This is a genomic window from Mucilaginibacter sp., assembly GCF_028288205.1.
Taxonomy (GTDB): Bacteria; Bacteroidota; Bacteroidia; order Sphingobacteriales; family Sphingobacteriaceae; genus Mucilaginibacter.
In genome coordinates this window covers 1-56,840 of record NZ_JAQBOD010000057.1, presented here as the reverse complement: position 1 = coordinate 56,840, position 56,840 = coordinate 1, and the positions used below count along the sequence as shown (strand labels likewise).

Annotated in this window: 65 protein-coding genes and 3 tRNA genes (1 of these 68 running past the window's edge); 36 read left to right on the top strand and 32 right to left on the bottom strand. The window is 39.0% G+C overall.

Annotated elements, in window-relative coordinates; genetic code table 11:
• The 5 genes from pstB to JWR23_RS14155 all read right to left on the bottom strand — a co-directional run.
• Positions 1-353 carry the beginning of a phosphate ABC transporter ATP-binding protein PstB gene (gene pstB, locus JWR23_RS14175; protein ID WP_299516824.1) on the bottom strand. The gene continues 406 nt to the left of window position 1, outside the view, so only the first 353 of its 759 coding nucleotides appear in the window; its start codon is at positions 351-353; its stop codon lies off the left edge, out of view.
• Positions 335-1,180 carry a phosphate ABC transporter permease PstA gene (gene pstA / locus JWR23_RS14170; protein ID WP_299516823.1) on the bottom strand — a complete coding sequence of 282 codons (846 nt, stop codon included), beginning with the start codon at positions 1,178-1,180 and terminating at the stop codon, positions 335-337. Before pstA ends, pstB begins: the two co-directional genes overlap by 19 nt.
• A 4-nt stretch (positions 1,181-1,184) precedes the next feature.
• Positions 1,185-2,087, bottom strand: coding sequence for a phosphate ABC transporter permease subunit PstC (gene pstC / locus JWR23_RS14165; RefSeq protein ID WP_299516822.1), 903 nt, complete (start codon positions 2,085-2,087; stop codon positions 1,185-1,187).
• 146 nt (positions 2,088-2,233) lie between these two features.
• Positions 2,234-3,274, bottom strand: coding sequence for a phosphate ABC transporter substrate-binding protein PstS (pstS, locus tag JWR23_RS14160; protein ID WP_299516821.1), 1,041 nt, complete (start codon positions 3,272-3,274; stop codon positions 2,234-2,236).
• A 35-nt stretch (positions 3,275-3,309) separates the two neighbouring features.
• Positions 3,310-4,692, bottom strand: coding sequence for a hypothetical protein (locus JWR23_RS14155; protein ID WP_299516820.1), 1,383 nt, complete (start codon positions 4,690-4,692; stop codon positions 3,310-3,312).
• Between the two features lie 380 nt (positions 4,693-5,072).
• Between JWR23_RS14155 and JWR23_RS14150 the strand changes: the two genes are divergently transcribed.
• Positions 5,073-5,633, top strand: coding sequence for a DUF47 domain-containing protein (locus JWR23_RS14150; protein WP_299516819.1), 561 nt, complete (start codon positions 5,073-5,075; stop codon positions 5,631-5,633).
• On the opposite strand, the gene JWR23_RS14145 is transcribed toward JWR23_RS14150, so the two are convergent.
• From JWR23_RS14145 to JWR23_RS14135, 3 genes are all read right to left on the bottom strand, one after another.
• Complete coding sequence (locus tag JWR23_RS14145) at positions 5,630-5,992, bottom strand: hypothetical protein (RefSeq protein WP_299516818.1); 363 nt, start codon at positions 5,990-5,992, stop codon at positions 5,630-5,632. The two genes, JWR23_RS14150 and JWR23_RS14145, sit on opposite strands and share 4 nt — an antisense overlap.
• An 83-nt stretch (positions 5,993-6,075) precedes the next feature.
• Entirely contained in the window at positions 6,076-6,567 is a 492-nt protein-coding gene (locus JWR23_RS14140; protein WP_299516817.1) for a hypothetical protein, read from the bottom strand.
• Entirely contained in the window at positions 6,567-7,259 is a 693-nt protein-coding gene (locus tag JWR23_RS14135) for a S24 family peptidase (RefSeq protein WP_299516816.1), read from the bottom strand. Before JWR23_RS14135 ends, JWR23_RS14140 begins: the two co-directional genes overlap by 1 nt.
• 276 nt (positions 7,260-7,535) lie before the next feature.
• On the opposite strand from JWR23_RS14135, the gene JWR23_RS14130 reads away from it, so the two are divergent.
• Both JWR23_RS14130 and JWR23_RS14125 read left to right on the top strand, forming a co-directional pair.
• Positions 7,536-7,721, top strand: a complete 186-nt coding sequence (locus JWR23_RS14130) for a hypothetical protein (RefSeq protein WP_299516815.1) — start codon at positions 7,536-7,538, stop codon at positions 7,719-7,721.
• A 73-nt stretch (positions 7,722-7,794) separates the two neighbouring features.
• Positions 7,795-8,211 (top strand): hypothetical protein, encoded by a 417-nt coding sequence (locus tag JWR23_RS14125; RefSeq protein ID WP_299516814.1) that lies wholly within the window; start codon positions 7,795-7,797, stop codon positions 8,209-8,211.
• A gap of 82 nt (positions 8,212-8,293) precedes the next feature.
• On the opposite strand, the gene JWR23_RS14120 is transcribed toward JWR23_RS14125, so the two are convergent.
• A complete protein-coding gene (locus tag JWR23_RS14120) occupies positions 8,294-8,845 on the bottom strand; it encodes a hypothetical protein (RefSeq protein WP_299516813.1) in 552 nt (183 codons plus the stop codon).
• A 237-nt stretch (positions 8,846-9,082) separates the two neighbouring features.
• Here JWR23_RS14120 and JWR23_RS14115 point away from each other — a divergent pair, with 237 nt between their 5' ends.
• From JWR23_RS14115 to JWR23_RS14090, 6 genes are all read left to right on the top strand, one after another.
• Positions 9,083-9,550 (top strand): terminase small subunit, encoded by a 468-nt coding sequence (locus tag JWR23_RS14115; RefSeq protein WP_299516812.1) that lies wholly within the window; start codon positions 9,083-9,085, stop codon positions 9,548-9,550.
• A gap of 28 nt (positions 9,551-9,578) precedes the next feature.
• A complete protein-coding gene (locus JWR23_RS14110) occupies positions 9,579-10,805 on the top strand; it encodes a terminase large subunit (RefSeq protein WP_299516811.1) in 1,227 nt (408 codons plus the stop codon).
• On the top strand, positions 10,802-11,494 hold the full coding sequence (locus JWR23_RS14105; RefSeq protein ID WP_299516810.1) for a hypothetical protein: 693 nt from the start codon (positions 10,802-10,804) through the stop codon (positions 11,492-11,494). The genes JWR23_RS14110 and JWR23_RS14105 overlap by 4 nt, the downstream gene beginning before the upstream one ends.
• A gap of 193 nt (positions 11,495-11,687) precedes the next feature.
• The gene (locus tag JWR23_RS14100) at positions 11,688-12,137 is read left to right on the top strand and encodes a hypothetical protein (RefSeq protein ID WP_299516809.1); all 450 of its coding nucleotides are present in this window, start codon (positions 11,688-11,690) and stop codon (positions 12,135-12,137) included.
• A gap of 19 nt (positions 12,138-12,156) precedes the next feature.
• A complete protein-coding gene (locus JWR23_RS14095; protein ID WP_299516808.1) occupies positions 12,157-14,229 on the top strand; it encodes a hypothetical protein in 2,073 nt (690 codons plus the stop codon).
• Positions 14,230-14,270: 41 nt separating this feature from the next.
• Positions 14,271-16,307 (top strand): hypothetical protein, encoded by a 2,037-nt coding sequence (locus JWR23_RS14090; protein WP_299516807.1) that lies wholly within the window; start codon positions 14,271-14,273, stop codon positions 16,305-16,307.
• Positions 16,308-16,458: 151 nt separating this feature from the next.
• On the opposite strand, the gene JWR23_RS14085 is transcribed toward JWR23_RS14090, so the two are convergent.
• On the bottom strand, positions 16,459-16,722 hold the full coding sequence (locus tag JWR23_RS14085; RefSeq protein ID WP_299516806.1) for a hypothetical protein: 264 nt from the start codon (positions 16,720-16,722) through the stop codon (positions 16,459-16,461).
• A 364-nt stretch (positions 16,723-17,086) separates the two neighbouring features.
• Here JWR23_RS14085 and JWR23_RS14080 point away from each other — a divergent pair, with 364 nt between their 5' ends.
• Positions 17,087-17,674 (top strand): hypothetical protein, encoded by a 588-nt coding sequence (locus JWR23_RS14080; RefSeq protein ID WP_299516805.1) that lies wholly within the window; start codon positions 17,087-17,089, stop codon positions 17,672-17,674.
• Between the two features lie 64 nt (positions 17,675-17,738).
• Here JWR23_RS14080 and JWR23_RS14075 read toward each other — a convergent pair whose 3' ends face one another.
• Positions 17,739-18,104 carry a hypothetical protein gene (locus tag JWR23_RS14075; protein WP_299516804.1) on the bottom strand — a complete coding sequence of 122 codons (366 nt, stop codon included), beginning with the start codon at positions 18,102-18,104 and terminating at the stop codon, positions 17,739-17,741.
• Positions 18,105-18,197: 93 nt separating this feature from the next.
• On the opposite strand from JWR23_RS14075, the gene JWR23_RS14070 reads away from it, so the two are divergent.
• From JWR23_RS14070 to JWR23_RS14020, 11 genes are all read left to right on the top strand, one after another.
• The gene (locus JWR23_RS14070; protein WP_299516803.1) at positions 18,198-20,456 is read left to right on the top strand and encodes a hypothetical protein; all 2,259 of its coding nucleotides are present in this window, start codon (positions 18,198-18,200) and stop codon (positions 20,454-20,456) included.
• A 61-nt stretch (positions 20,457-20,517) separates the two neighbouring features.
• Positions 20,518-20,814 (top strand): hypothetical protein, encoded by a 297-nt coding sequence (locus JWR23_RS14065; RefSeq protein ID WP_299516802.1) that lies wholly within the window; start codon positions 20,518-20,520, stop codon positions 20,812-20,814.
• A 214-nt stretch (positions 20,815-21,028) separates the two neighbouring features.
• Entirely contained in the window at positions 21,029-22,207 is a 1,179-nt protein-coding gene (locus JWR23_RS14060) for a head maturation protease, ClpP-related (protein ID WP_299516801.1), read from the top strand.
• A gap of 118 nt (positions 22,208-22,325) precedes the next feature.
• Positions 22,326-23,534, top strand: coding sequence for a hypothetical protein (locus JWR23_RS14055; RefSeq protein ID WP_299516800.1), 1,209 nt, complete (start codon positions 22,326-22,328; stop codon positions 23,532-23,534).
• 127 nt (positions 23,535-23,661) lie between these two features.
• Positions 23,662-24,246 (top strand): hypothetical protein, encoded by a 585-nt coding sequence (locus tag JWR23_RS14050; RefSeq protein WP_299516799.1) that lies wholly within the window; start codon positions 23,662-23,664, stop codon positions 24,244-24,246.
• An 81-nt stretch (positions 24,247-24,327) separates the two neighbouring features.
• Positions 24,328-24,531, top strand: a complete 204-nt coding sequence (locus JWR23_RS14045; RefSeq protein WP_299516798.1) for a hypothetical protein — start codon at positions 24,328-24,330, stop codon at positions 24,529-24,531.
• The gene (locus JWR23_RS14040) at positions 24,528-25,823 is read left to right on the top strand and encodes a hypothetical protein (protein WP_299516797.1); all 1,296 of its coding nucleotides are present in this window, start codon (positions 24,528-24,530) and stop codon (positions 25,821-25,823) included. The genes JWR23_RS14045 and JWR23_RS14040 overlap by 4 nt, the downstream gene beginning before the upstream one ends.
• 9 nt (positions 25,824-25,832) lie before the next feature.
• Complete coding sequence (locus JWR23_RS14035) at positions 25,833-26,450, top strand: hypothetical protein (protein WP_299516796.1); 618 nt, start codon at positions 25,833-25,835, stop codon at positions 26,448-26,450.
• Positions 26,451-26,456: 6 nt separating this feature from the next.
• Positions 26,457-28,391 (top strand): hypothetical protein, encoded by a 1,935-nt coding sequence (locus JWR23_RS14030; protein WP_299516795.1) that lies wholly within the window; start codon positions 26,457-26,459, stop codon positions 28,389-28,391.
• Between the two features lies 1 nt (position 28,392).
• The gene (locus tag JWR23_RS14025) at positions 28,393-28,824 is read left to right on the top strand and encodes a hypothetical protein (RefSeq protein WP_299516794.1); all 432 of its coding nucleotides are present in this window, start codon (positions 28,393-28,395) and stop codon (positions 28,822-28,824) included.
• A 1-nt stretch (position 28,825) separates the two neighbouring features.
• Positions 28,826-30,643 carry a hypothetical protein gene (locus tag JWR23_RS14020; RefSeq protein ID WP_299516793.1) on the top strand — a complete coding sequence of 606 codons (1,818 nt, stop codon included), beginning with the start codon at positions 28,826-28,828 and terminating at the stop codon, positions 30,641-30,643.
• Here the strand turns inward: JWR23_RS14020 and JWR23_RS14015 are convergent.
• Positions 30,633-31,574, bottom strand: a complete 942-nt coding sequence (locus JWR23_RS14015; RefSeq protein ID WP_299516792.1) for an acyltransferase — start codon at positions 31,572-31,574, stop codon at positions 30,633-30,635. The genes JWR23_RS14020 and JWR23_RS14015 overlap by 11 nt on opposite strands.
• A gap of 145 nt (positions 31,575-31,719) precedes the next feature.
• Here JWR23_RS14015 and JWR23_RS14010 point away from each other — a divergent pair, with 145 nt between their 5' ends.
• From JWR23_RS14010 to JWR23_RS13995, 4 genes are read left to right on the top strand one after another with little or no spacing between them, the layout of a single operon-like run.
• Positions 31,720-31,962 carry a hypothetical protein gene (locus tag JWR23_RS14010; protein ID WP_299516791.1) on the top strand — a complete coding sequence of 81 codons (243 nt, stop codon included), beginning with the start codon at positions 31,720-31,722 and terminating at the stop codon, positions 31,960-31,962.
• On the top strand, positions 31,946-32,428 hold the full coding sequence (locus JWR23_RS14005) for a lysozyme (protein WP_299516790.1): 483 nt from the start codon (positions 31,946-31,948) through the stop codon (positions 32,426-32,428). Before JWR23_RS14010 ends, JWR23_RS14005 begins: the two co-directional genes overlap by 17 nt.
• Positions 32,425-32,685, top strand: coding sequence for a hypothetical protein (locus tag JWR23_RS14000; protein WP_299516789.1), 261 nt, complete (start codon positions 32,425-32,427; stop codon positions 32,683-32,685). Before JWR23_RS14005 ends, JWR23_RS14000 begins: the two co-directional genes overlap by 4 nt.
• A 3-nt stretch (positions 32,686-32,688) precedes the next feature.
• The gene (locus JWR23_RS13995; protein WP_299516788.1) at positions 32,689-33,141 is read left to right on the top strand and encodes a hypothetical protein; all 453 of its coding nucleotides are present in this window, start codon (positions 32,689-32,691) and stop codon (positions 33,139-33,141) included.
• Positions 33,142-33,146: 5 nt separating this feature from the next.
• Here JWR23_RS13995 and JWR23_RS13990 read toward each other — a convergent pair.
• Together JWR23_RS13990 and JWR23_RS13985 are read right to left on the bottom strand one after the other, a co-directional pair.
• A tRNA-Leu gene (locus tag JWR23_RS13990) sits at positions 33,147-33,230 on the bottom strand.
• 83 nt (positions 33,231-33,313) lie between these two features.
• Positions 33,314-33,397: transfer RNA gene (locus JWR23_RS13985), tRNA-Leu, on the bottom strand.
• 112 nt (positions 33,398-33,509) lie between these two features.
• Here JWR23_RS13985 and JWR23_RS13980 point away from each other — a divergent pair.
• From JWR23_RS13980 to JWR23_RS13950, 7 genes are all read left to right on the top strand, one after another.
• Positions 33,510-33,947, top strand: a complete 438-nt coding sequence (locus JWR23_RS13980) for a DUF2147 domain-containing protein (protein ID WP_299516787.1) — start codon at positions 33,510-33,512, stop codon at positions 33,945-33,947.
• The gene (locus tag JWR23_RS13975) at positions 33,929-34,951 is read left to right on the top strand and encodes a YCF48-related protein (RefSeq protein WP_299516786.1); all 1,023 of its coding nucleotides are present in this window, start codon (positions 33,929-33,931) and stop codon (positions 34,949-34,951) included. Before JWR23_RS13980 ends, JWR23_RS13975 begins: the two co-directional genes overlap by 19 nt.
• A 110-nt stretch (positions 34,952-35,061) precedes the next feature.
• Positions 35,062-35,134: transfer RNA gene (locus JWR23_RS13970), tRNA-Lys, on the top strand.
• Positions 35,135-35,412: 278 nt separating this feature from the next.
• Complete coding sequence (locus JWR23_RS13965; RefSeq protein ID WP_299516785.1) at positions 35,413-36,711, top strand: site-specific integrase; 1,299 nt, start codon at positions 35,413-35,415, stop codon at positions 36,709-36,711.
• Between the two features lie 242 nt (positions 36,712-36,953).
• Positions 36,954-37,187, top strand: a complete 234-nt coding sequence (locus tag JWR23_RS13960) for a helix-turn-helix transcriptional regulator (RefSeq protein ID WP_299516784.1) — start codon at positions 36,954-36,956, stop codon at positions 37,185-37,187.
• Positions 37,174-37,491 carry a HipA N-terminal domain-containing protein gene (locus tag JWR23_RS13955; protein WP_299516783.1) on the top strand — a complete coding sequence of 106 codons (318 nt, stop codon included), beginning with the start codon at positions 37,174-37,176 and terminating at the stop codon, positions 37,489-37,491. Before JWR23_RS13960 ends, JWR23_RS13955 begins: the two co-directional genes overlap by 14 nt.
• A complete protein-coding gene (locus tag JWR23_RS13950; RefSeq protein WP_299516782.1) occupies positions 37,492-38,439 on the top strand; it encodes a HipA domain-containing protein in 948 nt (315 codons plus the stop codon).
• Positions 38,440-38,523: 84 nt separating this feature from the next.
• Here the strand turns inward: JWR23_RS13950 and JWR23_RS13945 are convergent, their stop codons facing one another.
• The 6 genes from JWR23_RS13945 to JWR23_RS13920 all read right to left on the bottom strand — a co-directional run bounded on the left by JWR23_RS13945 (position 38,524) and on the right by JWR23_RS13920 (position 42,300).
• A complete protein-coding gene (locus JWR23_RS13945; RefSeq protein ID WP_299516781.1) occupies positions 38,524-38,922 on the bottom strand; it encodes a hypothetical protein in 399 nt (132 codons plus the stop codon).
• 33 nt (positions 38,923-38,955) lie between these two features.
• Positions 38,956-39,162 (bottom strand): hypothetical protein, encoded by a 207-nt coding sequence (locus JWR23_RS13940; protein ID WP_299516780.1) that lies wholly within the window; start codon positions 39,160-39,162, stop codon positions 38,956-38,958.
• Positions 39,152-39,439, bottom strand: a complete 288-nt coding sequence (locus tag JWR23_RS13935) for a helix-turn-helix domain-containing protein (protein ID WP_299516779.1) — start codon at positions 39,437-39,439, stop codon at positions 39,152-39,154. Before JWR23_RS13935 ends, JWR23_RS13940 begins: the two co-directional genes overlap by 11 nt.
• An 86-nt stretch (positions 39,440-39,525) precedes the next feature.
• Complete coding sequence (locus JWR23_RS13930; RefSeq protein ID WP_299516778.1) at positions 39,526-40,329, bottom strand: hypothetical protein; 804 nt, start codon at positions 40,327-40,329, stop codon at positions 39,526-39,528.
• A gap of 449 nt (positions 40,330-40,778) precedes the next feature.
• The gene (locus JWR23_RS13925; RefSeq protein WP_299516777.1) at positions 40,779-41,633 is read right to left on the bottom strand and encodes an oxidoreductase; all 855 of its coding nucleotides are present in this window, start codon (positions 41,631-41,633) and stop codon (positions 40,779-40,781) included.
• Between the two features lie 79 nt (positions 41,634-41,712).
• Positions 41,713-42,300 (bottom strand): TetR/AcrR family transcriptional regulator, encoded by a 588-nt coding sequence (locus JWR23_RS13920; RefSeq protein ID WP_299516776.1) that lies wholly within the window; start codon positions 42,298-42,300, stop codon positions 41,713-41,715.
• Between the two features lie 252 nt (positions 42,301-42,552).
• Here JWR23_RS13920 and JWR23_RS13915 point away from each other — a divergent pair, with 252 nt between their 5' ends.
• The 3 genes from JWR23_RS13915 to JWR23_RS13905 all read left to right on the top strand — a co-directional run bounded on the left by JWR23_RS13915 (position 42,553) and on the right by JWR23_RS13905 (position 44,305).
• Entirely contained in the window at positions 42,553-43,092 is a 540-nt protein-coding gene (locus JWR23_RS13915) for a hypothetical protein (RefSeq protein ID WP_299516775.1), read from the top strand.
• A gap of 8 nt (positions 43,093-43,100) precedes the next feature.
• Positions 43,101-43,706: a Crp/Fnr family transcriptional regulator gene (locus JWR23_RS13910; RefSeq protein ID WP_299516774.1), complete on the top strand. Its 606-nt coding sequence runs from the start codon at positions 43,101-43,103 to the stop codon at positions 43,704-43,706.
• 107 nt (positions 43,707-43,813) lie between these two features.
• On the top strand, positions 43,814-44,305 hold the full coding sequence (locus tag JWR23_RS13905) for a DUF302 domain-containing protein (protein ID WP_299516773.1): 492 nt from the start codon (positions 43,814-43,816) through the stop codon (positions 44,303-44,305).
• A gap of 204 nt (positions 44,306-44,509) precedes the next feature.
• Here JWR23_RS13905 and JWR23_RS13900 read toward each other — a convergent pair whose 3' ends face one another.
• From JWR23_RS13900 to JWR23_RS13875, 6 genes are all read right to left on the bottom strand, one after another.
• Positions 44,510-45,874, bottom strand: a complete 1,365-nt coding sequence (locus tag JWR23_RS13900) for an MFS transporter (RefSeq protein ID WP_299516876.1) — start codon at positions 45,872-45,874, stop codon at positions 44,510-44,512.
• A 169-nt stretch (positions 45,875-46,043) separates the two neighbouring features.
• Complete coding sequence (locus tag JWR23_RS13895) at positions 46,044-47,093, bottom strand: HlyD family secretion protein (RefSeq protein ID WP_299516772.1); 1,050 nt, start codon at positions 47,091-47,093, stop codon at positions 46,044-46,046.
• 17 nt (positions 47,094-47,110) lie between these two features.
• Positions 47,111-48,430, bottom strand: coding sequence for a TolC family protein (locus JWR23_RS13890; RefSeq protein ID WP_299516771.1), 1,320 nt, complete (start codon positions 48,428-48,430; stop codon positions 47,111-47,113).
• A 328-nt stretch (positions 48,431-48,758) separates the two neighbouring features.
• Positions 48,759-49,367, bottom strand: a complete 609-nt coding sequence (locus tag JWR23_RS13885) for a TetR/AcrR family transcriptional regulator (protein ID WP_299516770.1) — start codon at positions 49,365-49,367, stop codon at positions 48,759-48,761.
• Between the two features lie 828 nt (positions 49,368-50,195).
• Positions 50,196-51,203 carry a zinc-binding dehydrogenase gene (locus JWR23_RS13880; protein ID WP_299516769.1) on the bottom strand — a complete coding sequence of 336 codons (1,008 nt, stop codon included), beginning with the start codon at positions 51,201-51,203 and terminating at the stop codon, positions 50,196-50,198.
• Positions 51,204-51,207: 4 nt separating this feature from the next.
• Positions 51,208-52,176 carry a 2-enoyl thioester reductase domain-containing protein gene (locus JWR23_RS13875; RefSeq protein ID WP_299516768.1) on the bottom strand — a complete coding sequence of 323 codons (969 nt, stop codon included), beginning with the start codon at positions 52,174-52,176 and terminating at the stop codon, positions 51,208-51,210.
• A gap of 144 nt (positions 52,177-52,320) precedes the next feature.
• Between JWR23_RS13875 and JWR23_RS13870 the strand changes: the two genes are divergently transcribed.
• Positions 52,321-52,695, top strand: a complete 375-nt coding sequence (locus JWR23_RS13870; RefSeq protein ID WP_299516767.1) for a helix-turn-helix domain-containing protein — start codon at positions 52,321-52,323, stop codon at positions 52,693-52,695.
• A 408-nt stretch (positions 52,696-53,103) separates the two neighbouring features.
• Here JWR23_RS13870 and JWR23_RS13865 read toward each other — a convergent pair whose 3' ends face one another.
• The 6 genes from JWR23_RS13865 to JWR23_RS13840 all read right to left on the bottom strand — a co-directional run.
• Positions 53,104-53,562 (bottom strand): PH domain-containing protein, encoded by a 459-nt coding sequence (locus JWR23_RS13865; RefSeq protein WP_299516766.1) that lies wholly within the window; start codon positions 53,560-53,562, stop codon positions 53,104-53,106.
• On the bottom strand, positions 53,546-54,142 hold the full coding sequence (locus JWR23_RS13860; protein WP_299516765.1) for a hypothetical protein: 597 nt from the start codon (positions 54,140-54,142) through the stop codon (positions 53,546-53,548). Before JWR23_RS13860 ends, JWR23_RS13865 begins: the two co-directional genes overlap by 17 nt.
• Positions 54,143-54,147: 5 nt before the next feature.
• Positions 54,148-54,918: a DUF4099 domain-containing protein gene (locus tag JWR23_RS13855; RefSeq protein ID WP_299516764.1), complete on the bottom strand. Its 771-nt coding sequence runs from the start codon at positions 54,916-54,918 to the stop codon at positions 54,148-54,150.
• Position 54,919: 1 nt separating this feature from the next.
• A complete protein-coding gene (locus tag JWR23_RS13850) occupies positions 54,920-56,095 on the bottom strand; it encodes a zincin-like metallopeptidase domain-containing protein (RefSeq protein ID WP_299516763.1) in 1,176 nt (391 codons plus the stop codon).
• On the bottom strand, positions 56,040-56,516 hold the full coding sequence (locus tag JWR23_RS17795) for a M23 family metallopeptidase (protein ID WP_367277561.1): 477 nt from the start codon (positions 56,514-56,516) through the stop codon (positions 56,040-56,042). Before JWR23_RS17795 ends, JWR23_RS13850 begins: the two co-directional genes overlap by 56 nt.
• Positions 56,513-56,840, bottom strand: a 328-nt coding sequence (locus JWR23_RS13840; protein WP_299516761.1) for a hypothetical protein, incomplete at its 5' end; no start/stop codon positions are given. The genes JWR23_RS17795 and JWR23_RS13840, both read right to left, overlap by 4 nt.

Genomic DNA, 56,840 nt, shown 5'->3' with positions numbered 1-56,840 from the left:
TTTGATACCTTAATACCATTTAACAGGTAACCGGCAACTACATTTTCATAAATACTTAGGTTTGGAAATGGATTAGGCCGCTGAAACACCATGCCAATTTTTGCTCTTACATATATGGCATTCATATCGTACACGTTTTCGCCATCAAGCAGTATTTTACCTGTTGAGGTTGCTCCGGGAATTAGCTCATGCATACGGTTAATGCCGCGCAAAAATGTGGTTTTGCCACAGCCCGACGGGCCCATTACAGCTATAACTTCATGTTTGTTTATGCTGATATTTACATCTTTTACAACATGGTTATCCCCAAAATAAGAGTTGTAATTCTCAGCCTTTACAATTGTATTTTCCATTTTCTTGTTATCACTTTCGTGATTATATTTAGTGTTAAAACGAACATTAATAGTATAAACGATGCACCCCATGCCAGGTTATGCCAGTCTTCATAGGGGCTTGTGGCATAAGTGAATATCAGGTGGGGTAAGCTCTCCATTGGTTTACCCAAAGCGGCTGACACAAACGGGCTGCCAAAAGCGGTAAACAACAATGGCGCAGTTTCGCCTATAACACGGGCTATTGATAGCGTAATGCCTGATAAAATACCCGCGAAACCGCAAGGTACTGTTACTTTTAAAATTACCCGGTGATAAGGCACGCCCAATGATAATGCTGCTTCTTTTAGTGAGTCGGGTAATAACTTAAGCGTTTGCTCTGTTGATCTGATCACAATCGGCAACATCATAATAGCCAAAGCTATACTACCTGATAGTGCTGAAAATGTACCTAAAGGCTTAACCAGCCAAAAGTAAACTACAATACCAACTACTATGGATGGTACCCCCTGTAATATATCAACACACAAACTGCTATAGTATGCCAGTTTTGTGCGCGGATTTTCGCTAAGGTAAATACCTGCCGCCATACCCACAGGTATAGCAACTATTGATGCCGTCAGTACCATTACAAAACTGCCTACTAAGGCATTGGCAATACCACCACCGGTTTCGCCTACCGGCGCAGGCACACCGGTTAAAAATTTCCAGTTAACCTGGCCCGCACCTTGTTTAATTATATACAATAGTATAATTATTAAAGGCACGGTTATTAAAAATGCAAAAAACACAATGATCCCTTTAAAGATATTGCTTTTGATATTCCTCATTCCTATTCTTGCTTCCATGTTATTAGTTATTTGTGAAGCGCGTAATTATTCTTTTACCTATAAGGTTAATTACAACCGTAACAAAGAATAGTACTAAACCCAATTCAATAAGTGCCGATAGATATTCGGTATGGTCGGCTTCTGTAAATTCATTAGCAATTACGCTGGCCATGGTATTACCCGTTGCAAAAATGCTGGTTGGTATGGTGGTTGTATTACCTATCAGCATGGTTACTGCCATGGTTTCGCCTAAAGCCCTGCCTAATGATAATAACACACCCGCAAATAAGCCAGAGCGTGTGTAAGGCATAATTACACTACGAATAACTTCAAAGCGGGTTGCGCCTAATGCATAAGCGCCTTCTTTTAAAGGAGAAGGCACCATTCTTATTAAACTTATTCCTAATGATGCACCATAAGGGATTATCATTATAGCTAATATTAATGATGCTGTTAAAATGCCATAACCATATGGCAATACATGAAATTTTATTTCGAGCTCACGTACCAATGGTATTAATACAAACAAACCCCAAAAACCATAAATAATAGATGGGACAGCTGCAATCAGTTCAATTGTATTTTTAAGCAGATCAGACAGCCATCCTTTAGGGTTATACTCGCCCAGGTAAATAGCAATGGCGTATGAAAAAGGCACCGAAATAATAAGCGCTATAAACGAGGTAAGCAAAGTACCTATTAAAAATGGATAGGCCCCGTATATATTTTGTACCGGGTCCCATACTTTCCCCCATAAATATCCAACACCCAGCGCTTTAATTGAGGGCATGGATTCTATAATCAGCGTTGTTAATACACCTAATATAATGAGCACTAATAAAATGCTCATAGCAATTAATATCCGTTTAAACAGGACCTCCCATTTTAACTGGCTGTTGGATAATTGTAATCTTTTATTTTCCACAAATTTTGGGTTTCGTATACAAAACAATTACCAGTCCCTAATTTTATTGGGAACTGGTAATAGTTAGTGTTAAGAATAAAGGGGTCAAGATAATACTATTTGAAACAAGTTTTGTTTCTTAGTTAGATTATCCGACTCATATTTAATTATAATATTGCTTTACCGCCGTAAGTAGCTGATTTTAATATTGTTTCAGCAACTTTTACAGCTGATTTTGAAAGCGGTGCATAATTTAAAGGAGCGCAATTTGCTTGTCCCTGGTGAATGTTCCACCATAATAATTTAACCAATTCGGTAGCTCTTGCTTTTGAACGGCCACCATAATTTTGCTCTTTATATATCAATGCCCAGGTAAAGCTGGCAATTGGGTAACCTTTAGGGTTATCGGTATTAGTTATTGATACTTTTGAATCAGCAGGGATTACAACATTGCTTGCTAAAGTTGTAGCCGCAAGAGTTGGGGTAATAAATTTACCGCTTTTGTTTTGGATGTCAGCAAAAGGCATTTTATTTTGGATAGCATAAGCTAACTCAATATAACCAATTGCACCCGGAGTTTGTTTAACTAAACCGGCAACACCTTCATTACCTTTTCCACCTAATCCGGCAGGCCAGTTAACCGCACTTGCTTTACCTACTTTTGAAGCCCATTCAGGATTTACTTTAGTTAAAAAATCAGTAAAAATAAAAGAGGTACCGCTACCGTCTGAACGATGAATAACAAGTATAGGAAGATCAGGCAAATTAACACCCGGGTTAGAATCTTTAACCTCAGGGCTGTTCCATTTAGTTACTTTACCCAGGTAGATATCAGCCAAATCTTTACCTGATAATTTCAAACCTCCGGCAACACCGGGTACATTGTAAGTTACTACTACAGCACCTGAAGCCATCGGAATATGCAGAACTTCAGCACTCATTTTTTTGGTTTGATCGTCATTTAAAGGTGCGTCAGAATCACCAAAATCAACCGTTTTGTTAGTTAGCTGCAATATACCGCCACCAGAACCAATTGGCTGGTAATTAACCTTAGAGGCTGTATACTGTGAAAACATTTTTGAGAATAACGGGTACACAAATGTACTACCGGCACCTAATAAGACATTATCCTGCGCCGAAGCAGCCATTGTTACACATGATGCTGCTAATGCAACAACCGCTAACCTTAAATTTTTACTTAATTTCATAATTTTTGTTTTTTATGTTTTGTTTGTTTGTGTGATTATTTACCAAATGTGTAAAAGAATGTAGCTCTATAAACTAAATTATGGTCATTACCTACATAACCAGTTGTAGTAGATGAACGTTGATCTTTATATTCAATTAACCAAACGTTTGGCGAAAAGTGAATTTTAGGAGCAGGTGTAAAATCTAAACCGGCAGTATAAAATGTCTCTTTAACGGTTGGGTTGTATGATCCGTAGTTGGTATTAACTGTGTACGAATTAGCACCATCAAATTTGGTATCAGGATTGTAACCATCACGACGGGCAAAGAAATTGATCTTGTCTTTAACAACTACGCCTTTTATCCATATAGAAAGGCCGTTTACAGTTGCATCTTCAACATTTTTGGTACCGCTGTTTGTCACGCCGTTGGTTATTTTTTGGGTATATGCTTCAACACCAATAGTGAATTTTGGATTAACATAAGCTGCAAATATTTTATTTAAGCTATGCGATTGGCCACCGATAGCTGCAGTAGCAGGTGCAGTTGGCGCATAATCACTATAAATATCTACATACAATTGTTTGTTGAAGAACTTACCCCATAAATCACCATAAAATATTTTGTAGAAACCGGTATTAGGGTTAGCAGCCGGCAGTAAGCTTGCTGAAGTATTATTGCCAACCATAAACACATAGCCAAAGTTTTTAGTCTTAGGATCAAAAGTTCCCTGTAAGGCAGCGCCTATATCGTATGAATTGTTTTTATGGACATCGGTTATTGTTTTTTCTATGAAACGATTACCCCATGTAGCTTCTGATAATGATGTTGGAGCATTGGTACCAGGCTCATTCAGCGCGAAACCAGGTGTAGACATTTCACCAACAACTATATCGGTTCCATTCCAGATGTTTCTGTATCTTAAATTGAAATTTTTGATAAAGAATGCCATTTTACCATCAACCAGGTCATCACCGTTTTGTATAGCTGTAGTACCATTAACGCCTGTATTTGCATTTGGCTCAGATGCCAATAATACTTCTGCAGTAAATTTCTGGTCAATATCATAATCATAACCTATATAAGCACGACGAAACTGGAAAGCATTTCTATTGGTGGGTACACCATTATACATAGATTCAGGGCCTCTGTTTGTTGCATCAGCATGTTGGTTATAATAAAGATCGCCGAAAGCATATCCCCATAATCTTCTAACAGGTACCCATGCAGCAGCTTCTGCTTTTGGCGCAACCTTTACAGTTGCAGGTGCGCCTGTTTTAGTAACAGTAATAATAGAATCGGCCTTTACATCAGTTTTTTTGTTTTTTAACATGTTAACTGGTGCTAATGTTGTTTCTTGGGCTTTAGCAGTAAAGCCTGTTAGCACTGAAGCCATTACTAAGACTGTACTAAAAAGTTTTGTAAACGATTTTTTCATGATTTCAAACAAGGTTAAATAAATTTTGACTCAAAAGTGCGCATGTAGCATTATCTAAATGTTAAGAAATGATTAACATTTGATAATATTATTTGGATGCATGTTAAGTTTTCAAAACAATAAAATAGTGCCTGATTTAGAGCAAGTTATTTGCTTAGACTATTCATCTTCAATTGATTAAACCGGCAAAAATCAGCTATTTAATACATAACAAATAATTAACATAGCATAACTTTTATTTAATATTAGATTAACATACCGCAGTTAATTTTAGACGTTCTAAATATTTTATATAAATGCGCAGCTTATTCCGCAATTATTTCTCAAATAGGTCACTGTTTTACAATTTATTCGATGAGGCCGCAAAAAACGTGGTTACCATGGCCGGTTTATTAGTAACAGCAGTAAATACAAGCGAAGCCATTGAAAGGGAAGTAATTTTTAAGCAAATTGATAAATTAGAGAATACCGGCGACGATATAACTCATAAAATTTATCTGGCTCTTGATCAGGTAATGTTTACACCGATAAATCGCAGTAGCATTCATGTTTTAGCATCGTGTATTGATGATGTGGCCGATACCATACAAGAAGCAGGCGGAAGAATATATCTATATAATATATTAGATTTTGTTACACCTATTAAAGAGATAGCATTATTAATACAAAAAGCCGGTATAGAGATTGAAAAGGCAGTTAATTTATTAAGAGAAGTTGATAATGACGATACCTGCAACGCCGCATGTAAACAAATAAAGATTTATGAACATCAGTCTGATCAAATTTACTATAATGCAGTTGCTGAATTATTTGCGAACGAGACGGATGCTATAAATTTGATCAAATACCGCGAAATACTATCATCATTAGAAAACACTGTAAATCGTTGCAAGAATGCCAGTGATGCTTTAGAGGCTATTTTAATTAACAGGTTACATTAACCTGCTTTTTGTTGATCGGCTGGATGGCCGTCTTTTAATTCCTTTATTTCCATTTCAAAAGCACGCATACGTGCATGTAAAATATCAAGCTCCGTGCGCATCATTTGTATTTCGGTAATCAATTTAGGCGACTCGGCTTTGTTTATATGTTTCTCGCCGGTGCCCAGGATGAGCCATTCGGGCGAATATTTTAACTGGAAACAAAGTTTACGGATAAGGTAATAGCTCACCTCTTGTTTTTTATTGATCACCTTGCTTATAAAACCCTGATCTACACCAATAGCGCCTGCAAGGGCCAGCTGTCCGCCGTGCTCCTTAACAATTACCTTTAACCGCTTTACAATACCTTCGTCTTCCATTTAGTTACAATTATAAACAAAGTAGCCCTATAAAAGTAACTACAGGTTTATCTGACCTGATATAATGATCCAAAACACCGGCATTAAGTGTTGCCCTGCTCTTGGGTTTGTACACCGGTGTCAGAAAACCGGTTAAAATAAAATAACGCTGTGTTATAAATATTTCTATCATTACCTTCAATCCACCTTAAAGAGATGTAGATTTGCGATCCATGGTCTGATTCCCATTTTAATTGAATATCTATCATTGACGAGCTCCTGGTACGCTTAAAATCTATAGCTTTAATATCTTGCCAATCAATTGTAATGTTTCTCAAATAATCAACAATACCCTTTTCCTTAAATTCAAGTGCTAAATCACCATTAAGCGCGGGCCGTAACCTGGTAGCAATAACCATCACCAATATGAAGACGAGTAGTGCTGTTAATACACCAAATACAATCATATCTATCCTATCATTATTATGATAAGCTTTATAAATATTCGATATAAAAAGCAAACCTAAAATAGTTAACACCCCAATTGTGACAAAACTATTTCGTTTACTGTAAGGATAAATGGTTGTAGTATCCATTAATGATTATGCTTTTTATGAATATCCTTAACCAGGCAAAGCTTTTTAATATCGGCTATTTTAATAACAAATGGAGCATATTTAAGATGATTGCCAATCATTTCTGTAGTGTTATCAGAATGAGCTATAACCTCATCATTATTATCGCCGGCTAAAAGCCTTTTATACATACGGTATTCGCCCCACTCAATATAATAAACTTCGCCCGGTAAAATTTTCTTATCGTGTATAACTTTTAACGCCACCCAGCAGCCATTTTCTAAATAAGGATACATAGAATGCCCCCAAACCGGCAAAGCAAAGTCGCAATCCTCAATACCCGGAAAATTCATGCGACCAACCGGATGAGTATCATTTATATCATTGTATACCTCTACCCCAGATGCCGTAGCCGTTATTTCATACATCGGTATCCCCTCTGCAACTTTAGATACCTGGGTAAATTCTGTATATTTTTTACCATCCAGGAAATCTTTGTATTTTTCTTTAAAAATATTGAATTTTTCCGGATCAATATTTTGCCGGCTTTTAATGATCTCAGTAATAGAACTGGCAGAATTAAAGCCAAGTACCTCGGCCAATTGCGCGTTGCCGCTAAAAGCTTTTCCTTTTAATTGGTTATATAAAATAATAAACTCCAGCGTTTCAGGGCGAACCGTTTTTATTTTATTAGTTTTTTCGGGAAATTCCATAATCTTCAAATTTATTTTAAAAATTTCTTGATTTAAATAAAGATTTTTCTTTATATTTGTAATCCAATCTGGAACGAATCTAATACATAATTATATATAAACCAAATTATAAATAAAGAATATACAGAATAATGAATACAGAAATAATTAAATCAAGATTTGAACCTCATTTTATAACATTAAAATGGCAATTACGCGAATACACGTAAAGGCCAAAAGCGAAATACATGCCGATCCATTTAATTAAACATCAAGCCACTACTAAATCTAAACAAAATGCATATCGCTTACTCCGCATTACAAAATACAACCCGGCCAATAGCCGCAGACAAAATAACCGAAGAACAATTAATTATCCGCTTTAAAGCCTACCAGGCAACCTGCAATAAATACACCAAAGAAATTGCAGCAATACAAAAATATATACCCGGATGGTTACCCGCCTGCCCTAATCATGGATAAGTAAGTTTTATTCTGAATAACAATTTTATGTCCCCGGCTATCATAAACACCGATAGCTTTTAACTCTTTCAAAATGATAAAGATCACACAAAAATTAAAAGACAAACTGTGGTGGATGATCATATCTGTAGATTATGATTATAGCCGCATTACAGTTGCAGACCATGAACTTAATGAAGACGTTCTCACCTTATGGCTTGAAGACAAACATGACTTTAAAAATTCGCTCGAAGAATGTTTGCAGGTTGATATAACAACCAAACAATTTGCCAGGATAGTAAGAGCCGAAAACATGAACAGTTATGAAGGAACCAAACTGCACCCGAAGAAGAATTTTATTTATAAGGCCCGCATAGAAATAAATGAGCCAATAAAATGGTATAAAGAAGATGCATCGCTTATTGAGCAGCAATGGGCGCGCGAAGCAGTAGTAAAATTACTGCTTACCGAGTTGGTAGAAAATGAGGTTGCAGATATTGAAGTTTGGTAATTACTATGCCAATTAACATATAAAACATAGCTATTGAACATTCAGTATCTATAGCTATTATACTTTATATTGCTTACAAAATTTATTTTATACGAAGATCAAAATTACCGCGGACTTTATAAGTAGGTGAATTTGGCTTTCCATCTTTAGCCATAAGTATAAAGAAAGAACCTTTAGTTAGTACACTGTCTTGCATGTATTGCAACAAGTCTATTTTATTTTGCGTTTCAGAATTTTTAGTCAGTGTGTATTGCATCCCGCTTTTATTATCGGCACTAAATAATAATTGGCCGCCGGCAATAGGTCTTGTCAAATCAGAAGCTGCAGAGCCTGATGAACTAATACCAAAACTCATGGTATGTGCCTTATTAATAGCAGTAATGCCAAAATATTTATTGCTGTCGATGTTTAAATTAATAAAAGCGATAGAGTCTTTAGTGGCATCAAAAGTATATATAGAATCATTTACAGAAACTTGCAGCGTACCTCGGGTGGCCAATATGTTACCTGAAGCGTTAACAGAATCAGTTTTACTTTTTGATTTAAGATTTAGATCAACAGCCTGATCTTTCTGGCAGGAGATAATTACCCCCGAAAGAAGCAAGATAAATAAGGTAAACCTTAAAAAATTCATAGGCCCGTTTAGTTATACTTATTATAATACGAATATAAATAGCAAACAGTTGCGTTAATTACCATTTAACTCAATTTAACTTTTTAATTATTGCATAATAATGCTATTACTACAACAACTATTAATGAAAGAAGTATGACTACAAAATTAAATAAAAAATTCGGGCTAAATACTTTCAAATGCCAGTTATTTTTCTTACATTTGAATAGATTTATGCCAATCAGCATTTAAATCATAATGAGAGATTTCAAACCATTTTTTTCTGACAAGCGCACATTGCGTGATCTTGTTGATGCATACTTTAAATATATCGAAGGCGAATATCACCTCGAAAAAGTATCGTCAAAAAAACCCTCGCAAACTGATCCCATTGAGGAAAAAGTATATGATCGGGATTCTGAAGTTGCAACAATTACGGGGCTGGCCCTCTTCCTGGGATTTAACAGCCGCGATGAATTTGACGAGTACGAAAACACAGGTAAGTATGCCCCTATAGTTAAGCGCGCCCGACTGCGTGTAGAAGCCACTTATGAAAGGCTGCTACATCGCCCCTCGCCTACCGGAGCAATATTTGTTCTAAAAAGCATGGGGTGGAATGAAAAGGTTGAAAAAACAAAAGCCACCGATAGCATAAAATCAATAAAAGTAAAGATTATCGAATCTGGTCCGCAACCTGTATCCAACGAAAAAGAAGTAGTTATATAACGTCAAACACTTTAATACACTTAATAAAATGACTGCTAATGAATACGAAGCTTCTGTTTTGTTTAAGCAAAACTATGCGTCAACCGCCCACATAGTTATTAACCAGGGAGGCACAAGTTCGGGGAAAACTTACGCTATAATACAGGTACTGTTTTGCCTGGCTTGCGAAAAGGAGAAACAGGTAATTACTGTTGTTGGGCAAGATATTCCTAATCTAAAAGCAGGGGCCTTACGCGATGCTTTAGGCATATACAATGGTTCGATCCAACTAAAAAAACTGGTAAAAAATTTTAATAAAACAGACAGGATATTTGAATTTTATAATGATTCAATCATCGAATTTAAAAGCTATAAAGATGGGCAGGATGCAAAATCGGGTAAGCGCGATTATCTTTTTATTAATGAGGCTAATGGTATTGAATGGAATATTTATACCGAATTGGCACTGCGTACAAAGATCAGGATATTTATTGATTATAACCCCAATACGGAGTTTTGGGTACATACTAATTTAATAGGAAAATTAGGGGTACAACTGATCATATCCGACCACAGGCACAATCCATTCCTGGAGCAAAATATGCGTGATAAAATAGAGAATATTAAAGATGTTGACCCGGAGCAATGGAAGGTATATGCACGTGGCCTTACCGGGAAAATAAACGGCCTGATATTTAACAACTGGTATGTTTGTGATAATATTCCGCAGGATGCCAAACGGATAGCGGTAGGCCTTGATTTTGGATTTACAAATGACCAAACGGGCTGTGTGGATGTGTACCTGCAAAACGGAGAACTTTGGATTGATGAATTGTTTTATGAGACCGGCCTAACCAATAAAGATATAGCTGTCAAATTAACAAATTCCAATATAAGCAAAAGCACAGAAATTATAGCCGACAGTGCCGAACCAAAATCTATAGAAGAATTAAAGCGATTGGGCTGGCACGTAAAAAGCGCAAAAAAGGGCGCAGACAGCATTAACCACTCTATTGATATATTAAAGCGCTACAAGATAAACATCAGCCGGCGAAGCATTAACCTGCACAAAGAACTGGGGCGTTATAAATGGAAAACGGACCGATCAGGCAAAACCATGAATGAGCCGGTGGATACCTGGAACCATTTAATTGATCCATTGCGCTATGTGGCTTTAAATAAATTAAAAATTAATACGCTGGTTATGCCTAAATCGCGCCTGCCTTACAGAGATAACAACTGGAACAATGCATTTAAAGACCTGATTACTATATGATAGAAACCACACTTAAAACTATTAAAGACAAGCTACTGGTTAAAATACCAACAGACATTAAGGAAGTTACCTTAGGGCAAATAATGGCTATGCAGACCAAGCCCGTATTGAATGACCTCGATGCTATAAGTATACTTTCTGATATACCGGTAGAAGAGCTGCAAAATGTATTAGATTTTAGAGATTTTGACATGTTCGGCGAAGCGGTTGTATCCTTGTCAAATCAGATAAAACACTTGTATAATAGCGATGACATCCCGTCAAAAGTAGCCTTTGATTTTGATGGTAAAACAATAAATGTAAACGTTATCCGCAATTTATCTGTTGAACCCGCAGGTGCGTTTATGGCAGCCAGGGACGTTATTGCCGAGGAAATAAATGAACACATTAGCTTATATGGTGAAGAAGATTGGCAGGAACGTTTTAATCCGTCATTAAAAGCCAGTTGCCAGGTGCTTGCCCAATATTTTTATTGCAGAGTGACCGGCAAGAAATATAATGAGTATAAAATAGAGGAGTTTTGCGAAACCATAAAAAAACTTAGGGTAACGGAGGCGCTGCCCATCGCCAAATATTTTTTTATGAGTTATCCAAACTTATTGAAGCGGAAAACAAATTGCTTTCGGCAGCTTCATCTGTTTTGGAAAAGAAAGCGGGCATTCAATCGTTTGAAAAATTCAAGTATATAAACACGATCAATGCGCTTTCAGGGGGCGACATTACCAAATGGGATGAAATCCTAAACACTCCCTATGATCGCGTACTAACCAAGCTCCTGCTAAATAAAACCGAAGCAGAATATCAGCGAAAATACGCTGAGCTATTGCAAGCACAACGCTAAAATAACCAATTAACTGATGACCAATTAACCAATGACCAACCATGCCCATACGTAATCAAATTGAAGCCGTTGTACAAGCTTTAACAACAAACCCAACCTTTGTATATGGCACCGCTAACGAACTAAATACACTTGCAGATGATGTTACCTCGTTCCCTTGTGTGTTTCTCTATTCGTTACAACCCATTAACCTATCGCCGCAAATTAACGGCTCGGTTGATAATACATTTTCAATCTCGATTGACTTTCTTTTTAAGACCGATTTTGATATGTATACCTCGACCAATGAGACCTACGTTAGCCAGGCTTTACGTATGGCTAACGAATTTATTGTAAAGGCCTCTAAATACCGCGAAGGCGACGGGCGCTATTTTAAAATAAAAGCCGGCGACAAAGCCAAATGCACCCCGGTATACAATAAGTTCGATGCTAATACAACGGGGGTTAATTTAACCATCACTTTGGCAACTATGTATTTTGATAATTACTAACCTATACAAACACTAAAAAATGGGATTAATAGCTAATATAGCCTTTGCAAATACGCATACCAGCCCAGACGGAGCTACCGACTATGCAGATGATGTTTATATAAATATAATTGATGCAGCTACCGGGCTACCTACCGACGGAAACAACGTAGTTATAACTTACTTGATCAACGAAAATGGAGTAAACACAACACGTGATATAACCATTGCCGGGCAACGATCAGCAACTATAGATGCCGGGATAATAACGCAGCGGACACCAGACGGGGTTGGTGGTTTTACAACAACCTATTCAAAAACTTATACAATTATCAACATTAGTAATGCGCCGGATCCGGCCCCCCCGGTAAACTCCTGCGATCTGTTAATTACCAATGTTGATATAGATAGATCAGAATCGGCACCGGGAGCGGGCGATGCACAAATAACGGTTCATGCAACATCAAGCTATTTGCCTTTACAGTTTAGTTTAGACAATATAACTTTTCAATCATCAAATATTTTTACCGGTATAACAGGCGGATTAAAAACTGTTTACGTTACCGATGCTAATAGTGTTGGCTGCGCGGCAAACCTGCAGGTTAACATACCAGTGCTTAGCAGGCTTTTAATAAGTGATCCGTCAGCAACAATTGGCGATAATATAAGCCGTTGGAATGCCGCGTTTAACCCGGTTGTATTTACTTATCAGCGTAAAGATTTTGAGGTAATTTCCGTTATATCAGATAGCTTGACCGGCAATGCCAAATTCATAGTCAATGCAAATTTAACAGGTGTTTTAAATGATGACCTGGTATATATAAATACAGGGAGCTATAAGGGAACATATAAGATTAAAACAGACACGGTTAATTCACTTATTTTAAACACGCCTTATACTACCACAGCAACAGGTTATATCAATATAAATCGCCTGCGCCCATATTATAAATTACTAACCGACATTACCTACCAGGACCCGGAAACTAACCAGGAAAAAACCATCCGCTCTACCAACAGGCCAGATAACACCGGGTTAATAAAAGCAGATCTGTCAAACTTTTTGCAAAGCATAGTTAGAGTAAAAGATGAAAGCGATTTTACAAAACTTAACTTTCGTGATGATAACCTAAGCGCCAGCTACCAAATAGCTTATGCAGAAGATTGGGATAACAATCCACAGCCAGATAATTGGGTAACAATAGCCGATCCGTATTATGTGGTTTATGCCGCCAAACAATTAGCCGAAAGGTACGGTGGTAACCTGGCTGCTTATGTGCCTTTTGCATCGGTAATTACCGGGATTCCGCTGGCCCGCTGGATAACAGATTTTGCAGAGCCCGTTTATTCAAACGGTTATCCGTTTGATATTGGATTTATTTATAGCGAGAGTTTATTGGGTTTGAATTTATACTATGAGCTTACATTATTAGATATTAACCGAAACCCGTTATCGGGCCAACCGCTCACCAACGCGCTATTGAATGACAATGGCACATGGCTGTTTAATGAAGATGGCAGCAAATTAATTATCGCTAATCAAACTATATCCAACGGACCATTATCAGACCAACTTGGATTAAACCGATTATTAATCAACAGTAATTTTCCGGCTGTTGCTTATTATTTTACAATCACTTTAAAATATGATAATGAAAATGGCCCCAATACTGTTACACAGACACAAACCATCCGTATTGATGACGCGGTAGATGAACGGTCGGTATACTTGCGTTGGATAGGTTTAAGCGGCTCATGGAACTACTACCGTTTTGTTTATAACCAAGAAGTTTCTTTAGATGTGCAAAATGCAATCATCATCAAAAATTATGTATCAGATTGGGAAAACCAGGATAGCATAGAAGAAGTGATAAGCAAAACCGCAGGCCAAAAAATGAAAGTAATGGCCGAGGACCTGTCTGTAGCTGATATTAAAGGTTTGCAATCCATCAAATATTCGCCTAAGGTGCAAATGCTGGTTAATAAAAATCCGGTTAAATGGCAAACAGTTGTGTTAAATACGGCAACATTTAGCGAGTACGAAACCCTTAATGGCCAGGCTCCTTTTAGTGTAACATTTAACCTGCCCAGCATAAATATTCAAACGCAATAAAGGACCATGAACAATATTCAATTATTTATAACGACCAGTTGGTGGATTTGAGTGATGACAGCCCAATTGCCTTAACCTTCCAGATCAATAATCTGGCCGAGGTGCAAAATCAGCAGGGAAATACATCCAACCAGTTTAAACTGCCGCTAACACAGCGCAACAGGCGGATACTTGGTTTTCCGGATGATATCGCTTTTTGTACAGATTCGCCTTATACCAAATATGATGCAAAGCTGGTGCAGGATGGCTTGGAGATAATCCCTTATGGCATCGGCGAGTTAAACAGCATTGAGCAGGATACAGCCAGCATAACCATTCTATCAGGCAATGTTGATTTTTTTGATGCTATTGATGGTAAACTATATGATATGGGCGATACCAAAAGCCAATGGAGCAATTTCGGAAAAAGCCTGGTTTGGAAGCCTTACGACCACGCCTGGAATATAGATAATGTTGCACACTCACAAACCAAAACCGAAGGATGGATATACCCGGTAATAGATTATGGCAATTTTACCGAAGACTATTCGCAATCTATTAATGTAACAACTATGCGGCCCGGCTTTTTTATAAAAACGGCTATTGACCTGTTGGTAAAAAGCACCGGCTATAAAGCAACCGGATCTTTACTTAAAGATCCTTTGTATCCATTGCTTATCGCACAATTTAGTAATGGTTCATGGGAACATGGCAGCGACTATCAAAACCAGCCGGATATTTTAAGTAGTACAGCATCTAATGGAACAACCATACAACTCAATCACCCCAATAATAATAACCCGGCAGGCAGGTTTGTTTTAGATCCTATTTCTGATCTGTCGAACCAAATAAGCGCAGGAATATTTACGGCTAAGCAAAGAAGTGATTATAATATAACTGTTAGCTTCCCACACGTTTATATGCATGGTAAAATTACGGGTAAACACCCCACCTATTTACATGTTACAATAACTATTCATACACCTGGTTTGCCTGACATTTACCCGGCAGAAATAGATTTTACCTGGGATATGGGCACATGGACGAGGGACAACGGAACGAGTGGCGGCAGTATTACCGGTAATATTGATATTTTCAAGCAAACGTTATCCTGTCAAACCGAACTGGCAGCCGGGCAAAGCGTTGAAATAAATTACACCTGGTTTGGCGATAATCCATCAAATTTCAGAATTTATCCGGGTGCTACATTTAATATACAGGCACAAAACCAGGCTGTTAAATATAGCCAAACCGTGCAATGCGAGCGTATTTTCCCTAATATTTCGCAAAAGGACCTGTTGAAAGATACACTGCAAAGATTTGGAATAGTATGCCAAACAGATAATGCAAACAAAACAATATCATTCACCTCCTTTCATGACATTGTGAATAATATCCCCATAGCTAAAAAATGGACCAAAAAATGTTTGGACCAGGGTAAAACCATTAACTTTCAATTAGGCGGATATGCACAAGTAAATAACATGAAATATAAGCCGGACGACGCTATTTTACCTGCAGGTTTTGCCGATGCGGTAATTAATGTGGCCGATGCCACCTTATCTGCCACAGCTGCCGACTTATTTGAGAGCCAATTTGCGCCCACTCTTAACCGGCCCTATATTGGCGGCACTGTTGCTCAAATAAAAATGATTGATGGCAGTAGCAGCAGTACGGATTTTAGCGTTGGTGTTTCACCACGGATTTTGATAGACCATAAACTTAATATAAATAACCTGGGCAAAACCGTAATATTTACAGATGGCAGTACCAATATAGCAGTGAATGACATTATAAGCGCGCCCTATTTTTACAAGCCCAATGGTGATTATAATCTTTGTTTTGGCGATATGCCAGGCACTATTTCGGGCAAGCCCCTGGCTGGCTTAAAAACAAAATATTACCCCGAACTGGAGAAAATATTAAAGCAAACCAAAAAGGTGGTACGTTATTTTCTACTCGCCCCGCGAGATATACTGGAGCTTGACCTGTTAATACCCGTTTACCTGGAGCAGGATAGCGCCTATTATTATATTAATAAAATTGATGCATGGCGCAAAGGACAGCCTACTAAGGTGGAGTTGGTAAAGTTGGGGTAACTCAAAGGCGGTTTGCATTATCATTCTGACGGTAAAGGCGCGCTGCTATCCGGTTATAGCCGTACCGATAATACCAATGCCTACCTGCGCTCGAGCGAGGCTGTGGTGTATCAGAGGCTATGTGTAACCCGTTGGCGCGTAACCGCACTGATTAAAGTTTAGCGGCAGCGTAACTTAGTCCATAATTGTGATAAGTTTTCAACTTGTCACAATTATAAAATATGACTTTAACCCCAAAAACCTTTTTTTCTGATTCTGGTTTTGGCTCTGCATAGTAAAAAATTGTAAACTTTTCCAGGGGGCCTTGTCCATCTAATGTGATCGTAAAAATATCCTCTCTTGCAATCTGGTTATCAATCACATACTCTGTCAACCTCGAATGACCAATTCCACTTTTTGATTTTAAGATTTTCATATATAATAAGTAAAATTTAATAAGATTTATTAATAAATAAAAATGGCAAATAATAATGAAAATATCTCCATAAATGTGGAAATCAATGCCGATGGGCAACAACAACTCAATCAATATAAAAGTGCCTTTGATGGTTTAAGGACAAGTATATCTAATTTGTCAATCCCGATAAACACGCTTAATAGTGAATAGATACTACAAAAGCAAAAGCAGCGCTTAGTAAAATAACTGAGGTAGAAAATAAATTATTAAATGACAATTATCAGATTCGATATTTAAATTTTGATTTAAAAAAAACCTCTTGCAGCTTAATTAAAATACAATTATATTTACCAATAAAATTAGCAAAACCTAACTTGTCATTATGAAAAAATTATCTTATTTTTTTTTCCCGATTATAATGATTACGCTATATAGCTGCGATCGACAACCATCTTCTGAACAAAAAGACAATAGACCTGCGCAAGAACTGACATTTATAAAGGTTTTAGTTGATGCTGATTCTGTATACAAGGCTCAACATAATGAAATAAATAAGAAGGATGTTTTTGATACCAGCATGGTTAAAATAACTCATTTCATTAATAAAAATGCAAAAGCTGAAAATTGGCAGGCAGTAATTCATGCACTTGATGTTGATGCTTTAGATGGCGCGATTGATGTCACGCTAAGAATATCAAAGGGAATGCAGTTTGACGAAAAATACCCGCAATACAATGCTATAATTTTGAAGGCGCATATTTTTGATAACGACAAGATCAAAAATATGTTAAAACCGTTGCAGGCTGGTGATAAAGTATTGGTTAATGGCAAATTTTCAACAGAGAAGGACGCTGAAGATAATATCAAATTTGAGTCGTTTAATATCGGTTCTATTGACAAGGAAGAAACACTCAATAATCCAGTATTTGATTTTAATATAACTGATATAAAAAAGACAAAAACGATTTGATTTTTTATATCAGTACACTATAACAAATCTTTAGTAGCACAGACTATTGTCTGATAGTGCATACCTACTCTTGTTTATTTGCGTCTTCTTTAGCTAATCTGGCAGCCGCAAGTAAGAGTACGTATTGAGGATATTTTTCACCTTCACTATTAATTCGTAATTCAACGTCTTTTAATGTTTGTTTTTTACCCAAATGGCTACCCAATCTGATATTATAATCTTTAACAACATCTGCAGCTGTTAAAATACCTGTTTTTTGCAATTCTATATTTTTTTTTACTTGGTTTATATCATCCACTGCTTCCTTGTATTCAGGTGTTTCATGGGCCTTAATTAAATAGGCTTTTTTAAGAGAATCCTGATTTATTGGATTTTGTGCAAAACAATTAAAGGAAGCAAATAATAAAATTGAGAAGAAAAATGCTTTCATAGGAAGTGTAGAATATTTTTAAAATTGTTTAACGCAATAGATCAGTTTTAGAATTAACATAAATATTAACAAATAACTTAATAAATCAAAAAAATGGCAGATAATAATTTTTCAATTAATGTTGACATTAATGCAAATGGTCAACAACAAATAAATCAGTATAAAGCTGCCTTTGACGGTTTACGGGCATCAATAACAAACCTTTCTTTGCCTATAACGAAGCTTGACGATGATGTATCAAAGCTTAGCGAATCTGTTGGTAAGCTTAAGTCAGAAAGTGACCCGGTTAATGATACTTTGACAAAAATTAAAAAAACTTCCGAAGATGCTGCACCTATAGTAAAGGCTTTCACCACGGCTATAGAATTTTTAACCAAAGGAACTATATCATTAGAAGCAGCTTTAACAGGTGGGTTAACGGTATTACTGGCTTTCGGGCCGCAAGCTCTTGAATTTATAAAATCGTTAACAAATGGCAAAGAGGCTGTTGATAAAGCCAAACTAAGCATCAATGCCATGAATGGCGCTTTACAAAGCAGCGATTATTCTAATGCAGTAAAACAGATCAATGAATTAAAAATAAATATTGGCTTGACCCGAAAAGGATTTTTAGACAAAAAGGAAGTGTTAGAGCAGTACAATACTACTGTGGGTAAAACAATGGGCCAGGTATCAAATTTTAATGACCTTGAAAGTAAAGTTACTAAAAACGGGGCGTCGTATATAAAAATGACATTATTAAAAGCATCTGCGCAGTTAGCCCTACAGGATGCGGCAAAGAAAGCCTATGAAGCCGAACAAACTAAATTAAAATCTGACGATGATGTTTTAACATTTTGGGACAAGACAAAAGATTTTATGAGACGCGGGGCGCTCTCTGTAGTTAACAGTCCCGCCGGCTTCATGGATGCCAACGCGGAGGTGGATAAGATAAATACAGCGAAAAAAAGACGTGAAGAGGCAATAACGGATGCCACTAACCAAAAGAACGCTTTAATAACTATTGCAACAAAATTTGAGTCGGACGCAGCTGAAATAAGCAATAAAAGCGGATATGATTTTTTTAATGGGAAAATTGTTACAAACAATAATGGGGCATCGTCCAGAGGAAACTCCACGGCATTACAGGATATGGCCGACAAATTTGCAAAACAAGCTGCCATTGCTAAAAACTATCACGAAGCAGAACTTAAAGACTTTAAAGATCAATTAGCCAAAAAACAAATTACACAGGCCGAATATGAAGTGTTTAGCACAGAACGGCAAGACAAATACCACGAAGGTATTAAGACGGCAATAAAAATATTTAATGATCAGGACCTGGCTCAGGCATTACAGCATCAAAAAGACCTGGTTGAAACACAACAATTAAGCAAAGATCAGCATGATGTTGATAAAGCTATTTTACCTGCTAACAAGCTCGCTACCGAAAAGCAACTTATAACCGATAAATACAACTTCGAAATACAAAAAGCTGCCGAGGCTGGCAAAGATACCGCGGATATCAGGCAAAAATACCAGCAGGAAATGGCCGCTGCCGATAAACAATTTGCACAGCAACGCAAAGATTTCGAACTGCAAACTGCCCAGCAAGTTTCAAACGCGGCATTCTCCATCCTGCAAAACAACATCAAATCGCAAAGCGATGCCAAAATAAAACAGCTGGAAACCCAAAAACAGGCCGAGCTGAATAACAGCAGCTTAACCGCATCGCAAAAACAGGCTATAGAGGATAAATACAAAAAAAAGGAAGCCGCCGAAAAAGTAAAAGCATTTAAGGCAGAGCAAAAGGCATCTATATTGCAGGCTGTTATAAACGGCGCACTGGCAGTTACTAAAGTTACCGCTCAAACAGGTGTCTTTGCTGCTTTCACCATCCCGGCAATTATTGCCGAAACCGCTATACAAGTAGCTACCATAGCCGCGCAGAAAACACCACAGTATGCTAAAGGTGGTTTGCATTACCAATCGGATGGTAAAGGCACGCTCCTATCAGGTTATAGCCGTACGGATAATACCAATGCTTATCTGCGTTCGGGCGAGGCCGTAGTAGTATCAGAAGCAATGCGTAACCCCTGGGCGCGTAATTTGGTTAGTGCCATTAATGTGGCACATGGCGGTCGGGATTTTTCGATAACTAATCCCGGTCGTGGTTATGCCATCGGCGGTATATTTACAGACGGCGGTAACTCTAACCGCTACTACAACCAACCCATGAATGACCAAAAGGACCTGGCCAATACCATAGCTTACCAGATGATTAATAACTTCCCCCCTGTTTATGTTGATGTGAAAGACATTAACAGTCAGCAAAATATATTGGCGCAGACGGTTAATAGGGTTAATCTTTAAGGTAAAAAGATAAAAAGTTTTTCTTTCTTAAATATTCACTATTCTCCACCCACAAACCACTATGAATATAAAAATTGCAAACACGCTCTTTGACGAGGGCATATTTTCGGCAATGTATAAGGCCGGGTTTATTACTACCAAGGTTTTTATTTATCGTGAGATCTATTTATGGGTACAAGCGCAAATTAAAACACGCGGCATTAGCAAGAACCAGGCGGTACTGGAAGCCGAATTAAAATTTGAAAAAGATGAACGCACCATTTGGCGGGCGATGAACAGTTTTTGTGATACTGACAAAGTAGTGTCACCATCCATTCAAAATAGTTTTCCGACCTTTGATATATGCCAATCAGCATAATAAACATGGGTAAGATTCATAAAAGATTTAAAGATTATAGGATTAATCAGCGAAATCCATAAATCAGCTCAATCAGCGGTTCAGACCACTGACAAACTACTGTCACCATCCAATTAAAGAATAACCCGGATATTTGTATATCCAATCGCCGGAATTAGCTCTGGCAAAAATCGATCTCAATTCTCATAATCTAAAATCTCACATCTCAAAAAGCATGAGTTACAAAATCTATTTATATGATACGGATACCGACTGCATAGGTTCGGGCAGTTTATCATCATCCTACTTACAATATCAGCTGGAAGCAGCGGCCGGCCAGGATGTAGAAGTTCACATTAGTTCGGTAGGTGGCAGCGCGTTCGACGCCATAGCCATATATGACCTGCTGAAAAAGTACACCGGTAATGTAATTACCTACATTGATGCGCTGGCCGCCTCGGCTGCCTCTATAGTGGCAATGGGCGGTAAAAAAGTAGTAATGAGCAAATACGCCCTGCTCATGATTCACAAACCAATGGTAGGCAGCGGCGGTAACGCCGACGAACTGCTAAAGGATGTGCAGATGTTGAATGTAGTGCAATCGCGCCTGGCGCAGATCTACATGGACAAGACCGGGTTGGACGGCGTTACGGTTAATAGTTTAATTAACGCCGTCACCTGGTTATCTGCAGACCAAGCACTTGACCTGGGATTTGTTGACGAGGTAGAGGATTACCAAACAGACATCACCAACAGCGCCATCATTAAAAATTACACCAGTACCGCTCCTGTATTTTATCAACGCTACATAAATAAAATCTTAAACAAAAACAGCAATATGAACATCGAAAACAAGGAACTTATTGAAAAAACCACATCGGTTTTAGATAAGATTATGAACTTCTTTAAGAAGGTGATTAACAAACAAACCGTTACCGACAAGGGCACCCTGCACCATGCCGGCGAAATGGAAGAAGGCACCGAGGTTTACCAAGACGAGGACATGACCACCCCCGCCCCTGCCGACACTTACACTACATCAGCCGGTAAAAAAATTGATGTTAAAGGCGGCTTGGTTGAAAAAGTAATTCCTGCAACTGATGATGCGGATGATGATGACCTTCCGGATAACAAATTTAAAGGCACAAAAGCCGGTGACGTGCAAAACAAAGTTTTAGAAATTAAAGCTAAACTACACGCACAAAACCAGCTACTTAATGAAGCCAAAGCTGCCCTTGAAACTGCAAATGACCGCCTGAAAAAAACAAGGGAAGAAGTGAAAAATGAGATTAAATCAGACTTTACTCCAGATGGCTCCAAACGCAGCAACAAAGCCAAAACCGAAACACTACCCTTCTTTGCGCCGCAAACAACTTTAGCCCAAAACGCGGTTAAACGTGCGGTAGCCCCCTAACCCCCTAAAGTGGAACAATTACCCGTAATCAATCTTATTAACACACCTCATCCCTATATAAGTAAACTAAATTAATCAAAAAGCTCCCCCTTTAGGGGGCTGGGGGGCAAACATTTTTATGGCTCAATTTACATTTACAAACAACACTTATGCCGGCGAAGCGCTGGCAGGATTTATGGCCAGCACGCTTTTGGAAGCCGATTCGGTAAAGCGTGGATTATTGACCGTTATTAATGACGTAAAGTCGCGCAAGGTTATCCTTGATGTGGACGACGACGTTATATTACAAGACCCATCCGGCCTGTTCAATGACCAAGGCACAACCGCCTCACAAACCGAAAGTTACTTAGACCCGGTAATTTACGAGTTCATGAAGCAGGAACAATGGGATAAGCTGGCCCAGTCGTGGGAAGCACAAAGCCTTAAACCAGGCGCATTTATGGATTATGAAGGCATTGTGGACCTATCAGATTTTATGGTGCAACGCTATCTGACAAAAATACAAATAGCTAACGAACGCTTGTATTGGTTAGGTAAAGCATCAACTAAAGAAGCAACATTTACAGCAGCCTTCCCGGGTTTATTGCCAACTATTTCAGCAGCATCCGGAGTTTACAAAGTAGGCTTGGGTAAAGCTGCAACCTCTATGGCAGCAACAGCTATTAGTGCATTAGGAGTTGTAACTGTATCAAGCACCGCGACTTTATCTGATGGCGATGTAGTTACAATTACCGGCGTAACCGGTACCAGTAAGGATACCACCAATGGCCCCCCCGGAATTGATGTACAAGGGCAGTCTTACTTTATTCAAGTATTAAGCGCGACAACATTTAAACTGGTACGTAACTATAATGAGGTTAATACGCGTAAACCGGCAACTTTTTCAAGCACATCAACTGCGGCAACTGTAAGTTATATTAACGCCAGCAACGTGCTTGATGTATTAACAGGAGTTTACGCACAACTTGACCCTGCAGACAGAAGTCAGGAAGATTTTAACCTGCAAATCCCTTTTCATGTAGGCTATGCATATGCGCAGGCACAAGCTAACAAAGCAGTTAATGTACTTAACGCGTTTACAGACACCAAAAAAATGGACTACCTGGGTGTACCGCTACAACTAATGAATCACTGGCAGGCAAATACCATATTAGGCGCCCGTTCATCGAATTTATTTTTAGGAGTCGATTTGTTAGGTGATGCTTCAGAGCTTTCAACTGTTTACATGAAACCTTATACCAACGATAACATTGTACGCATGAAGGCCCGTATGAAAGCTGCTGTGAACTTCAAGTTTGCTAACGAATTATTTTACCTTTCAGCCTAAAATTAATGAGTGAATTAGTGATTGAGCGAATTAGTGAATAACTCCATTTCGCCAGCTCCACTAATCGCTCATCTACTAACCATTCACTCACTCACTAATTCAATAATTCACTAATTATTAATCACACATGTCAATTTACAATAAAATAAATGCAGGCTTTAGCCTGGGTACCAGCCAGCCTGTTACATCGGGTATAGAAGATGTTATCTATCTGTTTAATGCAGATGATATCACACTTACCTATGATACCACGAACCCGCTTATCATTACCGGCCTTACAGCAGTTAGCACAGGTAAGCTGCATAAGTTTGAAGGCACTAACAATAGCTTTAACACCGTATCAAAACTTGCTAAGACCCAGGTGGGCCCGCGCTATACCGAAGAGATTGATTTCAATATTGCCGGCTTATCAACTGATGTTAAAACGCAATTAATGGCTATGGGATATGGCCGTGTACGCGCCATCGCTATAAACAATTATAAAGCAGGTGATTCATCAATCGAATTATTCGGCGCGATTAATGGTTTAATATTAACCGATGCAGAGCGTAATGCCGCTGATGAAACTGTTGAAGGCGGTTACAAACTAAAACTAACCAATCCTGATAAATTAAAGGAGCCATACCCTCCAAGAGCAATATCTATTGCACCAACCTCAGGTAGCGCTACTTATGCAAGCACACTTGCGGCTATTGAAGCATTGGTTGCATAATCATGCGTCATTTGGTCATTAGTCGCTTAGGCTAATGACCAATATTAATCAACAGAATTGACCACTAATACTAATGACCAAATGACTAAAAAATACATTTTAAAACCAGGCAAGCATCAATTTGCACCCGGATCTGCAGCCATTCATGACAATGATAATTTAACTGATAAGGAAGCCGAATGGTATTTAAAAAAATACCCACATATAAAATCACTGTTCATGCCATTACCTTCTGAATCAACCGCATCAAAGCAAAAATTAAATACAAGTGAGGGGGGCATATGAAAACCTATTTACCACAAATTGAACGCAGAATATTAGTAAGGCCCAATCAAACATTTGGTATACTTAATTTTGATTTGGATAACGCCTATCCGCAACGGATGCTTGAGTTAGTTGCAGCATCGCCAACAGCAAAAGATTGCTGGAATAAACGGGCAAAATTTATTGCCGGCAATGGTTTCGAAGAACAAGATCTGGGCAAGCAAATTATCAATTCAAAAGGACTTACATTGGCAAAGCTTTTAAAAGCTATAGCTACCGATAAGGCCTTATTCACAGGTTTTGGCATCCATGTAAATTATAATGCCAATTATAAAATAGCCTCGGTAAACTATGTAAAGTTCGAGGATATACGCATGGGTGATACGGATTGCCCGGATACAGCAGATAAGTTTGCTCTTTACAGCGACTGGGGACGTAAGACCTGGAAAAACATCATGCGCAGCAAAATCACTTTCATTGATAAGTATAATCCTGATCCTGAAGTGATAAAGCAACAGGCAGCTACTGCAGGTGGATGGGAAAACTACAAAGGACAGCTCTATTACTTCAATCCTCAAGTTGATGATTATCCCCTTATTGAAGCTGATAGCGTTTGGGAGGATTTTGAAACGGAAGCCGGTATTAAAATTTTTAATAACCGGGAAGTTACTACTGGATTTTTACCATCAACAATGCTTTTTATGCAATCAAGGCGTGAAGAAGCAGACAATAGTAAGCCAGAAAGTGACGAAAAATACACTAATCAGCCGTCGCAATTAGAGAAAGATCTTGGCGCGTTCCAGGGTGCTAAAAGCGCTCAAAAAATTATTGTGATAGAGTATGAAGATGAAAATCAGAAACCTGAGTTTCAGCCCTACTCTATTCAGAATAACGACAAGTTGTTTGAAACCACCGAACGATCTGTGGAAGCACGTATCATCAAAGGTTTTTCAGTACCAAAGGAACTGATCAATGTTGAAAAATCATCAGGCTTAAGTAATGGCAGTGAAAAGAAAGAAGCGATACGCGAATTTAATGATAATACAGCACCCGATAGATTGGAAATAGCTGAAGCTTTTGCTGAGATTTTCAGTCATTTTTACCAGGACATCAACCCGTCAGTCAACTGGAACATTATACCGGTACCAGCTACAATTGCCGACGACAATGCCGGGATAGCAGCAGGATCAAGCATTAACCAGTTGTTATTATCAAACCTGCCTGCAGCAAACAAAATAGCCATACTTGTTTATGCCTACGGATTTAAACAGCAAGAGGCGGAAGAAATGGCTTCGGCTGAAACATTAAACTAACTCTTTATTATGAATCCAATTTTAATTGACCAAAATACATTTCAGCGATACGAGGATATCTCGGTAAATGTGAAGCCCGAACGCCTTAAAGTATTTGTTAATAAAGCGCAGGACCTTGATCTCAAACCTTTTTTAGGCTATGCCCTTTATTACGATTTTATTAAACACTTTAATGAAGACGGCACTATAAAAGATGATGCGCCACAGCTTTATAAAGACCTGTTAAATGGCAGTGAATACCTTGACCGCGAGGGGCATATTGTTTTGTATGAAGGCTTGCTCCCTACCCTGTTATATTTTTCTTTTGCCCGGTTTATTGAGGCTGATGCTATTCATTATACGGCAACCGGGCCAATAATTAAGCATCATGATAATGGTGATGCTGTTGCCCCGCAATACCTCACAAAGCTGGTGCAACAGCAGCGAAGTGTAGCAAACGCGCATGCTAACGAAGTTGAGAAATTTTTATGGGATCACCGGGCCGACTTCCCGTTATGGCGCTTTAGTTATAAAAACAGGAGCGCTCGGCAAGCCGGACCGCGTATACGCAGCATTGATAAAACCAATTTTAACTATCCCGTTGGCAGTTATGTACAAACCAATTATTTACCAATTACTGAAATATAACAAGCAATGTCTGACAAAAAAATAAGCGAATTACCTTTAGCATCAGCCATTAACCCAACCGATATTTCTATATTGGTAAGTAATGGGAGTGATTACCAATTTGCATTTACTACCTTATTACAGCTTATTGGTTCAAGTTTAACTGTTGGGGCAAATATTTCATTTGGCATTACGCTGCCTCAAAATACTACAGGTAAAAATGGCGATATATTTATAAATACAAACGCGGGATCATTCGCACAAAAAACATCCGGAACATGGGCGGTGGTTTACACCCTGCCATCAACGGGTAATTTAACTGATGGCACCGTTTTATATGGGATAGGTGTACCAAGTTCAGGAACTGGTAATAATAATGACACCTATATTAATACTGGCACAGGTATTTTTTACAAAAAAACAGCAGGTTCGTGGAGCCAGGTGTTTTCTATGCAAACAGGTCCGCAAGGACCACAAGGTATGGCCGGTACAAATGGCAATAATGGAACTAACGGTTTCAGCATATTGCATGGCAACTCCAATCCATCCAATATAAGTACAGGGGTAAATGGCGATTTTTATATTAATACCACAAACTTTACTTTCTTCGGCCCCAAAATAGCCGGTGACTGGGGAGCAGGAACATCATTAGTAGGTATTGGCTTGGAAACAGGTGGCACAACAGGTCAGGTGCTTGCAAAAAACAGCAATAATGATTATGATACCGCCTGGGTTGATCCGCTTGTTATTAATGACGCTTCCACCTCAACCACTAAGGTGTATAGCAGTAATAAAACGGCTGATTTAATTACCGGAGAAGCTTCTATAAGGTCATCAGCAGATATAACGCTGCAAACCAACATCAATGCAGAGGCTACAAATCGCGGAAGCGCGGATACAATCTTACAAAATAATATTAATGCAGAGGCTATCAGTCGCGGAAGCGCAGATACTACATTACAAAATAATATTAATGCAGAGGCAACAACCCGGGCAGCAGCTGATGTTACCTTACAAACCAATATTAATGGTAAGCAAGATACTTTGGGTTTTACGCCTGAAAATATTGCCAGCAAAAACATAGCAAATGGCTATGCCGGATTAGACGGTACTACAAAAATACCATCGTCTTTACTGCCGTCGTATGTTGATGATGTTTTAGAGGTTGCCAATTTTGCTGCTTTGCCAAACACAGGAGAAACCGGTAAAATTTACATAACGCTGGACACTAACAAAGAATATAGATGGAGTGGCTCTACCTATATCCAGTTAGTAGCGTCGCCGGGCAGTACAGATGCCGTACCCGAGGGAAGTATTAATTTATATTTTACAGTTGCAAGGGTATTAGCTACAGTACTTTCGGGCATAAGCTTTTTAACAGGCACCCCGGTTGTATCAACCGATACAGTTTTGGCAGCAATGGGAAAGCTACAGGCTCAACTAAATGGTTTGTCATCCATCTTTCAAGCTAAAGAAGACCAGGGCTTAAGCACATCAAATTCACCGCAATTTGTTGATTTAACCACTACCGGTATGTTTATAGGCGGACGTAAAAATTTAGGAGCATCAGGTATCCCAAGCAGTTTTTATGGTAATACTTATGGGCAAATGGCTATAGGATGGAATAGAACAGCCGGGCAAGGAGAAACAGACTTTCTTAACAATGGCGGAACGGTTGCGGGCTCAGTGGGTGGATTTCAATTTATTAAAGTCGATAATTATGGAGCAGAGACTATTATGTTTCGTTTATCAGGCGGTGATAATGGAGCCGTCTTTGCAGGCAGGATTTCACCGGGAATAATAGATGCTTCCAGTTCTCCGGCTACGGTATACCTAACCTACGACCCTGCTACAAAAGCATTAATATCCAGAACCGTTGCCGAGGTGGCAAGCGATATAGGTGGCAGTGGTAGCGGTTCTGCAAGTAAAATATCTTATAATTTTTATCAATCAGTTTTATAACATGGACAGTTCATCAAATCAACTATCATTCGCCACACTTACCGGCACCTATCCGGCAACCAAATTAGCTTCCGGCCTATCCACAAATACAGATACTTTAATTGCTACCGGCGCAAGCCACGCAAGTATTGTAATGGATGTGCTTTTTAGAAGCAAAGAAACAGTAACTAGGAATTTTGATATCATAATATGCGCCACCGGATCAAACTCTACCGTCGAAAATAACAGGGCACAAATTATGATACCGGCTAACTCAGGCAATAATGGCAGTGTGGCACTTTGCTCATTAGCTGCTTTAGCACCATCATTATTTGATCTGGATTTAGCCGGCAATAAGGTATTAACGCTTGAAAGCGGAATATCTATCTATGTACGAAACCTGGCTGCATTAACAGCTGATATTTATGTAACAGTTAAATTGAGGAGCTTCTAAAATGATTACAGCTGTTAACACTTCGCCTTTTCATTTATCTATGGCCCGACGTTTTAATGTGTGGTATAGTGTAAAGGATGGTAATTGGGATGACTCGACGGTTTGGAGAAGTAACGGCTCTAAAAGGCATTCATTACCACAACCGGGGGATGATGTTTATATAGGGCATGTTGTGGCTTGGAATTATAATTCACCAGGTAATATTTATAATAATACCATTAGGAATTTATATATCTTCAATAAACTTATCTGTAACCCGTCTTTAAACCAAACTAATTTAATTGTAAATAATGTATTTTGCAGTGGTACTTTAGATTTATCTGGAAGTAATGGGGGTGGAGGCTTTAGGCTAAATATCAATGGGGATAAGAGTTTTTTCAATAATTTCGTTCAAGGTAACAGCACAAGTTCCATAACCGTGGTCTATGACTCTCCCAATAGTTTTGCTATACCCGACATACCTTACTATAATTTGAATGTAAGAGGTGCTGGTACTAAATGGATAACTAATAACTTAACTATACCCGGGGCATTAACCCTGGGAAGTGCATCAGTTACTTTTGAATTGGGTAATTATGATCTAAATGTATTTAATTACGCTAATGATGGGGTTAGTAATTGTACATTAAGTAAAACTGGCTCCGGCACAGTATCATTTACCGGACCTAACCATTCAATGAGTGGCAATATTTCATTTACTGGAAATCCAACTATAAACCTATCGGGTAGCTTTAACGGCCTTTCCAGAGCAACGGGTGTGTTTAATTTTGGTACAGGGACTTTAAATGTTTTGCAAAATTCAACATGGACGTTTTCTTCGGGTGGCAATGTTCCGTTTAGCCTCAGTACTGGACTTAATGTTTTAATAGCGGCAGGTAAAACATTGACTTATTCAGGTATTGCCCCTTGGCAAAATAATGGAACGGTTAATGGTATAGATGGGGCAAGTACATTAAATATATCTACCGGGTATTGTTATGGTAACTTAAATACAGTTATGGCAACGGGTGTATTTAATTATAACTTTAGCGGCACTTCAACAATTTTGTACAGAGTAAGTACAACACTACCTAATACGTCTTATTATGGGTTAGTTATTGATAGTGGAATTACTATTGACCTATTGGGTAGCACGAGTGTAAATAATCTTACAGTAAATAACAGTACCTTAAGGCTGGGTAATTATGATTTTTCAGTTACAGCCGCAACAACCCTATTGGGGTCTATAACAAAAACCGGTAGTGGAAATGTTAGCTTTAGCTCTTTGATATTAAATAACGCAACGTCCATTATAGATTTTACTGGGGGTAATCCAATAGTTAATATATCCGGGAACATATCGGGTGATCCCCGTTCGGGTATAAATTTTGGAAATAACATAATAAATATACTTCAATCAATCAACATAGCCCTGGATAGTGGGGCTAGTCAGCCTTGGAATTGTGGCACAAATATACTTATAGCAGCAGGTAAAACTCTAACCAACACAGGCAGTGGCTCAACAACTGGGGGTATTGACTTTACAGGTACCCTTAATGGTGCAAGCAGCACAAGTAAATTAGATAATAGGAGTATTTGTAATTACCGGAACGCACAACAGCCAATGCAAACAGGCGTGTTAGATTGTAACGCAGGTTTAAATACATTTAGATACAACCTTTCAGGAAACCAAGATGTAACGCCGGGTATTTATAGAAACCTTACCCTTGTTGGATCAGGGGCTAAAAAGATTTTGGGTAATGTTTCGGTTATAAATACCTACACTTTAACAGCCCCAACAACACTTGATTCAAATGGCTTTGCTTTAACTAACCCTTGATATTAATGCGCTTAGATAACTTTTGAGATGGTTTTTCAATTAAAATATAAAAAAGATAAGCAACGCATATGGCTATAACAATTTCACAGAACACCCATAAATATCGGTTTGTAGTGATATTAATATGAAGCTTTTTGAGTATGCCTAAAATAGTAAAAAGGACTAATGGATGGATTAAATAAAGTGAATATGATATATCTCCTAAAAAGGATAGCTGTTTAATTACCAGTTTAAAATACAAAACTATTAAACTGCTAATGACGAGTAAAATAGAAATGGTTAACCCGAATTTGTATAGCACTAGGCCGATTAGTAAAATTGGTAATACAATGTAGACAGGACGCCTGACTTGATAAAAATCAATAAGTGAAATTCCTAAAGCGAATATAGGAGCATAGGTAAAAACAAGGAAGTATGAATTTGAAAATGGAATAAAACAAGTCGAGCTAAAAGCTAAAAGAAAGATGATTTTATATAAAGGACTATTTGAAATAAAATATAGAATACCAATGATGAGATAGAATTGAAACTCTACACAAAGCGTCCAAAACACACTGTTGTAGAACTGATATTTTGTAAAAGGGACAATGTAAAACACATGAGCTATGAGTTGATTAGGTATGAAAACAAATGGTTTGCCCCTGAATGATGGAATATACGAAAGAGTTATGAAAAAAAGGCAGGTTAATAAAATAGCGCCAAAATATGCAGGGTCAATTCTTATCGACCTTTTCAGTAAGAATTTTAAAAATTGTCGGGGCTTGTAATCGGATTTAGCTAAGGAATAAACAATAATAAAACCACTTATAAAAAAGAAAACGAATACACCTAATTGACCTGCGTTAAACAATCCATAATGACAGAAAACAACACCCAATGCAGCTAATCCTCTTAAATATTGAATACTTACAATCTTATTGTCTTTTAACATAATCAAATAAACAAAAAATATAAATAATTCTACGCAACCTGTCGGCTTACATCTTTGACCCGATTAAGCAGATCATATTATGATATTCTGTCAGCCAGAGTGATCAGATTAAAATCCTTTTACAAATAGCTACAAAATAATTAAAATGCAAACCAATTACACGCTATGGCAGCGTATTATCACTGCTACGCCCCCATTTTTTAAAAGACTGCAGGCTCTTGGTATGGGCTTAGCCGGTTTAGGCACTTCATTAACTCAAGTTGCAGGCGTACCTGTAAAAGTTACTACTGCCTTAATTTCAATAGGCACAACTATTACTATTATATCACAATTTGCTGTAAAGCAAACCGAACCAATAAACCCATCCACCTATGATGACATTAAGTAAAGAAGGCGAAAAATTAATCAAGAGCTTTGAGGGCTTAAGATTGAACGCTTACCGCGATAGTGCCGGTGTATGGACCATCGGCTATGGTTCTACACGCTACCACGATGGGTATACTGTAAAACCTGGTGATAAGTTAGCTAGCGAAGCACAGGCCGACGCGCTTTTTGAAAATACCCTTGGCCAATATGAAGCTGCTGTAAACAAATTTGTAGAGGTTTTACTATCACAACAACAGTTTGATGCCCTGGTATCATTTACCTATAACGAAGGAACAGGTGCTCTGGGGAAATCGACATTGTTGTACAAACTAAACTTGAGCGATTATGAAGGAGCAGCAAGTCAATTTTTGGTATGGAACAAAATAACCAATCCGATAACGGGCGAAAAAGTAGTACTCGATGCATTAGTAAAACGTCGCAAAAAAGAACGTGAATTATTTTTAACCGACTTTAAAACCATAACATGACAGCTATCGAACACAAAGAGCTTAAAGGCATTACTATTAAAAACCTGGTGGTGACAGTAGTAAGTACCGCAAGTATTGTTGTATCTGTAATGACTTCATACTATCAATTAAGAAGTGATATACATGATGTAAAGAGCATTCAGGATACTCAATCGCGAGTTAACGAGATCCGACTGAAAATTCTTGAGAATAATGTGGCTGTGCTACAACAACAAGTGAACCAAATTAAAAACCAAAATCAAATTAAACATCTCTAATATATGAGCCTACAAACCTTTCTATCCAAAATTTGGAATGAGATTAAAAACTTATTTGCAGGCATTCCTGCTGAATTAAAAATAGCTATTCACTTAGGAGTAGCTGTTACAGAAAACATTAAGAATTTCGTTGATTCACCGGCTGCGGATATATTGACCTCACTTATACCCGGCGATATTGATAATGAACTAAAAAGTTTGCTCCGATCAAAATTGCCGGTAATTTTAACTGAACTCAAACTGGCTGATAGCTGCGGTGAATTAACTGACCCTATTGAAATAACCAACTGTGCTGTTAAAGTATTGCAGGGATTAGACGCTGATATAAAAAGTGCATTCCTACATAACCTTGCAATTTTCATTGCCGAAACAGCTTCGGATGGTAAGTTAACCTGGGGTGATGGGGTTTATTTATTGGAATGGTATTATCAGCATGAATATAAATCTGCTGCCTAAAAAAGTGCCCGGAACGAGATTCGAACTCGTACATCCTTGCGAATGCCACCCCCTCAAGATGGTGCGTCTACCAATTTCGCCACCCGGGCATTAGAGAGATTAGATGTTAATTGAGATATGACACAAAATATTATTTGTATTTCATATCTCAATTCTAACATCTAAAAGGATGTGCCCGAAGAGAGACTCGAACTCTCAAGAGACAATTCTCAACGGCTTCTGAGACCGCAACGTTTACCAATTTCGCCATCCGGGCAGGGGGCAAATATAAGTCTTTCGCTCATATTGCTTAAAATAAATATAAAATATATACTCTTGATAAGAACCCTTATAAAAAGATTAACTTCGGATAACCAATTATAAAAATCATGTACAAAAAAGCCAGATTGATTTTACTGTTTTTATCAATTTTTAATTTTGCCGCATCTGCCCAAAAGGCTGATGCCATATTAGGCACTTGGGTTAACCCGAGCGGGGAGGACCATATACTTATTTATAAAATAGGCAATAAATATTTCGGTAAGCTTGATTGGATAAAATATCCTAATGATGAAAATGGTAAACCCAAAACTGATAAAAAAAATCCGGATGATGCATTAAAATCACGTCCGGAGCTTGGCTTGGAACTGCTAAAGGATTTTATTTTTGATGGGGATAAGGTATATATTGACGGCACTATATATGATCCTAAAAGCGGAAAGACGTATAGCTGCAAAATGACCATAGATAGTAATAAGTTGAAAATACGTGGTTATATTGGCATCTCATTATTAGGCAGATCAGAAATATGGACTCGTGTAAAATAAAGAACAAACCACTATTGTTTATTGGGCATACAATTTTACTATTGTTTATTACCTCGGGCGTAATAGCCCAGCATGTTGACGTATTGCAGCAGGATAAACCAACCAGCATACGCGGTTTATCAGTTGTTGACGATAATGTAGCTTGGATAACTGGCAGCAAAGGCTATGTAGCTAAAACATCCGATGGCGGTAAAAACTGGAATTGGCAGCAGGTAAAAGGTTTCGAAAAAGCTGAGTTCAGAGACATTGAAGCTTTTTCTGATAAAGAAGCAGTGATAATGAGCTCTGGCACACCGGCATTAATATTAAAAACCATTGATGGGGGAGCAAACTGGAAAATCAATTATCGCAATACCGATACAGCTTACTTTTTAGATGCGATGGATTTTGATAGTCGGCAACATGGCTTTGTTATGGGCGATCCAATTAAAGGAAAATTTCTGCTAATGGAAACCAAAGACGGCGGCAATAACTGGAATACCTTTAATGGCCCTGATGCTTTACCTTCACAGGCTGCGTTTGCAGCAAGTGGCACTTGTTTAAGAACTGATGGCCTATTTGCTATAATAACCGGTGGCAGTGTTGCAGAGGTGATTACATTTAAAACAAAAGGCGGCTGGAAGCATTCACGCGTTCCTATTATCCATGGTCAAAGTGCTCAGGGGGCATTTTCCATTTCAACAGGACCCCGCCAATATGTTGTGGTTGGTGGCGACTATCAGAAAGATAAGCGACAAGATTCCACAGCATGCTACTCAACCGACAAAGGATTAACCTGGCATTTAGCGAACACCTTTCCGGCAGGTTTTCAATCAGCTGTAGAGTATCTTAAGGAAGATACTTTCATATCCACAGGAACATCCGGAACTAATATGACCACCAATGGCGGTAAAACATGGACCAAAATAGACGCAACCAGCTATAACGCATGCCGCAAGGCAAAACATGGAAAATTGGTTTTATTAGCCGGAAATGGCGGAAAAATCGGCATTTTAAAATTGTAGGATATTGGCAATGAAGCAATTAATAATGCTGAAAAATAAATTTAAATAAGGCTTGCGTGCATAGTCAAATACTCCTATATTTGCACCACTTTAAACGGAAACGCTTAAATGATTTCGTAGCTCAGCTGGTAGAGCATAACACTTTTAATGTTGGGGTCCTGGGTTCGAATCCCAGCGGGATCACAAAGACCTCCCAACAGGTCGACGTTTAAAGCTAAAAGGCGCATGAAAATGCGCCTTTTCTGCTTAAAATGGCTTTTTTAGCAATTCTCTCAAAAAATAAGCAGATCATTTCAAATCAAAGCATTTCATTCTAACTGGTGCCCTATTTCAATTGGGCACCAGTCAGATTATCTTTGGGGCACCATTTTGGCAGTTATTAGGCTGCATGACAATGGTTTAGTGCGACAATTTAAGTTTCGGAGTTCCGCAAAACAGATTGTTCACCAAAGTTCATTAAAATGAGAAATCATCAAAAAATGTCGGTGTTATTTTGGCACCGTAAATCAAAAGCAGACGCTAAAGGAAATGCGCCTGTAATTTGCAGAATCAGTATTGAAGGCGAAGTTTCAGAGGAACTTGCCATCGGTATGAAAGTCCATCTCAACGATTGGGACGGCGAAAACAAAAAGGCTAAAGGCGGCAGCCATGGCAAAAAAGTAAACCTCAAAATTAGTGAGATTACTGTTGATCTCTTTAGAGAGTTTGTTGTATTACAAGCAGGTTACGAGCACATAACACCGCTTATGATCAAAAATGTATACAATGGACTACCACCTAACTTAATTAAAGGCGCACTAAAACCGGTATTCAAAGTCGTTCCTTCCCTACTACAAGTTTCCGATTTGCACGTCGCAAACTTTAAAAAGATGGTTGAGAAAAAGCTTCGCTCTCCGGAAACCTTAAGACAATGGAAGGCCACCAGGAAAAAGATCGAAGAATTTTTGAATATCAAGTTTAAATTAAAGGATATTGATCTTGCTTCAATAGAATATTCGTTTGCAGTCCAATTTTATAATTATCTGACCGTAGACCGTGAGAAGGTACTTGGGGAGGCAGCGGCAAAAAAGCAGGTTAAAAATTTAAAAGAGATTCTGACTGTCGCAGAAACGAATAATTGGATAATAAAGAATCCTATCATTAAATTTAAATGTGGTGGTGATGAGAAGGACGTACCGCCATTAGAATACTTTGAGGTAGAGCAGATCTGGTCTAAGGAAATAAGAATCCAAAGATTAGTAGAGGTCCGTGATGCATTTATATTTCAATGCTTTACTGGTTTCGCCTTTCAAGATGTTTATGCTTTAACAACTGAAAATATTGTTAAAGTGGGTATAACCGGAGAATGCTGGCTGGTCAAGGACAGGGGAAAAACAGGAGTAAGTGAAATGGTTCCAATACTCCCTATTATAAATGAGCTTATTAAGAAGTACAAAGATCATCCTTGCCGGAAGGAAAACGGGCTGCTGATACCTGTAAATACAAATGCAAAGTACAACGGGTTCCTTAAGGAGCTTGCGGTAATTTGTGGAATAAACCGGGAGTTAAACACGCATTTGGCAAGGCATACGTTTGCCGATATAATGTTGAATATTATGGAATTTTCGTTGGAGGAAGTAAGCAAGATGCTCGGGCATAATACCACCAGGACTACCCAGCGATATGCGAAAGTGAAAAAAAATAAGATCAGTAAGACCCTGGCACGGGTAAAAGGGATAGTGTTCACTGATGATGGTCAACTGAGAAAAGTTGCCAATTAAGTTTTGATGTAACTAACTGTATCAGATAGGAGTTCACGCATGTGAACACCTATCTGATCTTTTTATTCTAAGTCTGTAACTCTATATTTAGAGAAAGCAATTATACCCTATAGGTACCATTTTGGATGAAATCTATACTTTTTATACCCCAAAGGGTATAAAAATCACAATATATAAATATTCATACCCTTTAGGGTATAATTAAATTATTTTACATATCTTTATACCTGAAAGGGTATAATATGGAAAAGCATTTAAATTTAAAGGAGTTTTTAAAACAGAAGCGAAAATCCGTAAACATGACACAGGTAGATCTGGCGGAAAAGGCTGGCGTGGGATTAAGATTTATCCGGGAGCTCGAGCAGGGTAAAACAACGTTGAGATTAGATAAAGTAAACCAGGTATTAGATTTATTCGGCCATAAAATGGCCCCTGTGTCAGATAAATTAATTGAAAGCGAAAATGAGGAAAGCTAAAATATTAATGAAAAATAAATTTGCAGGATACCTTACCGAAACAGATGAAGGGTATCTGTTTGAGTATATTGAGGATTATATAAACGATAAATCTGCTGAATCCGTTAGCCTGACCCTACCCCTTACAGCGAAATCGTTTAAAAGCAACACCATGTTTCCATTTTTCGATGGCCTTATACCGGAGGGATGGTTGCTTCAGGTTGCTCAAAAAAACTGGAAATTAAACCAAAGAGATAGAATGGGGCTGTTAATGGTATGTTGCAAGGACTGCATCGGCGCCGTGGCTGTTATAGGAGAAGAATAAATGAAACGTTGTTTATATTGCTACCAACCGCTTAATGAGAATGAAACTGATTTCCATAAAAGGTGCGTTAAGAAATTCTTTCAAACAGAAACCTTACCGGAACTCCCATATACCGAAGGGGATTTATTGGAACTTGCTGAAGATCTTATAAAAAGTCAAAGGACAGTTACCGGCGTTCAACCTAAAGTTTCGCTTGAACTTGAAAAAACCGAGAAGCGAGCCATTCCCAAATTTGCGATTGTGGGGCTTTGGGGAGATTACATTCTCAAACCTCCAAATAATGATTATCTCGCGATGCCTGAAACAGAGAGTTTAACTATGTTTCTGGCTGAAGGTTATGGGCTTAATGTGGTACCATTTTCATTAATACGCCTCAAAACCGGTAGCCTGGCATACATTACGCGAAGAATTGACCGTGATAAAAATGGCAAGATACATATGGAAGATATGTGCCAGCTTACCGAGCGGTTAACAGAAGACAAATATAAAGGGTCGTATGAACAGATAGGAAAGACCATTAGAAAGTACTCGGTAAATCCCGGACTTGACGTAATCATATTTTTTGAAGAAGTCGTATTTTCTTTTCTTACAGGCAATTCCGATATGCACCTCAAAAACTTCTCCCTGATAAATCAACCAGGCCAGGGATATGTATTTAGCGCTGCTTATGACTTGATCTCCTCTAAATTACTCCTACCTGAAGATACCGAGGAAATGGCATTAACGTTAAATGCAAGAAAAAACAAAATTGTTATGCGTGACTTCGAGGCACTTGCCAATTCATTAAAAATTGACCCTAAAACGAAGGGAAGAATATTTTCCAGGTTTAGCAAAATATTACCGACGTGGGAGAATTGGATTACTATCAGTTTTTTGCCTGATGAATTGAAGGAAGATTACCATCAATTGATACTTAGAAATGCCAGGAAACTTAATTTAATTGCATAAATATTTTCGATTCCCATCAGAAGTATAAATTAGGGTACCGTTTACCTGACTTTCAATTAATATTCTAAAGTAATCAACGAGCTATTATCCTAAATTCTTATACTCTGCAAATAACCAATCTATATGGTCGGAAATCGCTTGCTTAACAATGGCCTCATCATCTCCCTCTTTTATTTGCAAACCGTTTTCAGACAAAACAATTTCGCGGTTGTCGTTAAGCTCCATGGCCATATCGGCAAAGGTATTGTCTAACCAATCCCTGCAAAAAAAGTTCTCCGGAGGATTGTCGTAATCCACATCCCTCATATTAAATTCCAAGGTATTGTCTGCGGGAAAGCCAATCATGTCCAGGACTATATCGTAATTTTTTACATCCACCCGCTCCATATTGACACCAAAAGACATCATCTTCCATATAAAGGACGAGAGCTTATATTCTTCGAATAATAGATCTATAAAATGGGGTTTAAGTTGTTCATTCATCTTCTTTAGTTTTTGGTATTAAGGTTAACAATATTAAGAAATGTTTATGATCCATATCCAGGCGGCAAATTTCCAATTCGAAACTTTTTTACGCCGCTGGTTCTGCCATTTTCGGGCATTGAAAAAATTATAGAAATCAATTGCAGCCGAATCCGGTGCACCTTTTTGCGAAAAGTAAATCAGCACATGATTTTTTGTAGGGGGAACAGATGTTCCCATTCCTACAGATTCATTTTTCATTTTTTGTTACTTTATTTTCTTCAAAAAGCTTGAACAGGTCATTGGGGTCGTAATAAATATTACCCCCAATACGTGTAAAGGCTAATAAACCGGATTCACGGATGGCTTGCAATTTACCTGGGGATATACCGATCATTTTCCTGACTTCCGATGATTTCAGCCATTTCTTAGGGCCGGCAGTTTGCTTTACGATCTGCCTGATCGAGTCCAGGATAGTCTTTTTAAACTCTTCCAGGTCGGCCACGGTTACCAGCTGATTTTGTGGGTCGGTTGGCATAATAAAAAATTAAGGATTTTGGGCTTTCCTTATACGGCCATCGGGCAGGGTATATTTTATTGGAAGCCAATGGAGCGTGTAGCTCCCTATCTGCCCCGTTTGGGGCGCTCTGTTGAAGTGCTCTGCTGCTGACGAATATTATTTTCAATTATTGCGGGTAATCCCGTTTCCGACAATGGGCTAACCTTTGCAGCTAAATTTTCCGTAATGGGATATTCTCTGAGCAGTTCTGATAAATCCGATCCGTATTCCCGGGATACTGCAATAGGATCAAGATCGAGTTCATTTGGTATCTCAAGAACCACGACATTTTCCGGTAACTGCATTAAGTCTTCCGGAGGCATATATAGTTCATGTGTTTGGGTATTAAAAAAGCATAAGTATTTATCACCATAATCGTCCATCTCAAAATCATCAAAGCTGATATTTTTCCAGGGTTGTTCTGTTTCTCTCATTTGCCTCAATCGCCAGTCTACGGTAAAATCAGTCCCGGCAAGATCGATGTGAGGTAATTTTCCTGAATGCCGAATTTTTAACAGTTCAGCAGCCTTCTGCTGCTCTAACGGGTCTTCCATGCGAACCCTGATTTTTTCAAGCCTGGCCTCTTCGTATTCAATGATCAGGCCTTTAAGAAAGGTGAAAGCGATATACTCCTCCCAACTTTTATGGGATTGTGGAGAAAGCCGATTATTCTGGATGATCAAATTATCCGTTTGAATAATTTCGTGTTGGTTCCAGGTTTTAAACTCTTCCCGTGCGGCGGCGAAGTTTTTGTGTTCAGCAAATTTGATCACAACTTCTCCGCGAAGCAGAGGGCCGTAAAGCGTTTCAAGTTCTTCCCTGGTGATCGTCCCTGTAGATCTGAACAGGGGATTTTGGGTCGTATCCATAAATTGTATGATTGGGGCTTTTTTGTAGCCATGATGAGATAAGTGTGTAAAATAAAAGTCCCCAAACACTCGCTGCCGGGGACTTTCAACCTAAACCTTATCACAATTAACCGGCGGATCGCCGGTATTTTGAGTTTGCAATTTAATAATAATTTTAAATTGGAAATATTAAGCAATAATAAAAGAGGCTGTTCATGATTTATGAGTGCACTGAAAAAGTCCTTTAGAATTAAAGGGATTGTTGTACAACTAAAAATTGAGGCACAGAGAATCGTCTATACGAAAGTGCTCTCCACCACCTATCCGGATACGCCAAAGAAGAAGAGGCTGTTTTCACTATAGAAAACTGCCTCTGTTGATTAAGAACTCCTTTTTCAGTGCCCTCTGATTTATAACACAGCCTCTTTTTTGTTTTGGTATTTTTTCAAGTAGCCCGTAAGCCGGTTATTTTACGCTTCTTTAACAACATGGTCGGTACTTGTTGAAAGCGCAAGCCATTTTTCAACGCTTTTGGCGGTGTTTTCGGCACTTGTTCTATACGTTTGAATGGCGTCGGTCCCGAGTGGCAATTGCAATGGAGGTTCTTTGGTATCAGCTAATTCCACAATTACTTTGGCCAATTTCACGGGATCGCCTGGCTGTTTGCCGTGTAAACTTCCGGAGTGCGCCCTCATCTGCCCAACAGTAGTATCAGCATAATCATCAATTGCATTATCCGCAATTGCGTACGATTCCTTGCTTAAAAAATCAGTTGTAAAAAGACCGGGTTCAACGGCTGTAACTTTAATATTAAAAGGTTCAAGTTCTGCAGCAAGACCTTTAGATATTCCTTCAACCGCAAATTTTGTAGAGCCATACAAGGCCCAGCCCGGAATAGCATCAAAACCGAATAATGAAGAAATATTAATGATGTGCCCGGAACGTTGTTTACGCAGGTAAGGCAGTACAGCACGTGTTACATTAAGCAAACCAAATACGTTGGTATCATATTGTTTCCTGGTTTCTTCGTCAGTTGCTTCTTCAATTGCGGTGACGATGCCATAACCGGCGTTATTAACCACAACATCAATTTTGCCAAAGTGCGCCACACCTTGTTGTACGGCCTCTTTTACCTGGCTCTCAATAGTAGTATCCATTGTTACTACCAATAAATCAGGGTTGTTGTTGAATTTACTTGTTAGTTCTGCTACTTTGCTGCGAACAGTTGCAATTACTTTATCGCCTGAAGCCAATACTGCTTTTGTTATTTCAAGGCCGAAACCTTTTGAGGTTCCAGTTACGAACCATACTTTTTGAGTTTTCATGCTTTTAATTTTTATTGTGATTTGTTATTTGATTAATTCTGTATAAAATGACCCAACGGTTATTTTTATGATAAAAAAATTATATTCCCTGTTCGTTAATTTCTTTTTTAAGCATCCTTACAATCGCTTTCATTGCATCATTATTATTGGCTACCCGGCACAACAAAATTCCACCCTCCAGCAGAGCAAGCATTTTGATTGAAAAGTCCTTCGCATCCCAGGTATTTTTAAACTCGCCGTCTTTAATTCCTTTTTCTACCAGGTCAGTAATATGTTGTTTCCTTCCAGTAATAAATTGGCTGACTTTTTCAAGTATAACCGGATTAGTATCATCAGCTTCTGTTCCAAAGTTTAACATTGGGCAGCCTCCCTCTAAAGGAGTATTCAGCGGGTCGCCCAGAATTTTCAGCAACAAAAGTATCTTTCCTTTTGCTGTTGGCTGTTTGTTACTCCCTTCGGACATTTTCTTACCGAACAGGCCTAAGTTATAATCCACAACGGCATAAGAAAGTTCTTCCTTATTTTCAAAGTGAACATATAAACTGCCTTTAGCTAATTTAGTGGCCTCCATAATATCACTCATCGCTGTTCCGGCAACTCCTTTTTTCATGAATAACGGTGCTGCTTGTTCAATAATAAATTGTCTTGTTCTTTCTGCCTTTGTCATTGTTTTTATTTATTTGACAGAACAAATATAAATGACCTTTCGGTCATTTACTAATAATTATTTATTGATGACGCAAAAATGATATTCAGGACGGGCTTCCGTAGACATTTTTCTCTGTTTTCATAAAAATGGATATTGCAAAAAGCAATAAACTTAATTAGCTTTGATATTGCATTCTGCAATACAAGGTTAAGCATTAAACGATTGCCGGAAAGAAATTCCTGACCGGTATTTAGTGATTATTCAACTACCATGAAAAACAGTTCATTGCTCCACAAGAAGAATATCAGTATTGCCGGCAAGGCGATATTTAAGAAGTTACCGGAGAACAATGGCAGGGTACCTATTTTCTATAAAGCGCTCACCTTTTTCAGGGATTCATTTAACTGCCTTCTGGCATTCCAATATGGACAGGAACTGCTTAATTCCAGGCAAAAAACAGTGATTAACTTAATCATTCGCCAGGTAAACCAAAATCAATATTCCTTAGCCGCAAATATTCAAATCGGGGGCGTGTATGATTTTATCCCTGAACAAATCCTTGAAATAAGGAACCGTTCTGCTTCATTTGATCCAAACATCGATCCTCTTGTCAAACCGGTTAAAGAAATTCCTGTGTACAAAGGAGTTGCGGACCCGTTAAGACTTGAAAATTATTTTGCCGCAGGTTATACTGTCGAGCATCTTACGGACTGCATCTTAACAATTGGTGAAATTACGATGGCCAGTTATATGTATTCCGAATTTAAATTCTCGTTTGATTTTAAGGCGCGGGGGCCTTCATTAGATTGACTTAAAATATGACATCCTTAACAGCCTGCGAACCTTTCTTTCAGTACATGCGGCGATACGTCGATCTGGATGATGAAACCATGCAATTAATAGCTGCACATACCAAAGAAGTTATATATCCCAAGAAACACACCCTCCTGTTAGAAGGCAATCCCTGCGATAAAATTTATTTCATCGTTTCAGGAACAGCCAGGTCTTATTACAGTGACTTTACGGGGAAAACTATGACGTGGACATTTCATTTTAACAGCGAAGTAAGCATTCCCCGTAATTTGTTCATAGATGACCACCGCGCTTTTTTAACCGGCCAGCTTTCGACGATTTCCATAGAAACATTAAGTCAAATAAAAGCCCTTTCGTTTACAAAAGACCAGGTTAATTTTTTAGTTCAAAATTCTTCAGTTTATGCTGACTGGCTGCATAAAATTAATGAAAGTACTTTTGTGCATATGTATGACCGTGCCTTAAACCTGCTCACCCTTTCAGCTGTTGACAGGTATAATAAAATGTTGAAGGACGAGCCTCACTTGCTGCAAATGTTTTCCAATTATTATATTGCCTCCTACCTAGGCATTGCGCCCCAATCACTAAGTAGGATCAGGGGAATTGTTTAGCTCTAACTATTCCTGCTGTTACCTTCCGATCTTATTGTTTTATTCACAAATGTGAATGTTTTCGGCTTCTTTAAAGAGGAAATTTGATCCAATCATTAGGAAAAAACATGAATGAGCTCATTATAATAGATCATCGCTATTTGAAAGTTTCCCGCAATTTTGAAGAATTTACCAATAGACTGGAAGAAGGCCTCGGCATAATGGCACCGGAAAAGATTAGACACTTAGGGGCTGACCCGGCCTCTATGGAAACCTATTTATCTGAAACGTCCACAAACGAAAGCCTTGTTTTATATAATATATTTGATCAGAGTATTACTTTGGATCAGTTTCAAAAAAAGAAAATTAAGGCCAAACAGTACCACATTGGAAATCCCAAAATGATTTCAAAAATGACGGGAATCAATAGCAGCACCGGACTGTATCTACCCATACGATTGTTGGTCTATGAAAATCCCAGGCAACAGGTGATCGTAGAATATGATTTACCGTTTTCTCTTTTGGAACGGTTAAATAATATGGAGATTGATAGGGAGTCAATCATACTTGACAAACGGCTGCAAATGTTGATTGATCAGGCAGATCGTAAAAACTTATAAGGCCGATTAAACGATTAGGCTTTGTCTCATGCAACATTTTCTTCATTTGTCCAGGGTAAGAGCTGCTATAATTCTTCTTTAGTGAAAGGCCGCGTTGCGTGCCGCACCCATTCTATAGAACGTCTCAATCTAATGACTGCTTTCTTTCAACCGTTGCTCGGTTTCATATTCGATTTGCAAGGCGAGGAATATAATTATACTAATTTAAGAGGCAACAATAATAGGTTGATTTGCGTGCTTAACACGCTTATAAAGATATAGACCGATAAGAAAAATAGTAAAAGCTAAACTGATAATGAGAATATATCCGGACAACTCTTTTAAGGCGGTTAGGGTGGCTTGTTGCTGGATATTGTTAGCATAGGCACTATTGGTCCCATATTGTAAAATAAGAGGATCATTTGCATCAATAACCGAAGCGAGCCTGGATAAATGCTTAATTCTTGAAGCATATAAAAAATAATTGTACAAGCCGGAGAAAACGCCTGAGGCTACAAATGAACGGGTTACCACCACAATGCCATTAGCTTTTAAAACGGTTGGAAATGGGAGCTTGGCCGTAGCATACAGACCAATAGAGATGTAAAGTAACGCAAGGGCAAATCCCTTAAATAATGATGGTAACCAAAACGCGTTAATATTCAAATCATTGATATAGCTGTTGTATAACATCAAATAATAGATCACAAAAGTTATGAATCCAATGATCATTAATAATTGGCCATCATAATTCATTTTGTACCAAAAATAAGATCCTATACAGCCGGTGATAATTCCTGGTACCAGGTAAAGACTTAATTCCGAGTTCCTGATGGATTCGAAGTGAAGTACTGCGCCGGAAAGCGATGACTGAAATGTCGCCGGCAAAAGCATACCTAAAAAAATAAGATACAGAAGTCCGGAACTGAATTGCGGAGTTTTACATAAGCTCAAATCGAAAAACGGGCGCTTGACCAAAGTTTCCCTTTTGATAAACAAAAGGCCGGTGAGAACTATGCCGAAAGAACCAGCCCAAATTCTATTTGAAGCAAACCAATCTTCAACCTTACCATAGGTAGCCACATAATTAATCAGCATTAACATACTTACAAAAAGTAAAACACCAATCGCATCAAGTTGATATAAGGGAATTTTCTTTTTTAATTTATGATTCTCTACAAACACTATGGTCAAAATGATACAAACGAGGATCAGTATTAGAATTATGATATAAGCATAATGCCAATCAAAAATTTTAGTAAAAAATGCGGTTAGCCAGGTCATAAAGTAAAGACCAGCAAGCGCTATGAAATAAAAGAACGGATAAAGTTTAGCGGTTTCCATTTTTTTACTCCAGATATTTAACCAGGCTAAATAAATTTCACCCAATGCAAGTATTTTGCCAAACCCTAATAATAAGGTCGCCGCAATTGCTAATATGGGATTTTCTACGGTTGCACAAATTATATTCATTAACAGCATTGTAAATAAACCTGTAAGAACAAGGGCTTTATTTGAAAATCGCTCGGCCAGCCTAACGTAAATGATCATACCTACACCCATGCCGATATACACCGCGTTATAGGCCATGGTATAGGGTTCAGTGTATTCACCTGACCCACTGTACATATCTATGGTTATCCCCTGATAAATTCCATTGGCACATAACGTGGTCAAGGCCAGCAAAAATAAAATGCTGTACCGCGCATACTTGGGTAGTGATGGGGAAAAGAGATCGGTGACTTGCATTTCTTTATATTTAATTAATGTCCCGTACTTCTACATTCATCCCAGCCCTTAACAATTTAACATAATCGGCAGTGCTATTTTCGTTCGTAAAGTCAATTTTTACCGGTATCCGTTGCTGCACCTTTATGAAATTTCCAGTCGAATTGTCCGTAGGAATGGCTGAAAAACGTGAACCCGTTGCCTGTGAAATCGCACTTACCACTCCGACAAACTTTTGGCTTTCAAAACCGTCCATGGTTAAGGATACCTTTTGCCCGATATGCAGTTTTCCAATTTGAGTTTCTTTGTAGTTTGCTACTACCCACTTATTGTCATTCCTGATGAACGACAGCAGCGTTTGACCGGCTTGAACGAGTTGACCTTCCTGTATTATGCGGCGACCGGTGTATCCATCATATGGCGCAGTTATGATTGTATAGGAAAGATTGAGCTGAGCCATATCAAGTGATGCATGAGCCCGTTTGATATCGGCATCATTGACCGTCATCTTTCTTGAAGTTTCCCTGGTGGACAAACCAGTAGTTACGCGCTGATCCTGCAAAGCATTAGTTTGTGCAACAAGTGCGTCATAATCAGTTTTAACCTGGTCGAACTGTTGCTGGGTGGCAGCGCCTTCTTTTAATAGATTTTCATAACGATGATAGTTCTGCTCCGCGTTCCATAATCGTGCTCTTGCGGCTTTAATATTTGCGTCAGTTACATTGAGACCGCTTTCAACGGTATTGACCGATGATGCCGTTACATTTTTTGAGGCCATCGAGGACAAATACGCGGCTTCCGTCTGTTCAAGTTGGATCTTATACTCACTGTTATCGATGATCACCAGTGTGTCTCCTTTTTTCACCTGTTGATGCTCGTTAAAACGAACTTCTTTAATATAACCAGATATACGTGTGTTGACCGGATTGATGTATTCCTCGATTTGGGCATCGTTAGTATATAGGTCATTTCCAAGATCGAAATAAGTTTTGCCCCCCCATATGATGAACCCTGCTGCGACAATAATGATCAGCGTATTCAGTATGATCGACTTTTTGTTTTTTTTGCTATTATTTTCCATGACGATTGTTGATTGATTTATAAAGTACCGGTTGATTTTAAAATTTGATAATTGGTGAAGATGACATTGATCGCTGCGTTACTCACATTGAGTTCAGCTTCCAGCTTGGTATTGGTCGCATCGATCATATCAGTTAACAATGCCAGTTGGTTGAAGTATTTTTTTTCGACGATCCTGTAATTCTCTTCAGCCGAGGTAAGGTCTCTCTGGAAAGTGGCCAATTCATCCTGGGCTTCCTTGTATTTGATATAAGCTGTGTTCACTGCAACCTCCATATTTTGTTTCTGAAGTATTTCTTTTTCGATGGACTGCTGCAATTGTATTTTTCCGGATGCCCGTTTTCGGGGAGATTGGTAAACAGAGGATATGTTATATTTTATGCTGATACCCGCCTGATAGACATTATAATAAATGTCAAGTGCCGGTATCGTGTTGGTATATGGCCTTTGAAAGTTGTTAACCGCAAAAAGGCTAATTTCAGGATATCGGTCGGTGCCCAATAACTTCAGGTTGGTTTCTGCAACCTTAACACCAGTGCTTGCAATTTTTAAATCCTGGTTCTCGTGATAAGCTTCAGCCAAAATGGTATGGATATCCCTGCTTTCCAACTTAGCTTTTAACAGGGCTGTGTCGGGCCTTAGCCTGTAGGAAGAGTCGAGTCCAAGAACGATATTCAACTGTTGATTTAGAATGGCTATACTGTTGTCTGCTTTCCGGGTGGCCAGTTCAAGGTCGGAAATGGTAATCTTAGTCCTCAACACATCATTATTAGTAACCATTCCCTGCTTTTTCATAATGAGGATGTTCTTGTATCTTTCTTTTGACAGGTTGGTGTTGTTGATGAATACCTGTCGCTGGTTGATCAGTCGGTAGATGTCAAGGTACCTGGCAGCAACCAAAAACTTTATATCCACAAAGTCTTTATCCTCGCTGAGGTTAGCGATCTGATTTTCCAGCGTTGCTTTTTGAAGATTGGTTTTAACTTCGCCGCCTTTAAATATGGATTCTGAGGCAACTACCGAAAGTTGTGTTAGGTTATGGGGTATATGCGCGGTTTGGTGTTCAGAAAATGATGGCGTCCAAATTTCACTATTACTGACATATCCATAATTTAACGAGCTTGATAAATTAGGAAGCTCGCCTAATTTGACGATCTCTATTCTTTGTTTAGCAAGTTCTGATGAACGCTTGGTAATTTTTAATTGTATGCTGTTTTTAAGCGCTAAATCAAACGCTTGCTTTAAGGTTATGACTTTTGATGTGTCGCCCTGGGCCATACAACTGCCGTTGTAAAGGAATACTGCGGCAATTAATAATTGGGTGATCGAGATTTTCATGACTTCCGGTTCCTGTAATTAATCTTCTGTTTATTAATAATTTAATAAACCAAAGGTCAGGGAACCGAAAACTGAAAGCATTCACATTTGTGAATAAATGAAATAGATAGATATTAAACTTTGGTCCTCAAACATCTGAAGGGTTTAAAAGTATTTCAGTTGAAGATGCCGGAAAGCATATTGGTGCGTCTTCCAATTGATGTCAAAAACTTTTATACCTGATCGTTTAACTGCACAGCATCTCACTCCTCCCCGAATGATGATTTCTTAAAGTATCTGCCCATTCTCACTTCGCGTTAAAATCGAAATCAAGCTCAGCAAATAAACATCAAGTATGATTAGATAATGAAGTTCTTTCACTTCTTATAATTTGGAATAAATATTTTTTAATATGGTCTGTGTCGCATTTCACTAACATATATTGATTTGCGGACAATACACCCATGATGGTAAAGTAAAAAAGCGAGGCATTTATCATCTTAAAATTATCGGATTTGGTTCCTTCTTCCATGATTTCGCCCAGAATTCTCATATTTTCATCATGATAGCCATCTATCAGTTCTATAATTATCGGTTTTGAATGTATCAAATACTCGTTAAAAAGTAGTCGTAGGAAGCTGCTGTTTAGGCTATAAAGGTCAATATATCTATTTAAAAAAGTGTTTAGCTTTTCGCTTGCCGGCGTAGAACTTGCAAAAATAGCCTGTAAGGTTGAATTTATCTCCTGCAACTGGATTTTAAATATTTCTTCATATAGACCCATCTTCGATCCAAAATAATAATTAATCAAAGACAGGTTGAGGCCTGATCGTGCTGCGATCAGCCGGGTGCTTGTTAACTCATATCCAAATTCCGCAAATAGTTGTTCAGCCTCGTATAAAAGTTTAGCTCGTCCATCCAATATTATATTGTCTGTAGCACTTAAACTTTTTTTCATATTCTTGATTTATTTAAAAAAAAATAATCCGCCTGTGACTGGATGGATTGCACCAGGACTGTTAACATCTCTCGCGGTCACAGTTACGGCATAGCCAGCATTGATCGCCGCCGCAATTGCCTTTCCGAACCCGGATGAACATCCTGTTATTATCCAAGAATTGTTTTCCATAATTTAAAAATTTAAATTTCGCTGTTTCAACTCAGTAGAATATCACACTGTTATTAAGCCTTGTGGATTTATTCTCACTTAGAATATTCTTTATTAACTTTCATTTCCTGTTGCCCGCCGGATTACGCCTATGAAATACGCTGAGAAGGCCAGCCGGGCTTCATTACAGCCAGGTGATGGCAAGTAAGAGAGAACGTGAGAGTACTGTACTATTTAGCGTAACGTTTTTTCAGCCATTAAATGCTAATGACGTGAATTTGGTTAAGCAATCGGTCTAAATGATTATTATAATCATGAAAGGAGATTTGGGCAGTGTTAATACTTAACATTAACTGTTCAAATTCAATCTTTAATAACTGATTTTTTGAAATGCTATCCAATACTTTAAGCTTACCTTTTTCATAGGTAAGAAAGCTGGGGGCCTGCGTATTTTCAATGCTTTTCCTGATCTTACTAATTTTTTGTTCCACTAAATAGATCAGATGTAACTTAGCGGCTTTCTTAAAACATCTTATAATGTTCTGGGCACGTTTTCTTTGTCGGTTTGCCATTTTAATGTTTATTATTTAAAAATCCGTTGACGAATCTTGATGCAAGCTAAAGGGCGCCTATTAATATCATTGTTGCTGTAACCATCATAAAAGAAATACGTAGGATCTAATGGCTTTCTTCAAGTTCAATTACAATTTTTCCTATCGTATGCCCTTGTTCCAGCATAGAGTGCGCCAGGAAAATATTTTGTTCAGTGAGTCCCTTTAAAACTGTTTTTACAAGAGATTTCAATTTCTTAGCGCCGATTAACGAGACAACTTCCTCCAATATTTGACCGTGGCTTTCTTTTTTATAATCGAATGCGCTTTTTGAAAAAACATATTCTAAGTGGATTGATATTGACTTACCCATGAATTGCCACAAATCAAACTCTGTGCCTGCTTCGATTATCGATAAATGCCCGTAAGGACGAATTACTTTGGGTAACCATGTTATCGCCTTTTTTAGCCCATTAACAGCAAAAACAAAGTCGACTTCTGAAATTCCATGTTCTCTTAGTTGCTCGGGCACATTTTTACTGTGATCAATAATTATGTCCGGATTGAATTGTTGAAGCCATTCAACAGATTCATCCCTCGAAGCAGTTGCAATCACTCGAACACCGGTCCGTGCTTTTAAAAGCTGAACAGCCATTGTTCCAACACCGCCCGCTGCGCCCAGCACTAAAACATTTTTTACTCCTTCAGGCAGTTTATCGTGGTCACGAAAAAGTGATTCCCAGGCAGTCATTGTGACCATCGGCGCAGCGGCGACATGGTCAAAAGGAGATGTATGCGGAATTTTCGCTATCGAATGATAATCTACCGCCACGCTTTCTGCATAACATCCCTGCCTTGCCGCATCGCCCACTCCGTAGACCCGGTCACCAACCGAAAATCCTTTTACCTTTTCGCCTAACTTTTGTATTACACCGCCAAAATCATAGCCTAAGATCCGGTACCCACCTTCTTCAGGATTTTGGGTCCGGCGAAAATAGGCATCACCCGGATTGACTGCAAAGGCCTTGACGGATACCAGCACATCATTTTCGTTCAAGGTAGGTTCCGGCACTTCTTCCAGCTTTATCTGGAAATTGTCCAACGTATTTTTCTGTCTGTACACTAAGGCTTTCATTTTTTTAAGATTTAAATTGTAATAAAACTTTGCCCCCGTCTATCGTATGTTGTATTGCCTCTTTCACACTTTCTGGAGGATATATTTTTGCAACCGGAACGTTTAATTTCCCTTGCTCCAGCAATTGCACCGATTGGAGTATGGCATTTTTTAACTTAGGGATGTAATAGGGTAAATACATAAAGAACCCGTGAATCTGTATCCTTCTAAAAATGAGACCAATTTGGTTAACAGTCATGGGTTCGCGGCTCATCATGGCATAAGAAACCAGGCGGCCTTCGTTACCAAGAATTTCGGCAAGGGTATTTGTTGCTTTACCGCCAACGGCATCAAGTCCCAACTTTATTTCTGCATTGTTGGTAGCTTTTTTCGCTTCGTCAACGATGTTTTCATCCTCAATTAAAACAACGTCTGCACCTGCTTTTAGCGCAATATCCACAGCCTCTTTTCTCCTGACTATTCCTAACGTTTTTAAACCTTTTGACTTTGCGACCGCAATGATAGCATGGCTTACAGAAGCATTGGCTGCGTTCAATACTACCCAATCACCTGAATTTAACGAAACAAATTCTTCCAGCAATAACACCGCTGTAGGCGGGTTTATGGAAAGCATCGCCGCTTGCTGTAAATCTACGTTCGCTGGCAGCACAATCAGCGCCGCAGCTTTGGCCACAACCTTTTCACTCCAGGCAAATGTGCCGAACGGAATGGTCACTATATCGCCTGGTTTAACAGTTGTAACAGAAGCACCAACCGAAACCACTCTGCCTACACCCTCACCTCCAATAACGGCAGGCAATTCGGGTTGTATAGGGTAAGTACCCTGCATCAATAATAAATCGCTTGGATTCACAGGGCTATACAAAACCTCAATAACAACTTCATCATTATTAATTGTGCCGATATCATTGATTTCTACGACGCTGATGTTTTCTAATGGATCGCCGTATGCTTTTAACCGAATTGCTTTCATTTGAATAATTTTTCAAATTTATATTACATTTGAAATTGCAAAATGCAATAACAAATGTACAAAGTAATTGTAAAATGCAATAGCTATTTTTTATTTTTTATGAGGACAATAAGCAGAAGGTCGGGGTGCCCTATAAGCTATACCATGGATATATTCGGGGACAAATGGACGATGTTGATCATGAGGGATCTACTCTTTTATGGTAAAGATTCCTTTAGTGAATTCTTATGTTCGGATGAAAAGATCGCTACAAATATTTTAACCGACAGGCTCAACGTGCTGCTTCAGAAAGGGTTCGTTACAAAGCACAACGCGCCAACAAATAAATCGAAATTCTTATATCGCCCTACTGAAAAAGCGATTGAATTAATCCCGGTACTTACTGAGATCACGCTTTGGGCAGAAAAATACAATCCTGCCGGCGCGCCGGCGGACATTGTAGAGCCGTTAAAAAAGAACAGGAATAAAGCGTTGCAGGACCTGAAGAAAAAAGTGGAAGAAAGGTTCAGGTTTGAATAAACCCTAACAAGTCATTTAAGGGTCGTTGTATTCATTGGTATTTAGCTTAATTTATAGAATTTGTCTGATTAACTATCAATAATGACGGTTAAATGCAGAACTGCGCATATAATCATTAAACCTGCGCTGGTATTCCCTTTCTTCGTTTAACCTTCGATTGAGCACGAAACATCTCCAGGCACATAGTCCACAGGCTAAGATGGCTACCGATAAACAAGTTAATGTTTCCTTCCTCGCCTCAGCCTTTTGAGCTTCAGTCATTTTATCCTTTGTATGTTTCCTTCCAACGGCACCAAAAAAGGCGAACATTGAAATTAAACAGGCCAGTAATATGTTTCGTACTATCGCTTTCATGATGATTATTATTAATTAAAATTACTAATTATATTAGCAATTTCCAAGCACTTTCTAATTTAATTCATAAATATTATTGCTTTTCCGTGCTTCTAAAACCCGTTCCCTTATAGTTTCTATTATGTTGGATTCAGGTATTCCCTGAAACCGAATAATAGCGTTTTCAGCGTCCGTGCTTTTCAAGGTCAGATACATCAGCTTGCAAATTTGCATGATAAACGACTGCGTTATAATGTAATCTTTAACCCTGAACAATTCCAACTGATCGATACGCTTAAAGAAAATACCCTGGGTCAAAAGGATATATTCAGCGGTTATCTGATATTTAAAACTACGGATATATAACAAGCGATACCAGGCAAAACCGCATACTACCAGGCTGAATAAAATAAAATAAAGGGACAGGCACCAGGCCAGCAAAAGAAAAGTAATGGCCAGCGTAAGGAGCGGCAAGGCTTTCAGGAATGCGAACAGCATTGCCGGCCTTAAAAGAATTTCATCGTTCTGCGTCATGTTTTAATTGATCTAAAAATGTTAATGATAGAACCGGCTTGCCGGTTCGGAAACGGGGACGAATGGCAAAGGCCTCCTGGAAAGCATGCAAGGACACCAGCTCCTGATCGAAAACCTTTAAGCTGTCATTGCGATAAATATGAATTTCATTGTCCTTATAGAGAATCCGGATTGGGATGTTCTTGATAGCGGCTGCTATCTTGATATCGGTGACATGCCCTACCAGGTCTTTCCCGAATACCAGGATCACCTTACGGCCCGGAAAGCTTTGCCTGATCCAATCGCCCTGTTCCGCATGCAGTTTGTTACCTATGGCGATAAATGCCAGTTGTTCCAGCCGTGGATAGCGATGCCGGTTGAAAGTAATAAAGGCCATCGCTTCCATCACCGAATAGGTAATGATCAGATGTGTTGCGTTTTGAGTTCCTGCAAACCAAAGGTTTTTTGTGGACGGGACGATGTGAAAACTTTCGCCATAAAGTTCGGATTGGTCGCCATAGTAAAAGGAAAGGTCGGCAGTTGCATTAAAAAAGGCCTGGATTTCCAACGGAATTCCAAGGCCTGTTAATATGCGGTTCATCAGCTTTACCTTGCTTTGCGGGATTGGGACCGGTCAAATTCGTGCGGCTTAAATCCATGCTGGTTCTCGATATCCTTAATCGCCTGGTAATAACCGGGACTTAATTTCTCAGCAGCCTTTTGGTCACGTTTCTGGTTGAATAAGGCATTCAGCCCTTTAAATACCATATAGGATAAACCGCCGTCCATCAGGATGGAAGCAACCAGCGCCAGTTTATTGGAGCGGATGCCATGCTTGTCTGTTGCCGAATAGCTGAAGCGGGTGCCGTCCGGTATCTGCACTTCCTTGCCCTTCCGGTAGTTCTCTTTTTGACCCTGGGTCAGGAATTCATTATTGACCATATCAGGAGCTAAGATCTTCTCCGTATCCGAAACGATAAACTCTTTTGTTTCCGGATCGTATTCGACCAGCATTTCCTTTTTATTGCCATGGTTATCGAGGGCAATACGCAGCACGCTGCCTACTTCACCTTTTTGCAGTTGCAGGGCTTCGTCATTGGTCAGCAGATCAGGTATTTCCGCATCCCGGTAAATCGGGTGGATCAAAAGGTCAAGCTGTCCCTTTTCATTTGGTTTCAGTGATACCTTGGCATTGATAGATTTGATCTTGATATTTTCGGCTTCCAGATCATGCAATTCCATTAAGCTTGTGCGGCGACCTGAAAGCAAGGCTTTCAGGTCATCGACGTTTAACAGGAGCTGACCGCCTGTTGCCAGCCCTATAGTCTCCAGATCCTTGATCGGGAGATCATCTTCGTGAAACTTTATCGGGTTCATGTTAACGGCCGATTTTTTGAGTTTGCCCCTGTTCCTCGGACTGGCCCTGTTCTTCCTCCAGTACCATTTCCGGTTCGCGGGGGTTGGTTTTAGCCTCTAACAGGGATTTATAAAGGCCGTAGTCCGGCTTTAAAACCTTACGGGCACCTGCGGCATCCTCCACCTTGATGCTTTTGGTTTTATAGGTTTCGAGTACCTTATAGGTGGTATCCATATAAGCGATCTCATCACCCTGTTTGAAACCCACTTCCGCGCCTTGCTTTTGTTCCCGCTTCTGTGAAATGCCTAATAGCAGGTTGGCGATCTTTTGCGCATCCCTGGTCGCTTTGGCAATTTCAAATGGCTCATCCTTTAAGATCTTGGCAAAGGTGCTCATGTAGGCTGCCTGCTGACCGAAGTTATGGCCGGTCTTTAGTTCTCCGCCGATCAGTATCCCGGCAATTGCGGCCCGCATTTCCTCGCGGGCATAATCCAATGATCCGAACTTTCCCTCCATGGGGCGGTTCAGACGGTTTTCATGACCAGTCCAATGCGCCAGCTGATGAATGGCGGCCTGCAGATATTTGGTTTCGTTTTCAAAATGTTCCGGCTCGGGCATGATGATAGCGTCCCGGTGCTTGTCATAGTAAGCTTCCTGACCGCCGTGGATGATCACCGCTTTACTGTCTTCGATCAATTTAGTAGCCCGTTCAACTGGGGACATTGTTTGTCCTTCATTTTGTTTGGCCAGAAATTCTTCCAGGGGCTGCATATCCTTTAGCTGGGTGCCGTTGAATAAAAATGCCTGGCCACGCTGTGGCTTTTCAAATTCCACGGTTTTGGTTTGCGTTACACCTGCATCGTCCTTAATAGGCTTGCCTTCAGCGGTTCGGATAGCTTGAATGTCGCTGGTCTTTGGAAACTCGATCAGGGTGCCTTTTTCGTCCTTTTTCACCCAATTGCCGGCATAACGGGCGGCATCTGCCGACATCCAGCGTGGGTCTTCATGGCGTTGCATACCCAGGATCAGCGCATTCATGGCGCTGTAGCCTTTACCGGTAGTTGGATTGATCGGTTTCACAAAGGCAGGCATGCCGTTTTCTTTAACCGGTTTTTGAAAAAGGGAATTACCCTCTTTGATTTCACCGATCAGCTTGTCTGAAAGCTGGATCGGTAGTGCTTTGAAAGTTTTGCTCATTTTCTTGTTTTTTTAGCAGTTCGTATAAAAATTTAATTGGATTGATGTATTGATGCCTGTAGCAGATGCTGAAGTGCAGGTGCCCGCCGGTCACGTGTCCGGTAGCGCCGGTGATACCGATAGGCTCACCGGCGGTTACGCTATCGGTGGGTATTACAAAAATTTGGCTGAGGTGACCGTATATGGATTCCACCGCTCCATGATCCAGCCGGATGTTGATGCCAAGTCCATTATCGTAGCCGGTGGATCTGACAAACCCATTAAGGATCGCATAAACGGTATCGTGCCGGGCTTTGAGGTCAACACCTGCATGTATGGCGTATTTGCCGGTAAGCGGGTGGATACGGTAACCGTATTCAGAATTTATTTTAAGGTGTTTGAGGGGCAGGCAGACCAGGCAGAAGCTGATCAGTAGCTTCATCGGCTGTACGTTTTGGATAGCTCCTGTTTTTGTGTTGGTGTAATTGATTGTAATACCTTTTCCTGCACACCGGGGTTATCATTCGCTATGGCCAGCGCAGAATACAAGGCCTGGGAAGTTCCCCTGTCCTGCAATAGCATGATCTTGTACATCGCCTTGAAATCATCGAGCGGCATTGATGAGCCATTGCTGGTCAAGTCGTTGAAGACCTCCTGTTTATCTTTGAGCATCATTACCTGCTCCGCAGGGTAATAAGCTTCCCCGCCTTCGGGAAACCTCACATAATTTTCCTTTTCCGAAAAGGCTAATGTCAGCACACCGATA

Coding starts and splice junctions, on each gene's coding strand:
- JWR23_RS13950 (WP_299516782.1), top strand. CDS start 37,492: ATGAAACGTTGTTTATATTGCTACCAACCGCTTAATGAGAATGAAACT.
- JWR23_RS13930 (WP_299516778.1), bottom strand. CDS start 40,329: ATGGATACGACCCAAAATCCCCTGTTCAGATCTACAGGGACGATCACC.
- JWR23_RS13855 (WP_299516764.1), bottom strand. CDS start 54,918: ATGAACCCGATAAAGTTTCACGAAGATGATCTCCCGATCAAGGATCTG.
- JWR23_RS17795 (WP_367277561.1), bottom strand. CDS start 56,516: ATGAAGCTACTGATCAGCTTCTGCCTGGTCTGCCTGCCCCTCAAACAC.
- JWR23_RS13875 (WP_299516768.1), bottom strand. CDS start 52,176: ATGAAAGCAATTCGGTTAAAAGCATACGGCGATCCATTAGAAAACATC.
- JWR23_RS14045 (WP_299516798.1), top strand. CDS start 24,328: ATGACTAAAAAATACATTTTAAAACCAGGCAAGCATCAATTTGCACCC.
- JWR23_RS14025 (WP_299516794.1), top strand. CDS start 28,393: ATGGACAGTTCATCAAATCAACTATCATTCGCCACACTTACCGGCACC.
- JWR23_RS14155 (WP_299516820.1), bottom strand. CDS start 4,692: ATGAAAAAATCGTTTACAAAACTTTTTAGTACAGTCTTAGTAATGGCT.
- JWR23_RS14105 (WP_299516810.1), top strand. CDS start 10,802: ATGATAGAAACCACACTTAAAACTATTAAAGACAAGCTACTGGTTAAA.
- JWR23_RS14110 (WP_299516811.1), top strand. CDS start 9,579: ATGACTGCTAATGAATACGAAGCTTCTGTTTTGTTTAAGCAAAACTAT.
- JWR23_RS14010 (WP_299516791.1), top strand. CDS start 31,720: ATGCAAACCAATTACACGCTATGGCAGCGTATTATCACTGCTACGCCC.
- JWR23_RS13920 (WP_299516776.1), bottom strand. CDS start 42,300: ATGACAAAGGCAGAAAGAACAAGACAATTTATTATTGAACAAGCAGCA.
- JWR23_RS14005 (WP_299516790.1), top strand. CDS start 31,946: ATGATGACATTAAGTAAAGAAGGCGAAAAATTAATCAAGAGCTTTGAG.
- JWR23_RS13975 (WP_299516786.1), top strand. CDS start 33,929: ATGGACTCGTGTAAAATAAAGAACAAACCACTATTGTTTATTGGGCAT.
- JWR23_RS13880 (WP_299516769.1), bottom strand. CDS start 51,203: ATGAAAGCCTTAGTGTACAGACAGAAAAATACGTTGGACAATTTCCAG.
- JWR23_RS14135 (WP_299516816.1), bottom strand. CDS start 7,259: ATGGAATTTCCCGAAAAAACTAATAAAATAAAAACGGTTCGCCCTGAA.
- JWR23_RS13910 (WP_299516774.1), top strand. CDS start 43,101: ATGACATCCTTAACAGCCTGCGAACCTTTCTTTCAGTACATGCGGCGA.
- JWR23_RS13965 (WP_299516785.1), top strand. CDS start 35,413: ATGAGAAATCATCAAAAAATGTCGGTGTTATTTTGGCACCGTAAATCA.
- JWR23_RS14100 (WP_299516809.1), top strand. CDS start 11,688: ATGCCCATACGTAATCAAATTGAAGCCGTTGTACAAGCTTTAACAACA.
- JWR23_RS14050 (WP_299516799.1), top strand. CDS start 23,662: ATGTCAATTTACAATAAAATAAATGCAGGCTTTAGCCTGGGTACCAGC.
- JWR23_RS14125 (WP_299516814.1), top strand. CDS start 7,795: ATGATAAAGATCACACAAAAATTAAAAGACAAACTGTGGTGGATGATC.
- JWR23_RS14065 (WP_299516802.1), top strand. CDS start 20,518: ATGAATATAAAAATTGCAAACACGCTCTTTGACGAGGGCATATTTTCG.
- JWR23_RS14095 (WP_299516808.1), top strand. CDS start 12,157: ATGGGATTAATAGCTAATATAGCCTTTGCAAATACGCATACCAGCCCA.
- JWR23_RS14020 (WP_299516793.1), top strand. CDS start 28,826: ATGATTACAGCTGTTAACACTTCGCCTTTTCATTTATCTATGGCCCGA.
- JWR23_RS13955 (WP_299516783.1), top strand. CDS start 37,174: ATGAGGAAAGCTAAAATATTAATGAAAAATAAATTTGCAGGATACCTT.
- JWR23_RS13860 (WP_299516765.1), bottom strand. CDS start 54,142: ATGAACCGCATATTAACAGGCCTTGGAATTCCGTTGGAAATCCAGGCC.
- JWR23_RS14115 (WP_299516812.1), top strand. CDS start 9,083: ATGAGAGATTTCAAACCATTTTTTTCTGACAAGCGCACATTGCGTGAT.
- JWR23_RS14060 (WP_299516801.1), top strand. CDS start 21,029: ATGAGTTACAAAATCTATTTATATGATACGGATACCGACTGCATAGGT.
- JWR23_RS13850 (WP_299516763.1), bottom strand. CDS start 56,095: ATGAGCAAAACTTTCAAAGCACTACCGATCCAGCTTTCAGACAAGCTG.
- JWR23_RS14130 (WP_299516815.1), top strand. CDS start 7,536: ATGCATATCGCTTACTCCGCATTACAAAATACAACCCGGCCAATAGCC.
- JWR23_RS14150 (WP_299516819.1), top strand. CDS start 5,073: ATGGCCGGTTTATTAGTAACAGCAGTAAATACAAGCGAAGCCATTGAA.
- pstA (WP_299516823.1), bottom strand. CDS start 1,180: ATGGAAGCAAGAATAGGAATGAGGAATATCAAAAGCAATATCTTTAAA.
- JWR23_RS13890 (WP_299516771.1), bottom strand. CDS start 48,430: ATGAAAATCTCGATCACCCAATTATTAATTGCCGCAGTATTCCTTTAC.
- JWR23_RS13935 (WP_299516779.1), bottom strand. CDS start 39,439: ATGCCAACCGACCCACAAAATCAGCTGGTAACCGTGGCCGACCTGGAA.
- JWR23_RS14055 (WP_299516800.1), top strand. CDS start 22,326: ATGGCTCAATTTACATTTACAAACAACACTTATGCCGGCGAAGCGCTG.
- JWR23_RS13895 (WP_299516772.1), bottom strand. CDS start 47,093: ATGGAAAATAATAGCAAAAAAAACAAAAAGTCGATCATACTGAATACG.
- JWR23_RS14030 (WP_299516795.1), top strand. CDS start 26,457: ATGTCTGACAAAAAAATAAGCGAATTACCTTTAGCATCAGCCATTAAC.
- JWR23_RS14040 (WP_299516797.1), top strand. CDS start 24,528: ATGAAAACCTATTTACCACAAATTGAACGCAGAATATTAGTAAGGCCC.
- JWR23_RS13865 (WP_299516766.1), bottom strand. CDS start 53,562: ATGACGCAGAACGATGAAATTCTTTTAAGGCCGGCAATGCTGTTCGCA.
- JWR23_RS13905 (WP_299516773.1), top strand. CDS start 43,814: ATGAATGAGCTCATTATAATAGATCATCGCTATTTGAAAGTTTCCCGC.
- JWR23_RS13870 (WP_299516767.1), top strand. CDS start 52,321: ATGGATATATTCGGGGACAAATGGACGATGTTGATCATGAGGGATCTA.
- JWR23_RS14085 (WP_299516806.1), bottom strand. CDS start 16,722: ATGAAAATCTTAAAATCAAAAAGTGGAATTGGTCATTCGAGGTTGACA.
- JWR23_RS13925 (WP_299516777.1), bottom strand. CDS start 41,633: ATGAAAACTCAAAAAGTATGGTTCGTAACTGGAACCTCAAAAGGTTTC.
- JWR23_RS14140 (WP_299516817.1), bottom strand. CDS start 6,567: ATGGATACTACAACCATTTATCCTTACAGTAAACGAAATAGTTTTGTC.
- JWR23_RS14145 (WP_299516818.1), bottom strand. CDS start 5,992: ATGGAAGACGAAGGTATTGTAAAGCGGTTAAAGGTAATTGTTAAGGAG.
- JWR23_RS14080 (WP_299516805.1), top strand. CDS start 17,087: ATGAAAAAATTATCTTATTTTTTTTTCCCGATTATAATGATTACGCTA.
- JWR23_RS13915 (WP_299516775.1), top strand. CDS start 42,553: ATGAAAAACAGTTCATTGCTCCACAAGAAGAATATCAGTATTGCCGGC.
- JWR23_RS13900 (WP_299516876.1), bottom strand. CDS start 45,874: ATGGCCTATAACGCGGTGTATATCGGCATGGGTGTAGGTATGATCATT.
- JWR23_RS13995 (WP_299516788.1), top strand. CDS start 32,689: ATGAGCCTACAAACCTTTCTATCCAAAATTTGGAATGAGATTAAAAAC.
- pstS (WP_299516821.1), bottom strand. CDS start 3,274: ATGAAATTAAGTAAAAATTTAAGGTTAGCGGTTGTTGCATTAGCAGCA.
- JWR23_RS14015 (WP_299516792.1), bottom strand. CDS start 31,574: ATGTTAAAAGACAATAAGATTGTAAGTATTCAATATTTAAGAGGATTA.
- JWR23_RS14070 (WP_299516803.1), top strand. CDS start 18,198: ATGGCAGATAATAATTTTTCAATTAATGTTGACATTAATGCAAATGGT.
- JWR23_RS14075 (WP_299516804.1), bottom strand. CDS start 18,104: ATGAAAGCATTTTTCTTCTCAATTTTATTATTTGCTTCCTTTAATTGT.
- JWR23_RS13885 (WP_299516770.1), bottom strand. CDS start 49,367: ATGAAAAAAAGTTTAAGTGCTACAGACAATATAATATTGGATGGACGA.
- JWR23_RS14120 (WP_299516813.1), bottom strand. CDS start 8,845: ATGAATTTTTTAAGGTTTACCTTATTTATCTTGCTTCTTTCGGGGGTA.
- JWR23_RS13960 (WP_299516784.1), top strand. CDS start 36,954: ATGGAAAAGCATTTAAATTTAAAGGAGTTTTTAAAACAGAAGCGAAAA.
- JWR23_RS13940 (WP_299516780.1), bottom strand. CDS start 39,162: ATGAAAAATGAATCTGTAGGAATGGGAACATCTGTTCCCCCTACAAAA.
- JWR23_RS13945 (WP_299516781.1), bottom strand. CDS start 38,922: ATGAATGAACAACTTAAACCCCATTTTATAGATCTATTATTCGAAGAA.
- JWR23_RS14035 (WP_299516796.1), top strand. CDS start 25,833: ATGAATCCAATTTTAATTGACCAAAATACATTTCAGCGATACGAGGAT.
- JWR23_RS14000 (WP_299516789.1), top strand. CDS start 32,425: ATGACAGCTATCGAACACAAAGAGCTTAAAGGCATTACTATTAAAAAC.
- JWR23_RS13980 (WP_299516787.1), top strand. CDS start 33,510: ATGTACAAAAAAGCCAGATTGATTTTACTGTTTTTATCAATTTTTAAT.